This is a genomic window from Streptomyces sp. SAI-127, from assembly GCF_029894425.1.
GTDB lineage: Bacteria > Actinomycetota > Actinomycetes > Streptomycetales > Streptomycetaceae > Streptomyces.
The window spans coordinates 1,642,807-1,700,477 of record NZ_JARXYJ010000001.1 but is presented as its reverse complement, the minus strand read 5'-3'; the positions used below and the strand labels follow the sequence as shown (position 1 = coordinate 1,700,477).

At 70.9% G+C, this 57,671-nt stretch carries 50 protein-coding genes and 4 pseudogenes (2 of these 54 only partly in view); 35 read left to right on the top strand and 19 right to left on the bottom strand.

Annotation, left to right across the window (positions count from 1 at the left end):
• From M2157_RS08075 to M2157_RS08040, 8 genes and pseudogenes are all read right to left on the bottom strand, one after another.
• On the bottom strand, positions 1-1,120 hold the 5' portion of the coding sequence (locus M2157_RS08075; protein ID WP_280864876.1) for a PP2C family protein-serine/threonine phosphatase. 101 nt of this gene lie to the left of the window's left edge; the window shows 1,120 of its 1,221 coding nt (coding positions 1-1,120); it begins with the start codon at positions 1,118-1,120; its stop codon lies beyond the left edge, outside the window.
• A 129-nt stretch (positions 1,121-1,249) separates the two neighbouring features.
• Positions 1,250-1,820, bottom strand: a pseudogene (locus tag M2157_RS08070) (hemerythrin domain-containing protein).
• A 131-nt stretch (positions 1,821-1,951) separates the two neighbouring features.
• Entirely contained in the window at positions 1,952-2,524 is a 573-nt protein-coding gene (locus M2157_RS08065; protein WP_280861139.1) for a hypothetical protein, read from the bottom strand.
• A complete protein-coding gene (locus tag M2157_RS08060) occupies positions 2,521-3,027 on the bottom strand; it encodes a cytochrome c oxidase assembly protein (RefSeq protein ID WP_280864875.1) in 507 nt (168 codons plus the stop codon). The genes M2157_RS08065 and M2157_RS08060 overlap by 4 nt, the downstream gene beginning before the upstream one ends.
• 81 nt (positions 3,028-3,108) lie before the next feature.
• Positions 3,109-3,447, bottom strand: a complete 339-nt coding sequence (locus M2157_RS08055) for a hypothetical protein (RefSeq protein ID WP_280864874.1) — start codon at positions 3,445-3,447, stop codon at positions 3,109-3,111.
• Positions 3,448-3,484: 37 nt separating this feature from the next.
• The gene (locus tag M2157_RS08050; protein ID WP_280861135.1) at positions 3,485-4,123 is read right to left on the bottom strand and encodes a hypothetical protein; all 639 of its coding nucleotides are present in this window, start codon (positions 4,121-4,123) and stop codon (positions 3,485-3,487) included.
• Positions 4,120-4,458 (bottom strand): hypothetical protein, encoded by a 339-nt coding sequence (locus M2157_RS08045; RefSeq protein WP_280864873.1) that lies wholly within the window; start codon positions 4,456-4,458, stop codon positions 4,120-4,122. The genes M2157_RS08050 and M2157_RS08045 overlap by 4 nt, the downstream gene beginning before the upstream one ends.
• A 155-nt stretch (positions 4,459-4,613) precedes the next feature.
• A complete protein-coding gene (locus M2157_RS08040) occupies positions 4,614-4,817 on the bottom strand; it encodes a cold-shock protein (protein WP_020120296.1) in 204 nt (67 codons plus the stop codon).
• Positions 4,818-5,152: 335 nt separating this feature from the next.
• Between M2157_RS08040 and M2157_RS08035 the strand changes: the two genes are divergently transcribed.
• The 10 genes and pseudogenes from M2157_RS08035 (at position 5,153) to M2157_RS07990 (ending at position 13,079) form a co-directional block, all read left to right on the top strand.
• Positions 5,153-6,364 (top strand): PP2C family protein-serine/threonine phosphatase, encoded by a 1,212-nt coding sequence (locus M2157_RS08035; protein WP_280861133.1) that lies wholly within the window; start codon positions 5,153-5,155, stop codon positions 6,362-6,364.
• A gap of 161 nt (positions 6,365-6,525) precedes the next feature.
• Positions 6,526-6,822: an STAS domain-containing protein gene (locus M2157_RS08030; RefSeq protein ID WP_280861132.1), complete on the top strand. Its 297-nt coding sequence runs from the start codon at positions 6,526-6,528 to the stop codon at positions 6,820-6,822.
• A complete protein-coding gene (locus M2157_RS08025; RefSeq protein WP_280861131.1) occupies positions 6,819-7,748 on the top strand; it encodes a sensor histidine kinase in 930 nt (309 codons plus the stop codon). Before M2157_RS08030 ends, M2157_RS08025 begins: the two co-directional genes overlap by 4 nt.
• A gap of 87 nt (positions 7,749-7,835) precedes the next feature.
• Positions 7,836-8,198: pseudogene (locus M2157_RS08020) on the top strand (SDR family oxidoreductase); the annotation flags it as partial.
• Positions 8,198-8,410: pseudogene (locus M2157_RS08015) on the top strand (aldolase); the annotation flags it as partial. The pseudogenes M2157_RS08020 and M2157_RS08015, both read left to right, overlap by 1 nt.
• Positions 8,407-9,114: pseudogene (locus tag M2157_RS08010) on the top strand (sugar kinase); the annotation flags it as partial. The pseudogenes M2157_RS08015 and M2157_RS08010, both read left to right, overlap by 4 nt.
• 214 nt (positions 9,115-9,328) lie before the next feature.
• Entirely contained in the window at positions 9,329-10,267 is a 939-nt protein-coding gene (locus tag M2157_RS08005) for an ATP-binding cassette domain-containing protein (protein WP_280861130.1), read from the top strand.
• Complete coding sequence (locus M2157_RS08000; protein WP_280861129.1) at positions 10,264-11,103, top strand: ABC transporter permease; 840 nt, start codon at positions 10,264-10,266, stop codon at positions 11,101-11,103. Before M2157_RS08005 ends, M2157_RS08000 begins: the two co-directional genes overlap by 4 nt.
• A gap of 27 nt (positions 11,104-11,130) precedes the next feature.
• Entirely contained in the window at positions 11,131-12,414 is a 1,284-nt protein-coding gene (locus M2157_RS07995; RefSeq protein WP_280861128.1) for a histidine kinase, read from the top strand.
• On the top strand, positions 12,411-13,079 hold the full coding sequence (locus M2157_RS07990) for a response regulator transcription factor (protein WP_280861127.1): 669 nt from the start codon (positions 12,411-12,413) through the stop codon (positions 13,077-13,079). Before M2157_RS07995 ends, M2157_RS07990 begins: the two co-directional genes overlap by 4 nt.
• 34 nt (positions 13,080-13,113) lie before the next feature.
• Here M2157_RS07990 and M2157_RS07985 read toward each other — a convergent pair whose 3' ends face one another.
• Genes M2157_RS07985 through M2157_RS07975 form a run of 3 tightly spaced genes read right to left on the bottom strand, consistent with a single transcriptional unit; the run spans position 13,114 to position 15,985 of the window.
• The gene (locus tag M2157_RS07985; RefSeq protein ID WP_280861126.1) at positions 13,114-14,190 is read right to left on the bottom strand and encodes an ABC transporter substrate-binding protein; all 1,077 of its coding nucleotides are present in this window, start codon (positions 14,188-14,190) and stop codon (positions 13,114-13,116) included.
• A 59-nt stretch (positions 14,191-14,249) separates the two neighbouring features.
• The gene (locus tag M2157_RS07980) at positions 14,250-15,128 is read right to left on the bottom strand and encodes an ABC transporter permease (RefSeq protein ID WP_280861125.1); all 879 of its coding nucleotides are present in this window, start codon (positions 15,126-15,128) and stop codon (positions 14,250-14,252) included.
• Positions 15,125-15,985 (bottom strand): ABC transporter ATP-binding protein, encoded by an 861-nt coding sequence (locus M2157_RS07975; RefSeq protein WP_280861124.1) that lies wholly within the window; start codon positions 15,983-15,985, stop codon positions 15,125-15,127. Before M2157_RS07975 ends, M2157_RS07980 begins: the two co-directional genes overlap by 4 nt.
• A 246-nt stretch (positions 15,986-16,231) precedes the next feature.
• Here M2157_RS07975 and M2157_RS07970 point away from each other — a divergent pair, with 246 nt between their 5' ends.
• From M2157_RS07970 to M2157_RS07955, 4 genes are all read left to right on the top strand, one after another.
• Complete coding sequence (locus M2157_RS07970; protein ID WP_280864872.1) at positions 16,232-17,896, top strand: sensor histidine kinase; 1,665 nt, start codon at positions 16,232-16,234, stop codon at positions 17,894-17,896.
• Positions 17,893-18,582, top strand: a complete 690-nt coding sequence (locus tag M2157_RS07965) for a response regulator (RefSeq protein ID WP_280861122.1) — start codon at positions 17,893-17,895, stop codon at positions 18,580-18,582. The genes M2157_RS07970 and M2157_RS07965 overlap by 4 nt, the downstream gene beginning before the upstream one ends.
• A 123-nt stretch (positions 18,583-18,705) precedes the next feature.
• The gene (panD, locus tag M2157_RS07960; protein WP_266511303.1) at positions 18,706-19,125 is read left to right on the top strand and encodes an aspartate 1-decarboxylase; all 420 of its coding nucleotides are present in this window, start codon (positions 18,706-18,708) and stop codon (positions 19,123-19,125) included.
• 35 nt (positions 19,126-19,160) lie between these two features.
• On the top strand, positions 19,161-19,511 hold the full coding sequence (locus M2157_RS07955) for a GNAT family N-acetyltransferase (RefSeq protein WP_280864871.1): 351 nt from the start codon (positions 19,161-19,163) through the stop codon (positions 19,509-19,511).
• A 677-nt stretch (positions 19,512-20,188) separates the two neighbouring features.
• Here the strand turns inward: M2157_RS07955 and gndA are convergent.
• Positions 20,189-21,628, bottom strand: coding sequence for an NADP-dependent phosphogluconate dehydrogenase (gene gndA / locus M2157_RS07950; RefSeq protein WP_280861095.1), 1,440 nt, complete (start codon positions 21,626-21,628; stop codon positions 20,189-20,191).
• A gap of 263 nt (positions 21,629-21,891) precedes the next feature.
• Between gndA and M2157_RS07945 the strand changes: the two genes are divergently transcribed.
• Positions 21,892-23,013 (top strand): transglycosylase family protein, encoded by a 1,122-nt coding sequence (locus M2157_RS07945; protein ID WP_280864870.1) that lies wholly within the window; start codon positions 21,892-21,894, stop codon positions 23,011-23,013.
• Here the strand turns inward: M2157_RS07945 and M2157_RS07940 are convergent.
• The gene (locus tag M2157_RS07940; protein WP_280864869.1) at positions 23,003-24,148 is read right to left on the bottom strand and encodes a DMT family transporter; all 1,146 of its coding nucleotides are present in this window, start codon (positions 24,146-24,148) and stop codon (positions 23,003-23,005) included. The genes M2157_RS07945 and M2157_RS07940 overlap by 11 nt on opposite strands.
• Positions 24,149-24,376: 228 nt before the next feature.
• Here M2157_RS07940 and M2157_RS07935 point away from each other — a divergent pair, with 228 nt between their 5' ends.
• The 7 genes from M2157_RS07935 to M2157_RS07905 all read left to right on the top strand — a co-directional run bounded on the left by M2157_RS07935 (position 24,377) and on the right by M2157_RS07905 (position 33,771).
• On the top strand, positions 24,377-25,108 hold the full coding sequence (locus M2157_RS07935; protein WP_280864868.1) for an IucA/IucC family C-terminal-domain containing protein: 732 nt from the start codon (positions 24,377-24,379) through the stop codon (positions 25,106-25,108).
• Positions 25,109-25,146: 38 nt separating this feature from the next.
• Complete coding sequence (gene glgA, locus M2157_RS07930; protein ID WP_280861090.1) at positions 25,147-26,313, top strand: glycogen synthase; 1,167 nt, start codon at positions 25,147-25,149, stop codon at positions 26,311-26,313.
• Positions 26,314-26,362: 49 nt separating this feature from the next.
• Positions 26,363-27,583, top strand: coding sequence for a glucose-1-phosphate adenylyltransferase (glgC, locus tag M2157_RS07925; RefSeq protein WP_280864867.1), 1,221 nt, complete (start codon positions 26,363-26,365; stop codon positions 27,581-27,583).
• A gap of 147 nt (positions 27,584-27,730) precedes the next feature.
• A complete protein-coding gene (locus M2157_RS07920; RefSeq protein WP_280864866.1) occupies positions 27,731-30,349 on the top strand; it encodes a PA14 domain-containing protein in 2,619 nt (872 codons plus the stop codon).
• Positions 30,350-30,495: 146 nt separating this feature from the next.
• Positions 30,496-31,824, top strand: coding sequence for a wax ester/triacylglycerol synthase family O-acyltransferase (locus tag M2157_RS07915; protein ID WP_266511326.1), 1,329 nt, complete (start codon positions 30,496-30,498; stop codon positions 31,822-31,824).
• 104 nt (positions 31,825-31,928) lie between these two features.
• Positions 31,929-33,446 carry an SDR family NAD(P)-dependent oxidoreductase gene (locus M2157_RS07910; protein ID WP_059210443.1) on the top strand — a complete coding sequence of 506 codons (1,518 nt, stop codon included), beginning with the start codon at positions 31,929-31,931 and terminating at the stop codon, positions 33,444-33,446.
• 94 nt (positions 33,447-33,540) lie between these two features.
• Positions 33,541-33,771, top strand: a complete 231-nt coding sequence (locus M2157_RS07905) for a hypothetical protein (RefSeq protein WP_280861087.1) — start codon at positions 33,541-33,543, stop codon at positions 33,769-33,771.
• A gap of 5 nt (positions 33,772-33,776) precedes the next feature.
• Here M2157_RS07905 and M2157_RS07900 read toward each other — a convergent pair whose 3' ends face one another.
• Together M2157_RS07900 and M2157_RS07895 are read right to left on the bottom strand one after the other, a co-directional pair.
• The gene (locus M2157_RS07900) at positions 33,777-34,562 is read right to left on the bottom strand and encodes an SDR family oxidoreductase (RefSeq protein WP_280864865.1); all 786 of its coding nucleotides are present in this window, start codon (positions 34,560-34,562) and stop codon (positions 33,777-33,779) included.
• Between the two features lie 25 nt (positions 34,563-34,587).
• Positions 34,588-34,983: a hypothetical protein gene (locus M2157_RS07895; protein WP_280861085.1), complete on the bottom strand. Its 396-nt coding sequence runs from the start codon at positions 34,981-34,983 to the stop codon at positions 34,588-34,590.
• A 479-nt stretch (positions 34,984-35,462) separates the two neighbouring features.
• Here M2157_RS07895 and M2157_RS07890 point away from each other — a divergent pair, with 479 nt between their 5' ends.
• A complete protein-coding gene (locus M2157_RS07890) occupies positions 35,463-35,636 on the top strand; it encodes a hypothetical protein (protein WP_106410006.1) in 174 nt (57 codons plus the stop codon).
• 51 nt (positions 35,637-35,687) lie between these two features.
• A complete protein-coding gene (locus M2157_RS07885; protein WP_280861084.1) occupies positions 35,688-36,170 on the top strand; it encodes a GNAT family N-acetyltransferase in 483 nt (160 codons plus the stop codon).
• 10 nt (positions 36,171-36,180) lie between these two features.
• Here M2157_RS07885 and M2157_RS07880 read toward each other — a convergent pair whose 3' ends face one another.
• On the bottom strand, positions 36,181-37,524 hold the full coding sequence (locus M2157_RS07880) for an amidase family protein (RefSeq protein WP_280864864.1): 1,344 nt from the start codon (positions 37,522-37,524) through the stop codon (positions 36,181-36,183).
• A gap of 248 nt (positions 37,525-37,772) precedes the next feature.
• On the opposite strand from M2157_RS07880, the gene M2157_RS07875 reads away from it, so the two are divergent.
• Entirely contained in the window at positions 37,773-39,593 is a 1,821-nt protein-coding gene (locus M2157_RS07875) for a family 20 glycosylhydrolase (protein ID WP_280864863.1), read from the top strand.
• A gap of 12 nt (positions 39,594-39,605) precedes the next feature.
• Entirely contained in the window at positions 39,606-41,138 is a 1,533-nt protein-coding gene (locus M2157_RS07870) for an alpha-L-fucosidase (protein WP_280864862.1), read from the top strand.
• Positions 41,139-41,145: 7 nt separating this feature from the next.
• Here the strand turns inward: M2157_RS07870 and M2157_RS07865 are convergent, their stop codons facing one another.
• Together M2157_RS07865 and M2157_RS07860 are read right to left on the bottom strand one after the other, a co-directional pair.
• Positions 41,146-42,168 carry a prolyl oligopeptidase family serine peptidase gene (locus M2157_RS07865; protein WP_280864861.1) on the bottom strand — a complete coding sequence of 341 codons (1,023 nt, stop codon included), beginning with the start codon at positions 42,166-42,168 and terminating at the stop codon, positions 41,146-41,148.
• A 42-nt stretch (positions 42,169-42,210) separates the two neighbouring features.
• On the bottom strand, positions 42,211-43,221 hold the full coding sequence (locus M2157_RS07860; protein WP_280863720.1) for a LacI family DNA-binding transcriptional regulator: 1,011 nt from the start codon (positions 43,219-43,221) through the stop codon (positions 42,211-42,213).
• A gap of 221 nt (positions 43,222-43,442) precedes the next feature.
• On the opposite strand from M2157_RS07860, the gene M2157_RS07855 reads away from it, so the two are divergent.
• From M2157_RS07855 to M2157_RS07830, 6 genes are all read left to right on the top strand, one after another.
• On the top strand, positions 43,443-44,729 hold the full coding sequence (locus M2157_RS07855; RefSeq protein ID WP_280864860.1) for a sugar ABC transporter substrate-binding protein: 1,287 nt from the start codon (positions 43,443-43,445) through the stop codon (positions 44,727-44,729).
• A 2-nt stretch (positions 44,730-44,731) separates the two neighbouring features.
• Positions 44,732-45,670, top strand: a complete 939-nt coding sequence (locus M2157_RS07850) for a sugar ABC transporter permease (RefSeq protein WP_280864859.1) — start codon at positions 44,732-44,734, stop codon at positions 45,668-45,670.
• On the top strand, positions 45,667-46,497 hold the full coding sequence (locus M2157_RS07845; protein ID WP_280861077.1) for a carbohydrate ABC transporter permease: 831 nt from the start codon (positions 45,667-45,669) through the stop codon (positions 46,495-46,497). Before M2157_RS07850 ends, M2157_RS07845 begins: the two co-directional genes overlap by 4 nt.
• A gap of 27 nt (positions 46,498-46,524) precedes the next feature.
• Positions 46,525-47,781, top strand: a complete 1,257-nt coding sequence (locus tag M2157_RS07840) for a cellulase family glycosylhydrolase (protein ID WP_280864858.1) — start codon at positions 46,525-46,527, stop codon at positions 47,779-47,781.
• A gap of 386 nt (positions 47,782-48,167) precedes the next feature.
• Positions 48,168-50,159 (top strand): endo-beta-N-acetylglucosaminidase, encoded by a 1,992-nt coding sequence (locus M2157_RS07835; RefSeq protein WP_280864857.1) that lies wholly within the window; start codon positions 48,168-48,170, stop codon positions 50,157-50,159.
• A gap of 27 nt (positions 50,160-50,186) precedes the next feature.
• On the top strand, positions 50,187-53,201 hold the full coding sequence (locus M2157_RS07830) for a glycoside hydrolase family 38 C-terminal domain-containing protein (RefSeq protein WP_280864856.1): 3,015 nt from the start codon (positions 50,187-50,189) through the stop codon (positions 53,199-53,201).
• 58 nt (positions 53,202-53,259) lie between these two features.
• On the opposite strand, the gene M2157_RS07825 is transcribed toward M2157_RS07830, so the two are convergent.
• A complete protein-coding gene (locus M2157_RS07825; protein WP_280864855.1) occupies positions 53,260-53,961 on the bottom strand; it encodes a FadR/GntR family transcriptional regulator in 702 nt (233 codons plus the stop codon).
• A 190-nt stretch (positions 53,962-54,151) separates the two neighbouring features.
• Here M2157_RS07825 and M2157_RS07820 point away from each other — a divergent pair, with 190 nt between their 5' ends.
• The 3 genes in view from M2157_RS07820 to M2157_RS07810 are tightly spaced (each overlapping or abutting the next) and all read left to right on the top strand, a layout consistent with a single transcriptional unit that may run on beyond the window.
• Positions 54,152-55,225, top strand: a complete 1,074-nt coding sequence (locus tag M2157_RS07820) for a sugar ABC transporter substrate-binding protein (RefSeq protein ID WP_280861072.1) — start codon at positions 54,152-54,154, stop codon at positions 55,223-55,225.
• Entirely contained in the window at positions 55,222-56,715 is a 1,494-nt protein-coding gene (locus M2157_RS07815) for a sugar ABC transporter ATP-binding protein (RefSeq protein WP_280864854.1), read from the top strand. The genes M2157_RS07820 and M2157_RS07815 overlap by 4 nt, the downstream gene beginning before the upstream one ends.
• Positions 56,708-57,671, top strand: partial view of an ABC transporter permease gene (locus M2157_RS07810; protein WP_280861070.1) — the 5' portion only. Its footprint extends 62 nt past the window's final position; the window shows 964 of its 1,026 coding nt (coding positions 1-964); the start codon lies at positions 56,708-56,710; its stop codon lies off the right edge, out of view. Before M2157_RS07815 ends, M2157_RS07810 begins: the two co-directional genes overlap by 8 nt.

Genomic DNA, 57,671 nt, shown 5'->3' with positions numbered 1-57,671 from the left:
TCAGCCGACGCAGGGTCTCGTGCAGGGGCTGGCGGCCGGAGTGGTGGCGGACGACGAAGTCGACGAACCGCTCACGGCCGAACCGCTCTCCCTCGGTGTCGCGGGCCTCGACGATCCCGTCGGTGTACAGCAGCAGCCGGTCGCCGGGCTCCAGCTGCTGACGGCTGACGACGATCGGCAGCCCCAGGCCCGCGCCCATCGGCCCGGCCGGCGGGCAGTCGAGCTCGATGGTCCAGCGATTGTCCCGGACGACGAGCGGCAGCGGGTGACCGCGGTTGATCCAGGTCAGATGCCCGGTGTCGAGATCGAGGTCGGCGAGGACGCCGGTGACGTAGCGGCTGGTCCCGAAGTGGGCCACGAGCACGTCCTCGACGGCGCGGCTCGTCTCGGCGAGCGAGGCCCCCTGGCGGCGGGCGTTGCGGCAGGCGGCCACCGCCACGTTCGCGGTGATCCCCGCGGTGGTGTCATGGCCCATCGCGTCGAACACGGACAGATGCAGGATGCTGCCGCTCAGGGCGTAGTCGAAGGCGTCACCGCCCATCTCGTAGGCGGGCTCGCTCGCGGCACCCAGGGTCACGTCACGGCCGGCGAAGGCGGCGGGCGGCATCAGCTTCCACTGCATCTCCGCCGCCACGTTCATCGGCTCGGTGCGCACCAGCCGGGCGAAGGAGTCACTGCAGGACCGCTTGCTGAGCAGGACCAGGGCCACCAGCGAGGCGAGGTCGCGCAGATTCTGCCGTACGGCCTGGTCGTCACCGTCCTCCGAGTCCGCCCGGAGCACCCCGATGCGCTCGACGCCGTCGGTCACCGGCACCCACCACCGCCGCCGGGACGGTGCCCCGCCCGGTGTCTCGGCGACGAGCGTCACGCGCTGGTAGGCGCGCCCGGGCAGGGTGCCGTCGATCCGCATCTCCTCCCCGCCCGCCGCCGCGTCGAGACCGCGGCCGGTGATCTGCCGCAGCAGCGTCTCGCGGATGTCGACGGCGAAGACGGCCACGTCGTACAACCCGGCGTCACCCGCTTGGCCGGCGAGGAGGCCGGGCAACTCCTCCAGCGTCACCGTGTGTGCGGCCTGCAGCAGCTGCCGCAGCATCCGCCCGGTGTCCCCGGTGTTCACCATCCCACCACCCCGGTCACGCGCTCGGAGACCGACCGCGTACCCGCAGCCGGGCACCTGACTCCTGAGCCGCGGCCGTCACTGCCGAGGTCACAGCCCAGGATCGTGTTGCCGGACGAGGGCGCGGGCCGGTCAGCCGTCCTTGCCCATGGCCCTGCGTACGGCGTCCCGCGTGCGGTCGACCAGGGCGGCGACCGGCCCCAGGACCATGTTCCTGGCCGCCGACTCGGTCCCGGGGTGGGGGTGGGTCGGGGCCATTGCCTCGGCCGCCTTCAGGGCGGTGGCCATGGAGGCCAGACGGGCGTGGTCCGCGTGGCGGCGGATGTGGTTGAACTCGTACCGCATCCTCGGCGCGGGCGTGCTTCATCACGTCGAGGCGCAGCGTCTGGAGCTCGGGCAGGAACTTGGCGTCGTCGGTGTCCATGCCGTCGAGCCGCGACAGGAGTTCCTTCGCCTCCCGCTCCTCGGCCAGCCGCTCGTCCGCCACCTTCGCGCCGTCCGGCACGGAGGTGCGGGTGAAGGGACGGATCACCTCCTCCTCCGCCGTCTCGTGCACGGCGAGAAGCCGCACCAGGTTCCGGAACGCCGCCCGGCGCTCGTCCCCGGCCGTGCGCTCCACCTCGTCGAAGAGGTTGCGGATGTCACCGTGCTGACGCATCAGCATGACCACGACATCGGCGTCGCTCGCCGCGATCCCGGCCATGTCAGCTCCTCTCCCGGGAGGCGACGTTCCACGGGCTCGACGTCGAGCTCCCGCGAGTACCCGTGCGTATGCCGTGTAACCGAAGTGTGAAGGGTGTGGTGGGGCCCAATCGGCCGGACCGACGAAGGCCGTCAGCTCGAGGAGCTCGTGCCTGCCGTGGCCGTCGACGCCGGTTCCTGCCCCGTCATGGGAAACAGCAGTGCCGTGGCGACCCTCGCGTGCAGGGCGTCCAATGTCCGGATCTGCTGCCCCGCCCTGCGCAGCAACTCCTCCAGCCGGTCGGCGTCCAGACGCGAGTCCTGCGCCGACGCGGCGAGCAGCCCGCGCCACAGCGAGGCCTTGCCCTGCGCACCCAGCCGCATCGCTTCGAGCTCGACCAGCAGCGCGAGCCCGGAGCGGCGCAGCAGGCGGCCGTTGGGCTTCATCCGCCCGGCCTTCTCGCCCAGCCACGCTCCGTACGTCTTGTAGTGCCTGACGGGGACGTCGAGGTCGGCGAGGAGGCGTACCAGTGCCTGTCGGTCCTGCGAGATCTCCTTGCGCAGGCTCTCCAGGGTCTCGCCGTAGGCCGAACCGTGGTGCTCCTGAGCCATCCGGCGGGCGAGCTCGACACCCGCCGTCGCACCGGCCAGGTGGTCGTTGAGATAGATCACCAGCCGCTTCTGCCGCGTCGGACCGTCGTGCGAGGTCCGTGCCGTCCTGTTCATGATTCCCCTCCGGCTGCCGGAGTCCTGTGATGGTCTCCGAGTGCCCCGGCCGGGCCGGTCAACCGCTCTGTCCTGCCGACTCGGCGCCGGCGGCGGGGCCGGGCACGTCTGGCGCCGGCGTACCGGCACACCCCCGTCACCACGGCCAGGCCCGCTTCCACGAGGTCGCCCCCGTGGTACATCCACTGAGCCCCGTGATGCAGGTCGGCGGGGGTGAAGCCGGTGCCGGGCGGCGGCCGGGAGGAGAGCGTGCGGGCCGGCACGGCGTGCGCGGTGCCGGCGGCCAGTACGGTCGCGCCGCGCAGGGCGAGACTCCAGCGGCGACGCACCGGATCGAGCCCGCACACGGCGAGGGCGAACAGCAGTCCCGCCGCCACCATGTGCACCTGTACCGCGCCGTGCGCCGGCGGCCGGTGTGCTGTGGCCGCGAACAGTTCCGTGCGGTACACCAGCCAGAGCCCGCCGATGTCCAGGACAGCTGCCAGGGTCCTCCGGCCTGTCATCCCGGCGTTCACCCTCCGCCTGGGACGGGGTCCGTTCACTCATGGTCGGCCTCCTGCGGGGTGTCTGTGCTGGGCGGTTGCTCACCGTTTTCCCCTCCTCGCCCGTGCTGTGCCCCCTCCGGGGACGGACCGCAGCCAGGTGCTGATCCACCCGGTCTGCACCGCGGCGTCGAAAAGACACGTCGGCCGGATCCGCCCCTTGGGCACGTAGACCAGATCCACGGCCAGCAGTGTCAGGGCCGTGCCCAGTCCGATACGGCGGGCCTGGGCCGGCCCCTGCGGGCCGGGAGCCGCCGCGAGTTGGGCGAGACCGGCGGAGACCAGGAGCCCGCCGGTCGTCCTCTGGAGCCACACGTCGGTCTTCGGTCCGAAGACCCACTCGAAGCTGCGCAGATGCACCAGCGGCCACAGACCACCCACGACGTCCGGCCTGCCGGGTACCCCTGGCCATGTGTCCTCACTCCGGCTCCAGAGCCACCGTCGTCGTGACCCGGGTCAGCGCGGGGCTCCTCGGCACGGACCCGAATCCGAAGCGCACCGGCGGAACGACGGGTGCCATCGCACCGAGGTCGACCCCCTCGAAGGCGGCCGACACCGCGTGGACCGGCCGCAGGTCCCGGGCGCCGTACCACTCCCGGCGGCCCACTCGCGCACTGCCGCGGGTGCGTACGCCGGGCAGCAGCACGCGGGCGGGAAGGGCCGTGAGTGTGCACCAGCCCGGACGTCCGGCGAGCACGCCGGGCACCGCGCACAGCAGCAGCCCGAGGAGCCGTCTGCGGCCCGTCACGAAACGCAGGTCGAGCGGCCCCGCGGTGACGCTCCAGGTCCCGTCCGCGACGCGCACCCGGACCGGGACGACGCGTACGGTGTCGAAGACGTAGGTCCCGGCGACGAATTCCGCCGTCTGCCGGGTGGGGGCGAGCAGCAGCCGTTCTCCGTCGGGCCGCTCCAGCATCACGTCGCTGAACGGCCCGAACGGCGACCTTGGCCAGTGCCCCACCACGATGCGGGTCCCGGACGCCGTGCCCAGACCGGCGATCCAGCCGTCGAAGCGCAGCCGCCCGCCGCGCAGGGCCCCGGTGGGCGGCCCGCTCATGTGAAAAGGGGCCGGGAGGGCGCCGGCCGGACGTGTTCGACACCCGGCGAGTGGTGCACGACGGGCTCGTCCAGCGGGGCGGGCAGGCTCGCCGCGGCGGTCAGTGTCTCCTCCAGCACGTCTACGGCCGCGCAGGCCGGCGCGCCGGCAGCAGGCGGCAGGCCACGCCGATGGACCGCGAAGGACGGAAGTCCGGGGACGGTGGCGACCAGCTCCCGGGGCAGGAGGGCCTGCACCGCCTGCGGCGGGAAGGGCAAGTGCACGAAGGCCTGCCTGCGCCGGCCCGCCCGCACAGCCGGCACCCGCACCCGCTGCTCCGCTCCGTACGCCACCACGACCACCGGGTCCCCACCGGGGGACCGTGGAAACGCCCAGGTCGCGGGGGCGGCGGGGCGGTCCGACGGCAGGGCGGCCGCCCGTTTGTCGGGGACCGAACGGCAAGGCCCGGCATACCCGAGTGGGTATACCGGGCCTCGCCGCAACAGCGCGATCAGACGGGGCGGATGTTCTCCGCCTGCGGGCCCTTCTGGCCCTGGGTGACGTCGAACTCGACCTTCTGGCCTTCCTGCAGCTCACGGAAGCCCTGGGCGGCGATGTTGGAGTAGTGGGCGAAGACGTCGGGGCCTCCACCCTCCTGCTCGATGAAGCCGAAGCCCTTTTCGCTGTTGAACCACTTGACGGTGCCCTTGGCCACGACTGTCTCCTTCGAGGGAAACCGGGCCCGCACCTTGCGTGCCCGGAGGTGATCGCCCTGGTCCGGAGAGGCGCTGAAACGCAAGAACGCCCGTGATGGCGATCACGGGCGAACGGGACTTCGGAACCACGACTGCTGAGTCACGACGCTACACCCGGGGAGCGGCAGCCGCCATCAGGACGGGGCCGGTGTCGCGTACTTCCCGCCATCGGCCGCCTCCACCGCAGTCCCGGCATCCGGCACCGAGCCTCTGTCTCCGACCAGGCAGGTTGGCCACGTGGGGTGACGTTGCGGAGATGCGGGGAAGAAGTTGCGGCAACCGACGGGAGGTTGCTGTGGAGGGTGGAGATCTGGAACTGGGCGAGTTGCTGGCCGCTGCGGAAGCGGCCCCGCCCGGTGAGTCCGTCGACGTGGTGGCCCGCGACCTGCAGAAGCGGTTCGGTGCGCAGCGGGTGTCCTTCCTGTTCGTCGACCTCATCGGTCAGCGGCTGGTACGGCTCGCCGCGGCCGACGACGAGGTCGTGGACCAGGCCGAGCCGATCGACCTGCAGGGCAGCGTCTACGACAGCGTGCTGCGCAGCCAGCGCCAGCACGTGGAGCCGGACGGCCAGGGCGGACGGCGCGTCATCACGCCGGTCACCAACCGCGGCGACTGCATCGGCGTCCTGGAGTTGACCCTGCAGTCCGCGGACGACACCGTACTGCGGCAGGTCCGCGAGGCGGCACACACGCTGGCCTACATCATCGTCACGGACGGGCGCTTCACCGACCTCTACCACCTGGGCCGGCGCACCACCGAGACCAGCCTGGCCGCGGAGATCCAGCACCAACTGCTTCCCTCGGCCCCCTGCTGCGAGGCGGCCCAGTTCACCCTCGCCGCCGGGCTGGTCCCGGCCGACGACATCGGTGGCGACACCTACGACTACACCCTCGACCGCGACACCCTGCACCTGTCCATCACCGACGCGATGGGCCACGACACCAACTCCGCACTGCTGGCCACCCTGTTGGTCGGCGCGCTCCGGCAGGCTCGCCGCAGCGGCTGCGACGCGCTCAAGCAGGCCCACCACGCCCATCAGGCCCTGCTGAGCCACAGCCGCGGGCTGGCCACCGGACAGTTGCTGTGCGTCGACCTCGAAACCGGCCTGTGCGAACTGGTCAACGCCGGCCACCCCTGGCCGCTGCGGCTGCGGGACGGCACCGTCGAAGAGGTCAAGCTCGCCGTCAACCTGCCGTTCGGTGTGGCGGCACCCGCCTCCTACCGCGTCCAGGAACTGCGACTGCGTCCCCGGGACCGTCTGATCCTTCTCACCGACGGCATGCAGGAGCGCGGTGCCGCGGCCGCCGACCTGACCTCGGTCATTCACGACACCGGCGCGCTGCACCCGCGAGAAGCCGTCCGGGCCTTGACCGGCGCGGTCCTCGATGCCTGCCACGGCAGCCTCAGGGACGACGCCACGGTCCTGATCCTGGACTGGCACGGCGACAGCCGCCGACCGGCCGGGACCGGCCCCGTGGACAGGCCGGGGAGACACCCTGGCGTGTAGGGGTACTCCGCCGCACTCGGGCACGCTGTCGTCGCCTACTCTCCACCGGGAGGAGATAATGGGGAGCAGGACAGCAGGCAACCAGGGGTGACTGCGTGGACAGTTCAAGGGAGGCGGACGCGCCGACGGCATCGTCGGCCCCGCCCGGGGGCGCTCTGCGCATGTTCCCGTTGACGGACCGGCCCGGCTGGCAAGCGGCAGGCGAGATCAGTCTGCTCACCCGCCCGGCCTGGGAACAGACGCTGGCCCACCTTGCCCGCAGCGACGAAGAGACGTGCCACTTGGAGCTTTCCGCGGTCACCTTCGTCGACGTCGCCGGTGTCTCCGCTTTGGCGATGACCGCCCAGGGCCTTCCGCAGGGGCGACGCATCGTGCTCGAGGAGCCGCCCGCCACCCTGCGGCGCGTTCTGGACATGTTCTGGCCGGACCTGCTTTCTGTCGAGGTGATGGGGCGATGACGGCTCCCAGCGTCGAACCGTTCGTTCACCCCGCCTTGTTCTACCGGGGCGAGGAGGAGTATCTGCACGGCACGGTGCCTTTCGTCCGCGACGGCCTGAAGGCCGGGGAGCCGGTGGCGGTGGCCGTGCCGGGGCCGAACCTCGCCATGCTCAAGTCGGCTCTGGGCGAGGACGTCGCACACGTGAAGTTCCTCGACATGACCGAGGCGGGGCGCAACCCGGGTCGGATCATCCCCAGAGTGCTGCGCGCCTTCGCGGACACCCATCGCCGGACGCGGGTGCGGATCATCGGTGAGCCGATCTGGGCCGGCCGCAGCGCCGTGGAGTACCCGGCATGCGTCCAGCACGAGGCACTGATCAACCCGGCGTTCCAAGGCCGGGAAGTCACCATCCTGTGCCCGTACGACGCCGACCGCCTCGACGAACAGGTACTCACCGACGCGTACGCGACCCATCCCCTGATCATCTCCGGCGGCAGGGAGCAGCCCAGCACCGCCTACGCCCCCGAGTATGTGGTCGCACGCTACAACCAGCCCCTGGAGCAGCCGGCGGCGGCCGAGGAACTCACCTTCCATGCCGACCAGTTGCCGAACGCCCGGCACTTCGCGGTCGAACAGGCCGCGCGGTTCGGTCTGTCCGGCAGCCGTCTGGAGGACGTGGCCCTGATCGTGGCCGAGCTGACCACCAACAGCGTCGTGCACGGCGGAGGTTCCGGCGTCCTGCGGGTGTGGGCCGACGGGCGCCAAGTGGTGTGCGAGGTGCGTGACCAAGGGGACCTGAACGATCCGCTCGCCGGCCGTCGCCCGCCCGCTCGGGACAAGCTCGGCGGCCGGGGCCTGCTGCTCGTGCACTCCCTCGCCGACCTCGTACGCATCCACACCGGCCCGGACGGAACGGCCGTTCGCTGCTACATCGGTCAGCACTGAGCCCTTCGGCGGACGTCCACCGCGGCGCGGACGCGTACTACGAGCCGAGGCCGTCACCGTGGACGGTGCCCGGGCCGGTTCGTGAGAGGTCAGATGGCCGTGCTCCTCAAGCCCGCCTGGCGGGCGATGAAGACGTTCGCGGCCATGCTGCGCCAAGCTCGGGGCTCCGTCGTACCGACCTCCTCGGTGCACGCGGTCATCGGGCTGCCGGGCCATGCCGCCTACGCCGCCGCGAAGGGCGCACTGTGCTCGCTGGGACGGCAGTTGGCCGTCGAGTACGGTCCTGACATCCGGGTCAACACCGTGTTGCCCGGCCCCATCCTCACCGCCGCCTGGGACGGCATCCCCGAGCCCGACCGGGAACGCGGCGTGGCGGCCACCGCGGCCCGGCGGTTCGGGCAGCCGGAGGAGGTGGCGGCCGCCGTCGCGTTCCTGGCATCGGCTGACGCCTGCGCGCTCTGCGGGATCCCTTCCCCGAGGTGCACTTCGTTCCCGTCGGCGGAGTGGACGCGCAGGCCGCACGCGACTACCTGGACCGGGGCGCCCTCGCCGTCGGGGTCGGTTCACCCCTCGTGGGGGACGCGGCCGACGGTGGCGACCTGGACCAACTCCGGGCCCGCGCGGCCGTGTTCCGCAAGGTGACCGCAGGGGAGACGCTGTGACGGCACGAGACCTGGAGGCCCCGCCGGAGGTGGTGACCTTCGGCGAGACGATGGCCGCGCTGCGGGCACACGCAGCGCTGCGGCTCGGCGGCAGCCTCGGCCTGTCCGTCGCGGGAGCCGAGTCCAACGTCGCCATCGGCCTCGCCCGGCTCGGACACCGGGTGCGCTGGGCGGGCCGGGTCGGCGCGGACGAACTCGGCGCGCTGGTCCTGCGCACCCTGCGCGCCGAGGGCGTCGACATCGACCACGCGCTCACCGACGACACCGGTCGGCCCACCGGACTGCTCCTCACCGAACCCCGCCTCGGCACGCTCACACGCGTCAGCTACTACCGCGCCGGTTCCGCCGGTTCGGCCGTCTCACCGGCCGACGTCCTGCCCGCACTGGCTCCGGGATCCCGCATCCTGCATCTGACCGGCATCACCCCGGTGCTCAGCCCGTCGGCTGCCGAGGCCGCCCTGGCCGCCGCGACCACCGCCCGCGAGGCCGGCATCACCGTATGCCTCGACGTCAACCACCGCTCCCGACTGTGGACCGCCGACCGCGCCCGCACCGTGCTCCGGCCGCTGCTGGCCCGCACCGACCTGCTCATAGCCTCCGAGGACGAGCTGCCGCTGGTGCTGGAAGGGCCCGACGTATGCGAGGACGACGGCGTGAAGAGTCTCCTGGCCGCGGGTGCCGGAGAAGTGGTCATCAAGCGTGGCGCACGCGGGGCGACCACCTGGCCGGATCCCTGCTGCCACCACGACGACGCCGAGGACCACGCAAGTCGCCGCAGGCAGGCGTGTAGTACCGCGGTACCACGCGCCCGGCTCGGTACAGCCTCCCGGTACCACCGGATCGGGGTGATGCGGCACCTAGCGTTGCCGCTGAGGCGTCAGAAGCGACGGACGCCGGAGTCCGACAGGAAGAACGCGAATGATCGACGCACGGCAGTTGACCAAGAAATACGGCGAGAAGACGGCCGTCGACGGACTGGACTTCGCTGTCAAGCCGGGCACCGTGACCGGATTCCTCGGACCCAACGGCGCGGGCAAGTCCACGACCATGCGCATGATCGTCGGTCTCGACGCGCCGACGAGCGGGTCCGTCACCGTGAACGGCAGCCACTACGCCCGCCACCAGGCACCGCTCCAGGAGGTCGGCGCGCTCCTCGAGGCGAAGTCGATCCACCCGGGCCGTTCGGCGTACAACCACCTCAGGGCCCTCGCGCTGACCCATGGCATTCCGGGCCGACGGGTCGACGAGGTCATCGACCTCGCCGGACTGACCAGCGTGGCGAAGAAGCGGGCCGGCGCCTTCTCCCTCGGGATGGGCCAGCGGCTGGGCATCGCGGCGGCGCTGCTGGGCGATCCGCAGACGGTGATGCTGGACGAGCCGGTCAACGGGCTGGACCCGGAGGGCGTGCTCTGGATCCGCAACCTGCTCAAGGGGCTCGCCGACGAGGGCCGGACGGTGTTCGTGTCCTCCCACCTGATGAGCGAGATGGCCCTGGTGGCGGACCACCTGATCATCGTGGGGCGCGGCCGGCTGCTGGCCGACACGACCGTGGCGGATCTGATCCGCGAGGCGGGCGGCGACACGGTGAAGGTCGCGACGCAGGACCCGGCGCGGCTGCGGGACGTGCTGGCCGGACCGGGCGTCGACGTCACCGGGCGGATCGGCTCGGAGGAACTGCAGGTGACCGGGCTGGATGCCCGTCAGATCGGACTGAAGGCGGCCGAACACGGGATCGCTCTGTTCGAACTGAGCGCGCGAACCGTGTCACTGGAGGAGGCGTTCATGGACCTGACCAGGGATGCCGTGGAGTACCACGGCACCACGACCGGGATCGAATCCCTCGGGAGGCCCGCATGAGCACCCTCACCGCGACCACCGAGGAACCCCGCACCACCCCGGCCCGCCCCGTCTACCGGGTGACCGGACGGCGGGTGCTCGCCTCGGAGTGGGCCAAGCTGTGGTCTCTGCGCTCGACCTGGATCACCCTGGGCCTCGGCCTGCTGTTCCTGGTGGCCTTCGGCCTGATCTCCGCGAGCCGCTACAAGTCGGGGATCGACTCCGGGAACCTGGACCGCGACTTCGCCGACTCGACGGCCGTCAGCCTGTCTCTCTTCGGGACCAACTTCGCCCAGCTCGCCCTGGGCGTACTCGGCGTGCTGGTCACGGCGGGGGAGTACTCGACCGGCATGATCCGCTCGACGCTCGCGGCGGTCCCCCGACGCCTGCCCGTGCTGTGGTCCAAGGCGGCCGTGTTCGGGCTGGTCGCGCTGGCCGTGGGGACACTGGGCGGGTTCGTCGCCTTCCTGATCGGGAGCGGGATCGTCTCGGGCACGCCCGCGGCCATGAGCCTCTCGCACGCGGGCGTCCTGCGCAGCCTGCTCGGCGCAGGGCTGTACCTCGGCCTGGTCGGGGTGATCGGCACCGCGCTGGGCGCGCTGCTGCGGTCGGTGGCCGGTGGGATCTCGGTGCTGGTGGCCGCCCTGATGCTGATCCCGGGACTGATCTCCCTGCTGCCGAGCTCCTGGCAGGACGACATCAGCCCCTACCTGCCCTCCAACGCGGGTCAGTCGATGTTCGCGCTGACCCACGACTCCACCAGCCTGTCGCCGGGCACCGGACTGCTGGTCTTCCTCTGCTGGACGGCGCTGGCCCTGGGCGGGGCGGCGTACCGGCTCGCGCGCACCGACGTCTGACACCCGCATCATGAACAGGTGACGTCCGTGACCACCGATGACATCAGCGGGATGGGACCGCTGGTCGCCCGGCTGTCCCGGGGCGGCCAGCGGTTGCGGCAGGCCGACCGGACACACCCGTGGGTGCTGGACACCGGGGTCGTGATCGTGGTCTTCCTGATGTTCTGCCTGCCCGACCTGCTGCACGGCGGTGCCGACGACGGCGACGGCCCCCGCCGGTTCCGGCTCGCCTTCACCCACCTGCCCGTCGCGGGCATGCTGGCCCTGCAGGCCGGTCTCGTCCTGCCCCTGCTGTGGCGGCGACGCAGACCCCTCGTGGCGTTCGCCGCCATCACCGCGGTGTTCGTCCTCCAGTGGTCCCTGGGCGCGGCACTGCGCGCGGACATCGCCCTCTTCATCGCCCTGTACAGCCTCGCCCTGCACGGGCGGCTGCGGCAGCTGCCGTGGGCCTGCACGGTCATGGCGGGCGCCATGGCACTGGTCGCGGTTCGGGCATCCTCGGCCGTGAGCGTGTGGGACGCGCTGTTCTTCCTGCTGAGCACGGCGACCGCGGCCCTCGCGCTCGGCCTGATGGTGCGGATCCGCCGGGCCCAGCTCGCCGGACTGCGGGAGCGGGCGGCCCGCCTGGAGACGGAGCGCGACCAGCGCAGCAGGCTGGCCACGGCCACCGAACGCACCCGTGTCGCCCGCGAGATGCACGACATCGTCGGCCACAACCTGTCGGTCATCATCACGCTCGCCGACGCCGGCGCCTACGCCACGGACATCGCTCCCGAACGCGGCAAGGAGGCCCTGCAGCTCATCGGCGACACCGGCCGGCAGGCCCTGGGCGAGCTGCGGCGGGTGCTCGGCGTGCTGCGCGAGGCCGCGGACCGTCCCCCGGGCGGGCCCGAACTCAGCCCGCAGCCCGGCATCGCGGACATCGAAGCGCTGTGTACAAAGGTGCGCGCCGCCGGGCTCGAGGTCGTCTACCGGACCTCCGGCGAGATGGACGCCCTGGACGGCGGGGTGCAGCTGACGGTGTACCGCATCGTCCAGGAAGCCCTCACCAACATCCTGAAGCACACCGACCCCGGCACCCTGGTGCGTCTGGCGATCCTCGTCGAGGACAGCCGGCTGAGCATCACGGTCCATGACACCGGCCCGGCCACACCACCGGGACCGCCGAACGAGGAAGGACACGGCCTGGTGGGCATGCGGGAGAGAGCGGCTCTGTACGGCGGAACCGTCAGCGCCGGACCGGCGGGCGGCGGAGGGTGGAGCGTCGAGGCCGTCCTCGACCTCACGCCCGGAAGCGGCGGTGACCGATGACCACCGTGCTCATCGTGGACGACCAGCCGCTGCAGCGCTACGGCTTCCACCTGCTCCTGGACTCGGTCCCCGAGACCGATGTCGTCGGTGAGGCCGCCCACGGCGCCGAGGCCGTCCGCAAGACCGCCGAACTGCGCCCGGACGTCGTGCTGATGGACGTCCGCATGCCCGGCATGGACGGCATCGAGGCCACCCGCCGCATCGTCGCCTCCGGCGGCCGCTCGCGCGTCCTCGTGCTCACCACCTTCGACCTCGACGAATACGTCCACGCCGCCCTCCGGGCCGGCGCCAGCGGCTTCCTCCTCAAGGACGCGCGCCCCGAGGAGCTGCTCGCCGGCATCCGCGCCGTCGCCGTGGGCGACGCCGTCATCGCGCCCGCCCTCACGCGCCGCCTCCTGGAGGAGTACGCCCGCTACGTCCCCGCCCACCGCCGGGACCCTGCCGAGGATCCGGGACTCGGCTCCCTCACCGACCGCGAGCGCGAGATCCTCGTCGCCGTCGGCAAGGGCTGGACCAACGGCGAGATCGCCACTCGCTTCGTCCTGTCCGAGTCCACGGTCAAGACCCACGTCGGCCGGGTCCTCGCCAAGATCGGGGTCCGCGACCGCATCCAGGCGGTGATCTTCGCCTACGACCACGGCCTCGCCCGGCCCAGCGTGGACTGAGCCGGCGAGGGGCCGGGCTGGACGCGCTGCGGGCTCAGCCGTTCGGCCCCGCCGGGGTCGTGGTGGTCTTGAAGCCCTCGGTCTTGTTGGCCTGGACGGCGAAGTCGTTGGTGAACGTCTTGCCGAGGTCCACCGACGACTTCACGTTGCCGACCAGTTGCTCCGTCGCCAGTGAGGTCTTCGGGCCGCCGGCCGGCATCAGGCCGTCGGGCAGGAACTGACCCTTGTCCTCGGTCAGGGCCGAGATGTAGTCGGCCTTGGTCACCAGCTGGTTCGACACGTACGACGCGGGCAGCTTGTTCGCGATGTCGGCCGCGCTGTGGGTGTTGATCCAGTGCATGGTGGCGACGAGCGCGTCGACGACCTTCTGCACCGTGGCCTTGTGCGAGTTCACCCAGTCCGTGCGGGCGAGCACACTGGCCGCGGGATAGGCGCCGCCCATCGCCGCCGTGGCGCCTGAGGTGGTGGCCAGGTCGATGGCGGAGGTGCCGACGCCCTTCTTCTGGATCGCGGCGACCGTCGGCTGCGTCGTCATCACGCAGTCCACCTTGCCGTTCTGCAGCGCGGCGATGGCGGTGGAGCCCGCGCCGACCCCGATCCGGTGGAACTGGCTGGTCTTGACGCCCTTCTTGGCGGCCAGGAACTGGGTGAGGGTGTCGGTGCCCGAACCCAGGTCGGTGACGCCGACGGTCTTTCCCTTGAAGTCGGCGCCCGAGTGGACGCCCGACTTCTTGGTGCACATCTCGCGCTCGCCCGGTGCGCCGGAGAGCTGCACGACGTCCTCGACCGCCTTGCCCTTGGCCTGGAACTCGATCGTGTGGTTGTACCAGGCGCCCGCCATGTCCACCTGCCCGGAGGCCATGGCGTCCTCGGCGCCGACACCGCCGTCCTGCTCGGTGCTCAGCTGGACGTCGACGCCGTACTTCTTGTAGAAGCCGAGCTGCTGGGCGAGCTCGTACGGCAGGTAGATCTGCTTGTCGAGGCCACCGGCCATGAGCTTGACGCTCGGCGTGCCGTTGGCTGCGGACGAGCTGCTGGAACAGGCGCTGACCGAGCCGAGGGCGAGGACGGCGAGGACGGACGCGGCGACGGCGGCGGGTCGTCTGGACATGGCTGACCACATTCCTTTGCTGAGGGTTCCGAGATGAAGGGGAGAGAAGTGAGCGGGGGTCAGAGAGAGTTGGCCTCGGTCGGAGCCGGCGGGCGCCAGGACAGCAGCCGGTGTTCGAGCTTGCCGATCAGCCACTCGGCGCCGAGCACGATGACCGAGATGACGAGCATCGTGGCGAACACGCCGTCGGGGTCGAAGTTGTTCTGCGCGGTCTTGATGACCAGGCCGAGACCGCTCTGCGCGCCGAGCACCTCGCCGACCAGGGCGCCGACGATGGCGAAACCGAAGGCGCTGTGCAGGCTGGCGATGATCCAGGTGAGCGCGGACGGCACGATGACGTGCCGGGTGATCTGCAGCTGCGAGGCGCCGAGCACCTTGGCGTTGGCGAGGATGTTGCGGTCGACCTCACGCACACCCTGGAAGGCGTTGAAGAAGACGATGAAGAACACCAGCACCGCGGCGAGCAGGATCTTCGGCAGCACGCCGATGCCGAACGCGACGATGAAGATCGAGCCGAGGACGATACGCGGAATCGCGTTGACCATCTTGATGTAGGGGCCGAGCACGTCGGCCAGGAACCGGCTCTGGCCGAGAGTGACGCCGAAGACCACGCCGGTGACGGCCCCGAGGGCGAAGCCGGCGAGCGCCTCCTGGATGGTGGTCCAGATGTTGGCGTAGAAGGACCCGAACTCGGTGCCGTTGCGGAAGAGGTCGACCAGCCGCTTCGCGATGCCGGACGGCTGCCCGAAGAAGAACGGGTCGACGATTCCCCAGGTGGTGAACGCCTGCCAGCCGCCGAGGACGACGGCCGCGAGGCCGACGCGGGCCGCCCACACCTGCGCGGTGCGCCGCCGGGCGGCGCGCTTGGCGGCGTCGGCAGCCCTTGACGGTGTCCCGTCCTTGACCCGGCCGGCGGAAACCGCGGACGTCGTACTCATGCCGTACCTCCTGCGGTGCGGGCGTAGGCGCGCTCCACCTCCTCGCGCAGCGTTTCCCAGATCTGGTGCTGAAGTTCGATGAAGCGGGGCTGGAAGCGGATCTCCTGGACCGCGCCGCGCGGGCGCGGCAGGTCGATGTCGAAGACCGCCTTGACCGACCCGGGGCTGGACGTCATGACGACCACCCGGTCGGCGAGCGCCACGGCCTCGTCGAGGTCGTGGGTGATGAAGATGACCGACGGACGGATCTGCTCCCACAGGCCGAGCAGCTCGGTCGACATGATCGCCTTGGTCTGCACGTCCAGGGCGCCGAACGGCTCGTCCATGATCAGGATCCTGGGTTCGTTGATCAGTGCCGCGGCCATCGCCACGCGCTTGCGCATCCCGCCGGAGAGCTGGTGCGGGTAGCGGTCCTCGAACCCCGTCAGACCCACCCGGCGCAGCCAGTCGCGGGCCGATGTCTGTGCCTGCTGCTTGGGGACGCCGCGGAAGACCGGACCCATCAGCACGTTGCCGAGGACGGTCTTCCAGGGCAGCAGCGCGTCTGTCTGGAACATGAAGCTGACGCCGTCGGCGACGCCGTCCACCTCATGGCCGCCGACCTTGACCGAGCCCTCGCTGGGCCGGTCGAGCCCGGACACCATGCTCAGCGTCGTCGACTTGCCGCAGCCCGTCGGTCCGACCACCGCGCAGAACTGGCCCGGCTCCACGGTGAAGGAGACGTCCTCCAGCGCCGTGAACACCTCACCCGCAGGTGTCAGAAACCGTTTGGTGAGTCCTGAGATCTCGACTCGCGCGCTGTCCCGGCCGATCTTCTCGGCGACGGGACTCGTCGCCACATCGTTTCGCGAAGCCATTCGAGGCCGTCTCCTTCCTTACCTCGGAGGTCCTCGGAGGTCGAGGAAGGCAGACGCTAGATGGCGCCCGGTATTACGTCGCTGTTTCCGACGTATCTCGCGTTAGTCGTGTTAACAGGGGTTCTGCGCGTTCTGCTCAGGGGGCCGGGGGGTGGGCAGAAGGTCCTCGGTGGGACACAATCACGCCACCACGGGTACGGCGCAGGGGCCGTTCCCGGCAGCACGACAAGGGCGAAGGCACCTGTGATGCCCATCCGTATCCGGATCGGCCGCGGCGGGAAGGGGCGGCTCTCCGCGCGGATCCTGGCCAACCAGCTGGTCATCCTGACGCTGACCGGAGCCATCGGTTTCGTACTGTTCGTCTTCGCCCAGCGGTCCGAGATCGACCGCGCCTACGAGCAACGGGCACTCGACATCGCACAGACCACGGCTGCCGAGCCGCAGATCCGGCAGGCCGTGGCGCACGGGGGCGGCGACGGCATCGTGCAGACCGTCGCCGAACGGATCCGCAAGGCGTCGGGGGCGTCCTACGTGGTCGTGATCGACCTGCACGGCATCCGCTACTCGCACCCCGATCCGGCGCTGATCGGCGAGCCGGTGGGCGATCCGATCCCGGTGCTGGACGGCCGCCCCCACGTCGGCTCCGACCAGGGCGTCACCGGTCGGTCCGCCAATGGAAAGGCTCCGCTGTACGGCCCTGCGGGCACGCTGGTCGGCGAGGTCTCGGCCGGCATCCCGGAACACGACGTGCTCGGCGAGCTGTGGCGGGAACTGCCCACCTTCGGCCTGTACGCCACGATCGCCGTCGCGCTCGGTTCAGCGGCGGCATTCCTGCTGGCCGGCCGGTTGAAGCGGTCGACGTTCGGGCTGGAGCTGGAGGAGATCGCCGGACTGCTCCAGGACCGCGAGGCCATGCTGCACGGCATCCGGGAGGGCGTGATCGCCTTCGCTCCCGACGGCCGGATCAGCGTGGTCAACGACGAGGCCCGCTCCCTGCTCGGCCTCGGCACGGCCCTCGGCAGCAGGCTCGAGGAGGTGTTGCCCGACGGGCGCCTGCGCCGCGCGCTGGACGGCACCCTGACCGGCACCGACCTCAGTGTGCTGACCGACGACCACTGCCTGGTGGTCAACCGGATGCCGGTCGCACTGCACGGCCGTGAGCTGGGCGCGGTGGTCACCGTACGCGACCGTACCGAGCTGATCGGTCTGCTGCGCGAACTCGACTCGGTGCGCGGACTGACCGACGCCCTGCGCGCACAGCAGCACGAGTTCACCAACCGCATGCACACCGTGGCCGGGCTGCTGGACATCGGTGACTCCGACGCCGCCTACGAGTACGCCGTCGAGTCGGCCGGAGCCGAGCAGGCGCTGACCGAGTCCGTACGCGAACGGATCGGCCCCACGCTGCTCGTGGGACTGATCGTCGCGAAGACGACGGTGGCCGCGGAACGCGGGGTACAGGTGGTGCTCAGCGACGACTCCGCACTCGGCGAGGATCTGCCCCATCTGCGCCGGCTGCTGACCATCGTCGGCAACCTGCTGGACAACGCGATCGACGCGGCGGCCGGCGGACCGCCCCCGTCCGCCGGCCGTGCGGTCGAACTCTCGCTGATCGAGGCCGTCGACCAGGTCATGGTGCGGGTCGCGGACAGCGGCCCGGGGATTCCACCGGGCGCCGCCGAATCGATCTTCGAGGACGGCTGGTCGACCCGGCCCGACCGGGGCACCGCCCGGCGTGGGCTGGGGCTGGCCCTCGTCCACCGGCTGGCACAGCAGCATGGTGGCACGATCACGGTCAGCGAGGGACCGAGCGCGGTCTTCACCGTCGTACTCCCCCTGCCCGATGCCGGCCTCGTACCGCGAGACGCACAGTTCACGACGGCCTCGCCGATCGGAGGGGACCGCCCGTGATCAGGATCCTGGTGGTGGACGACGACTTCCACATCAGCCACATCCACTGCGACTACGCGTCCCGCGTCGAGGGCTTCGAGGTGGTCGGCCGGGCGGGGACCGTGGCGGAGACGCTGGACGCGGTGCGCACCCTCCGCCCCGACCTGGTGCTGCTCGACGTCTTCCTGCCGGACGGCAGCGGACTCGACGTGCTGCGGCAGCTCAGTGGGGACGAGGGCGGTGCCCGCCCCGACGCCATCGTGATCACCGCCGACCGGGACATCACCTCGGTACGGACCGCCATGAAACTCGGCGCCGTGGGCTACCTGGTCAAGCCGTTCAGCGCCGGCGACCTGGCCGAGCGGCTCACCGCCTACCGCGAACTGCAGCACCGCGTGGACGCCCTCGGTCTGGCCCCCCGGACCGACCAGGCCGACGTGGACGCCCTCTTCAGCGCCGCCCGGCCACCGGCCATACCCCGGGTCCCGGCCAAGGGACACTCCGCACCGACCCTCGCCCTGCTGCACCAGGTCCTGCGCACCGCCCAGGACGCCCTGTCCGCGGCCCAGGCGGCCGAACTCACCGGTGTCTCCCGCGCCACGGCCCAGCGCTACCTCTCGTACCTGGTACGGGAGGGCATGGTCCGTCTCGAACTCCGCTACGGAGCCACCGGCCGCCCCGAACACCGCTACCGGATCGTGCGCTGAGGTGGGCAACGGTCCCGCCGCGCGATGTTCCTCACTCTTCGGGTTCAACCCGTGCCGGTGTACGCTGCTGAGCGCCCTTGACCTGCATAAAGCGGGCAGGGAGCCGTCTCTTGGGAGTCCAGAATGCTGCGTACCATGCACAAGTCCAAGATCCACCGGGCCACCGTCACCCAGGCCGACCTGCACTACGTGGGATCGGTGACCATCGACGCGGATCTCCTCGACGCCGCCGATCTGCTGCCCGGTGAGCTCGTCCACATCGTCGACATCACCAACGGCGCCCGGCTCGAGACGTACGTCATCGAGGGTGAGCGCGGCTCCGGCGTGATCGGCATCAACGGTGCCGCCGCTCATCTCGTCCACCCCGGGGATCTGGTGATCATCATCAGCTACGCTCAGGTGACCGACGCCGAGGCGCGGGCGCTCGTACCCCGGGTCGTGCACGTGGACCACGACAACCGCATCGTGGCGCTGGGGGCCGACCTGTCCGAGCCGGTGCCGGGTTCGGACCAGGAGCGCAGCCCGCAGGCGGTGTCGGCCTGACCCTGCTCGACGACCTTCGGACCAGGAGCGTGCCCATGAGCGACATAGAGATCCGCGACGACCGACAGGCCGGCCGGCTGGAGGCCCTCGGTTCCGGGGGAGGCGAAGTCGTCGGCCACATCCAGTACTTCGTCCTCGAATCCCCGGCGCGCGCCCTGGTCCCGGTCCACACCATCGTCGAACCGGCCCACGAGGGACAGGGCATCGCGGGCTCCCTGGCCCGCGAGCTCTACACCATCGCGGCTCGCGAGGGCAGCACCGTCGCCCCGCTCTGCCCGTACGTCGTCAAGTGGGCCGAGCGCCACCCCGACGAGGCCCCGGCGGCCGGCCCGGAACTGCTCCGCGCGGCGCGGGAGTGGCTGGCGGCCAACCCCGAGGGCTTCTGAGCGGGCGGGTCCGAAAGCCACGGTCACGCCGACCTCGCGCACCCCACCGGGCCCCATAGGGCCGCGCCGCATCGCGTCGCTCCGGTCCGCGTCTCGCCGGGTGGCATCGCGTCGCTTTGGGCTGCGTCTCGCCGGGTGGCATCGCGTCGCACCGGGCCGCATCGCGTCGCTCCGGTCCGCGTCGCACCGGGCCGCATCGCGTCGCTCCGGGCCGCGTCGCACCGGGCCCCGCCCCACCGCACCGCGCGTCGAGACCCTCCCCCGCACCCCGAGCACACCCACGCGGGCCACGCCCGTCACGCGGGTGGGTGACTGGCGGGAGGGCTCACGGGTACGCGGGGAGTAGTCCAGAGCCGACGTCGACCGACTGGCTGGAGGACCTCATGACCAACCCGTACCCCGATCCCGTCCCACCGGGTCCCACTCCGGGCCCCGGCCCGGTCCCCACGCCGCCGGGCCCCACCCCGGAGCCCCCGTCACCCCCGGACCCGGACCCGTCGCCGGGACCGGGCCCAGGTCCGGGCCCGGTCCCCGACCCGTCGCCGTCCCCGGTCCCGCCGGGCCCTGAACCGGTACCGAACCCGGAGCCGGGACCACCGCTCAGCTGACGGCGACCAACGTGAACACAGTGGAGGAGGGCCACCGAACGGTGGCCCTCCTCCACGTCAGGGCGACGCTCAGCCCGTCACCTCGGACCGGTCACCGCCCCACAGCGTGTGGAAGGAACCGTCGCGGTCCGTGCGCCGGTACGTGTGCGCCCCGAAGAAGTCCCGCTGCCCCTGCGTGAGCGCCGCAGGCAGCCGCTCGGCGCGCAGCGCGTCGTAGTAGGCCAGCGCCGCCGCGAAGCCGGGCGTCGGCACACCCTGGCGGGTCGCCGCGATGATGACCTCGCGCCAGTCGTCCTGGGCGTCGGCGATCTCCTGGGCGAAGGTGTCGTCGGAGAGCAGGCTGGGCAGGTCCGCGCGGGTGTCGTAAGCGGACCGGATGCGGTCGAGGAAGGCCGCGCGGATGATGCAGCCGCCGCGCCAGATCGCCGAGACGGCACCCAGGTCGATGTCCCAGTCGTACTCCTCACGGGCGGCCGCGATCTCGTGGAAGCCCTGCGTGTACGACACGATCTTCGAGGCGTACAGCGCCTGCTCGACACGGTCCGCGAAGGCCCCGGCCTCCGCCTCCGACAGCGGGGACGCCTTGGGCCCGGCGAGACCGCGGGACGCCTCCCGCAGCTCCGCGTGACCCGACAGGGACCGCGCGAAGACCGCCTCCGCGATGCCCGACACGGGGACACCCAGGTCCAGGGCGATCTGCACGGTCCAGCGGCCCGTGCCCTTCTGCTCCGCCTGGTCCACCACGACGTCCACGAACGGCTTGCCCGTCGCCGCGTCCACGTGGGAGAGCACCTCGGCCGTGATCTCGATCAGGTACGAGTCCAGCCGGCCCGTGTTCCAGGTGCGGAAGATGTCAGCGATCTGGGCGGGGGAGTATCCGGCCACGTCCCGCAGCAACTGGTACGCCTCGCCGATGAGTTGCATGTCGGCGTACTCGATGCCGTTGTGGACCATCTTCACGAAGTGCCCGGCTCCGTCGGGACCGACGTGCGTCACGCAGGGCGCCCCGTCCGCCGCCTTCGCGGAGATCTTCTCCAGCATCGGGCCGAGAGAGTCGTACGACTCCCTCGGGCCGCCCGGCATGATGCTCGGTCCGTGCAGCGCGCCCTCCTCGCCGCCGGAGACGCCCATGCCGACGAAGTGGATGCCCTGCTCGCGCAGGTCCCGCTCCCGGCGCCGGGTGTCCGCGAAGTGCGCGTTGCCGCCGTCGATGATCATGTCGCCGGGCTCGAGCAGCGGCGCGAACTCCTGGATCACCGCATCGGTCGGCTCACCGGCCTTCACCATGATGACCAGCCGGCGCGGCCGCTCCAGCGCGGCCACGAACTCCTTGGCGGTCTCGGCCGCGATGAAGTCGCCCTCGCTGCCGAACTCCTCGACCAGGGCGTGCGTGCGCGACGCGGTCCGGTTGTGCAGGGCGACCGTATAGCCGTTGCGGGCGAAGTTGCGGGCCAGGTTGCGGCCCATGACCGCGAGGCCCGTGACGCCGATCTGCGCTGTTGTGCTCATACCGCCTGCTCCCAAAAGATCCTGTGGATCGCGTAGGTCATCGATCGCTGCTGCCGGTCGTGCTTGTCAGTATCGTCCACCGGTCATCCTGGCCTGTCGGGGGACTGTCCGCACACCAGGGATACGGTTCGGGCGCCTCGTTGCGTTCAGCCGGGGACGCCGGTCCGACGCGCGCCCCCACGCGGCTGGTTGCCGTCTTGTCATGGCCTGTTCGCGGCGCTTACTTTTGCCCCTCCTGACGCATGTTGTAGGGGGAGGCCTCCATGGCCGTACGCGGCCGGCACCGCCGGTATCAGCCGAACAGGATCAACCGCGCCTCGCTCACGGTCACCGCCGGTGGCGTCGGCATCGCGGTCCCGCTCATCGGCACCGGCACCGCCCATGCGGCCGACGTGGACACCTGGAACAAGGTCGCCGCGTGCGAGTCCAGCAACAACTGGAGCATCAACACCGGCAACGGCTACTACGGCGGGCTCCAGTTCACCCAGTCCACCTGGGAGGCCTACGGCGGCACCCGGTACGCGGCACGGGCGGATCTGGCCACCAGGGACCAGCAGATCGCCGTGGCGGAGAAGGTGCTGGACGGACAGGGACCGGGCGCCTGGCCGGCCTGCTCGGTGCGGGCCGGGCTCATCCGCGACGGCTCCGCTCCGGACGTCGATCCCCTCACGACGAGGACGGCCTCCGTACCGGACGTACAGCCGCAGACCACCCCGCAGTCGCGGGCCGGGTCCGCCGAGATGTACACCGTGGTCCGCGGCGACTCGCTCTCCCGGATCGCCGACGCCCAGAAGGTCAGGGGCGGCTGGCGGGGGCTGTACGCCGCCAACCGGAGCACCATCGGTGCCGACCCCGACCTGATCCTGCCCGGTCAGCGGCTCAAGGTGCGCGCCACCGCCGGAACGACCACCACCACCGACCGGACGTCGACGAGGAAGACCTCCTCCGACACCGCGGAGAAGACCGAGAAGGCCTCGGACACCGGCCTGGTCGCCCCCGTGAACGCCTCCCTCGGCACCCCCTACCGCAAGGCGGGCTCCGCCTGGTCGAAGGGCTACCACACGGGCGTCGACTTCGCGGTGCCCACCGGGACGTCCGTGAAGGCGGTCGCGGCCGGGAAGGTCGTCACCTCGGGGTGGGGAGGCTCCTTCGGCTACCAGGTGGTGATCCGGCACGCCGACGGCCGCTACACGCAGTACGCCCACCTGTCCGCGATCTCCGTGAAGTCCGGGCAGAGCGTGGGCGGCGGGCAGCGCATCGGCCGCTCGGGCTCCACCGGCAACAGCTCGGGCCCGCATCTGCACTTCGAGGTGCGGACGGGGCCCGGCTTCGGTTCCGACATCGACCCGGTGGCGTATCTCAGGGCCGGCGGCATCAGGATTTGACACGGGTGCGGTGCCGGTCCAGGACCGGCACCGGGATGTACGCGGCGCCGTAGAAGGGGCCGTAGTACGCCGGGGGCTCGTCGCCCAGCTTCTCCAGGAGCTCGTCGGAGGTGCCGTCCGGCAGTGCCGCCTCGGCGGCCGCCGAGGCTGCGGGGGCCGGGACGAGCATCTCCTCGCGCAGGGCGGCGACCTCGTCGACGAGTACGGCCTCGCGCAGGAGGGCCGCCGCCGGCTCCTCGGCGGGTGCCGGGACGAAGCCGCCCTCGCCGTCGAGGACGGGCGCCGCGGGCTCCGGCTCGGCGTGGGTGCGCTGGATCCGCTCCGTCGTCAGCAGGATCAGGCCGCCGGCCGCCACCACACCGCAGCTCAGGGCGAGCGCGGTACCCGTGGTGCCGTAGCGGAAGGTTTCTCCGAACATCGTGATGCCGACCGCTGCCGCCACCACCGGGTTCACGACCGTCAGCGTCGCCAGCGGGGCCGCGAGACCGGCGCCGCGGTAGGACGCCTGCGACAGCATCAGCCCGGCCGTCGCCAGGACGCCGATCGCGGCCAGCGAGGGCAGGTCCGCCCCCGACACGCCACCGCTCCAGTCGACGGCGACCGTCTTGGTGAACACGGAGGACATACCGAACGCTATGCCGGACGCGGTCGCGAGCAGCACGCTGCGCACCACCGGGTGCCGGTGCGCGGCCCGGCCCGCGATCATCAGCGCGACCACCGCGGCGGCCGTCACCAGACCGGCGAACACTCGCTGAGCCGCGCTCAGGGACTGTGCGTCGGACGCGCCGACCAGGGAGAGCAGACCGGCCAGACCCACCGTCGCCATGATCGCGCCCCGCCAGGCGGTGGCTCCGGCCCTGCGGCCGACGAACAGCGCGGCCATCGGCAGTGCGAACACGATCGTCAGGGCGCCCAGCGGCTGGACCAGGCTGAGGGGGCCGTAGGCGAGCGCCACCACGTGCAGCAGTCCACCGAGGCCGTTCAGCGCGACCGCCGCCCACCAGCTCGGCCGGCGCAGCGGTGCGAACTGCTCGTCCGGGTGCGACACCGCGACCTGTTCCTGCACGATCGCTCCGCCCGCGTAGGCGACGGCGGAGACGAGGGAGAGGAGCACGGACAACGCGAGGGCACTCATGAGCTGCTCCTCTGCGTGAGGCGGGGGCTGGCTGCCCGGCGCGACGAACGGTCGTCTTCCATGACCAACACGATGCCGGGAAAAGTTCTTCCCGTCGTCGTACCTGAGCAGGCAATGGGTCCTACTGCCGATGGAGTACAAAAGGGTCCGTGTCCTCCCCAAGGCGGGTGACACGGGGTGGAGGGCCCCTGCTGGGTACCCCTACGGGTCCTGGTACTACTGCTGGTCGTGGACCTGGACCCTGATCTCGCGGCGCTGCGACCGCTCGGCGCCTTCTTCGTACTACGGACGATCGGCGGCACTTCCGGGACAGCGCGCCCGGCGCTGCCGACCCTCGCACAAGTCTACGAGCACCAGGCGTCGGAAGTTTATGGAAATACCCTGACTTTCCGAGTCCGGAAGGTCGCCCGCGCCCTGCGCGCCCCCGAACCCCGGATCGCGGCCTCCATCGCCCAACAGGGCCTCGCGGCCCGGCTGTGGTCGGTGGCGCTCGGCTGCGCGGCCCTGTACGGCCGGATCCCCGACCTGTCGCCGCGTCGGCTGCACTGGGACCCCGACGCGAGCGCCCCGGACGACCTGTGGCTGGATGCCGTGGAGCCTCTGCCGGCCGATGCCGGGACCATCGCCGACGTCGTCCTGCACGGCCACCTCGAACCGCTCACGGCGGCGCTGCACGCCGAGTACCGGCTCGCCACCGGACTGCTGTGGGGCAACGCAGCCTCGGCCCTCGCGGGCGCCGCCCGTCAGCTGGGCCACCGTCCCGACCTCTCCGCCCGCGCCCGTGACCTGGCCTCGGAACTCCTCGCCCACCCCCTCCTCGCCGGGACCGGCACGCTCACCGGCACCGCTTTCCGCCGCCTCAGCTGCTGTCTGTACTACCGGGTGCCGGAAGGTGGCGTATGTGGTGACTGTTGCTTCACACGAGCCCCGCGCCCTTCCCCGCGCGGCGCATCTGGGTGACCATGAAAGCCAACCAGCCATGAGACAGGGGGTTCCGGGTGCGTGTGGGCCTGCTGACCCGGGAGTACCCGCCGGACGTGTACGGCGGTGCCGGTGTCCATGTCGAGTTCCTCGCCCGGGAGTTGAGGTCCCTCGTCGACCTGGACGTGCACTGCTGGGGCGAGGTGTCGGCCAAGGAGAGAGCGGCGGGCGTGATCCGGCACCGGCCCTGGTCCGCGCTCGACACCGCCAACGACGCGCTGCGCACCTTCTCCGTGGACCTCTCCATGGCCGCGGGCCTCGAAGGCCGCGAACTGATCCACTCGCACACCTGGTACGCCAATCTCGCCGGCCACCTCGGCAAGCTGCTGCACGGCATCCCGCACGTGATGACCGCCCACTCCCTGGAGCCCCTGCGCCCCTGGAAGGCCGAGCAGCTCGGCGGCGGGTACGCCCTCTCCAGCTGGGCCGAGCGCACCGCGATCGAGACCGCCGACGCGGTGATCGCCGTGTCGGGAGCCATGCGCGAGGACATCCTCGGCTGCTATCCGGCGCTGGATCCGGCCAAGGTCCACATCGTGCACAACGGCATCGACACCGCCCTGTACCGGCCCGACCACGGCACCGACGTACTGGACCGGATCGGACTGGACCGTGATCGTCCGTTCGTGCTGTTCGTCGGCCGTATCACCCGCCAGAAGGGCGTGCCGCACCTGATGCGCGCGGTCCGGGACATCGACCCGGCCGCGCAGGTCGTGCTGTGCGCGGGCGCGCCGGACACTCCCGAGATCGACCGTGAGTTCCGTGAGCTCTTCGAGGAGCTGAGCCGGGTCCGCGAGGGCGTCCACTGGATCCCGCAGATGCTGCCGCGCCCCGAGGTGATCCAGCTCCTGACCCACGCGGCCGTCTTCGTCTGCCCCTCGGTGTACGAACCCCTCGGCATCGTCAACCTGGAGGCGATGGCCTGCGGAACCCCCGTGGTGGCCTCACGGGTCGGCGGTATCCCGGAGGTCGTGGACGACGGCAGGACCGGCCTGCTCGTCACCGTGGACGACGCGTTCGAGACGGGCCTCGCCAGGGCACTCGACTCCGTGATCGGCGATCCGGAGACCGCGCGGCGGATGGGCGAGGCGGGACGTGAGCGCGCGGTGGGCGAGTTCGGCTGGGATGCCGTCGCGCGGCGCACGGTCCGGCTCTACGAGGAGATCCTCAAACAGGCGTACTAGGCCCCTCGCAAGGGCAGTGATGGGTCAAACCAGGGTGAGGAGAGCGGCCATGCGTCGTGGCGGACCTTCGGTGCTCGGCATCGTACTCGCGGGCGGAGAAGGCAAACGCCTGATGCCCTTGACCACCGACCGCGCCAAACCGGCGGTCACCTTCGGAGGGACGTATCGTCTCGTCGACTTCGTCCTGTCCAACCTCGTCAACGGCGACATCCTGCGCATCTGCGTGCTCACGCAGTACAAGTCGCACTCGCTCGACCGGCACATCACGACCACCTGGCGGATGTCGAGCCTGCTCGGCAACTACATCACGCCGGTGCCGGCCCAGCAGCGCCTGGGACCGCGCTGGTATCTGGGCAGCGCGGACGCGATCCTGCAGTCCCTGAACCTGCTCTACGACGAGCGCCCCGAGTACGTCGCGGTCTTCGGCGCCGACCACGTGTACCGCATGGACCCGCGCCAGATGCTCGCGCAGCACATCGAGTCCGGCGCGGGCGTGACGGTGGCCGGGATCCGTGTCCCACGCTCCGAGTCCCCCTCGTTCGGGGTGATCGCCCCGGGCTCGGACGGCCTCACGGTGGAAAGCTTCCTGGAGAAGCCCGCCGACCCGCCGGGGCTGGCGGACGACCCGGAGAGCGTGTTCGCCTCGATGGGCAACTACATCTTCACCACCAAGGCCCTGATCGAGGCGCTCCAGCGGGACTCCGAGGACGAGCACTCCGTCCACGACATGGGCGGCTCGATCCTGCCGCAGCTCACCGAGCGCGGCGAGGCCCAGCTCTACGACTTCAGCGCCAACCACGTCCCCGGCGAGACCACCCGCGACCGCGGCTACTGGCGCGACGTGGGAACCCTGGACGCCTACTACGACGCCCACATGGACCTGATCGCCGAGCGCCCCGCCTTCAACCTCTACAACCGGCAGTGGCCCATCTACACCCACTCCGGCCAGCTCTCCCCGGCCCGCTTCAACTCCGGAGGCATCGCCAGCGAGTCCATCATCAGCGCGGGCTGCCTGATCCGGGGCCAGGTCACCCGGTCCGTGCTCTCGCCCGGTGTCCTGGTCGACCCGGGGGCCGTGGTCCAGGGCTCGGTGCTGCACGACAACGTCAAGATCGGGCGGGGCGCGGTGGTCCGCGGCGCCGTCCTCGACAAGAACGTCGAGGTCCCGCCGGGCGCGACGATCGGCGTGAACCCGGAGCGGGACGCGGAGCTGTACACCGTGTCCAAGGGCGGGGTGATCGCGCTCGGGAAGGGACAGCTGGTGTCCTGACCGGCGGTGGGGCCGGCCCGGTGGCGGGTGCCGCCGGGCTGTGGACTTCATGCTCACCTCGCGAACTTGTCATGTCCCTGGACGGAAGCCGGATTCCGTGTTGTCATGCCAACTCCTGCCCATGACAACGTTGTTATGGAGGCTTCCGTGCACAGCAGGTACATCACCCGTCTCAGAGCCCGGCTGGCGTTACTCTTCGCCGCCCTCATCGGTCTCGCCGGTCTGAGCGCGGCCCCCGCACTGGCCGACGCTCCCGTCGAAGCCCGTGGTCTCAAGGGCGAGTACTACAGGCAGTCCGCCCCCGGCGCCTTCGACTTCCACGAGCTCAGGGCGACCACCTTCGACCCGCACCTCGACTTCGACAACCTGGAGCCCCGGCTGGCCGCCGCGACCGGCCGCTCGGACGACGTCAGCGTCCGCTGGACCGGCAGGCTGGTGCCGGCGGCCTCCGGACCCCACACCTTCTCGGTCATCGGCGACAACGGCTTCCGCCTCTGGATCGGCGGACAGCTCCTCATCGACCACTGGGTCGACGACTGGGACCGCGAACAGACCGCGCAGCCCGTCGAGTTGACCGCCGGCGAGTCCTACGACATCAAGGTCGAGTACTTCGAGCACTACGGCGGCTCCAACCTCCACCTGCGCTGGGTCCAGCCGGGCGGAACCAAGGAGGCCGTTCCGCAGTCGGCGTTCCGGCTGCCCGAGGGCTACGACTACGACGGCCCCCTCGCGACCACCGTCCTCGCCACCGGCCGCACCCTGAAGCTCGACTTCGCCCAGCCCCTCGCCGCACCTCCGGCCGCGCTCACCGACCACTTCCAGGCGGTGATCGGCGGCGCCAAGTGGCCCTTGGGCACGGCGAAACCGGACCCGGAAGACCCCCGTGTCCTGCTCGTCACCCTCGCCGAACCCGTCGTGGGCAACAGGACCGGCACCGCGCCCGGCACAGCCGACCTCCGCTACGACGGCGAAGGCGGGCTCACCAGTGCCGACGGCAACGTTGTCAGCGCGTTCTGGAGCAGCGGACCCAATCGCTCGATGTACGAACTGCGCACGAAGTGGGCCGACGAGGTGGGACCGGACAACGCCCATCCCGAGTACCCGCGCCCGCAGTTGACCCGTGACGACTGGCGGAACCTCAACGGCCGCTGGCAGTTCGCCGCCGCCGAGGCCGGTGAACAGCCGCCGGTGGGCAGGAACCTGGCCGAGCGCATCCTCGTCCCGTACCCCGTGGAGTCACAGCTCTCCGGCCTGGAACGACACGAGGACCGCATGTGGTACCGCCGCACCTTCACCGTCCCGGCCGACTGGCGCATCGGCTCCGGCAAGCGCCTCCAGCTCAACTTCGGGGCGGTCGACTGGCGGTCCGAGGTGTACGTCAACGGGAGCAAGGTCGCCGAACACACCGGCGGCTACGACAAGTTCGGCGCCGACATCACCCACGCGCTGAAGCCCGGCCGCACCCAGGAACTGATCGTCGGCGTGTACGACCCCACCGACGCGGCCGACGGCGAGAACCCGCCCCTCGGCAAGCAGCGTCTCGACCCGAGCGGTATCTGGTACACCCCGTCCTCCGGGATCTGGCAGACCGTCTGGATGGAGCCGGTCGCCCCCGACCACGTCGGCTCCCTCGAACTGACCCCCGACGTCTCCGCCGACCGGCTGACGGTCGAGGCACAGGGTGTCCGGGACGGCGTACCGATCACGGCGACGGCGTACGACGGAAAGCGGAAGGTCGCGACGGCCCGCGGGCGCACCGGCGGACCGCTGACCCTGACCGTCGAGAACCCGCGCCTGTGGTCGCCGGACGATCCGTTCCTGTACGGCCTGAAGGTGACCGTCGGTGCCGATCGCGTCGGCAGCTACTTCGGGATGCGCTCCATCACCGTCGAGAACGTCAACGGCACCCCGCGCACCGTCCTCAACGGCGAGCCCGTCTTCATGATGGCCACCCTCGACCAGGGCTTCTGGCCCGACGGCCTGCACACCGCGCCCACCGACGAAGCCCTGGCGTACGACCTGAAGGTGCACAAGAAGCTCGGCTTCAACGCCGTGCGCAAGCACATCAAGGTCGAGCCCGACCGCTGGTTCTACTGGGCCGACCGGCTGGGCCTGATGGTGTGGCAGGACATGCCCGCGATGACCGCGGGGGTGAATCCGGGTCCCGCCGCCCGCGCCGAGTACGAGCTCGAGATGAAGCAGATGATCGACGAGCACATCAGCAGTCCGTCGGTCGTCATGTGGGTGACCTTCAACGAGGGCTGGGGCCAGTACGACATCGGCCGGATCGCCGAACAGGCGAAGGCCTGGGACCCGACCCGCCTGGTCAACAACCAGTCGGGCCTCAACCTCGGCGCCGACGGCAACGCCGGCGACATCATGGACGAGCACGGCTATCCCAGTCCCGCCCTGCCGGCTCACCCGGACGGCAGACGCGCCCTGGTCAGCGGCGAGTACGGTGGCCTGGGCCTGGCGGTTCCCGGGCACGCCTGGTCCGTCCAGCAGTCGTACGTCGACGTCGATCCGGCGACCTACACCGACGACTATCTGGCCAGGCTCGACGAGGTGCGGGCCCTGGCCTGCCGGGGCGGCAACGGGGCCGTCTACACCCAGATCACGGACGTCGAGGGTGAGCTGAACGGGCTGCTCACCTACGACCGCAAGGTCCTCAAACCGGACGCCGAGCGGGTCAGGGCCGCGCACCGAGCCCTGATCCGGGACGCGTCCCGGGCGATGCCGGCGGGGTGTGCGGCAACCGACGGATGATTACATTCGCCCCATGTGTCCCGCCCCTTTCAACTGGGGGCGGGACTTAATCTGTTGTTAACTGTGCGTAGCTTGATCGTACTTGACCGTAATCGCCGTAGGGCGATTGACTGCTGGCCCACCCGTTGTCGACGCGAGGCAAGCCATTGACTTCTGACCTGCTCGCCCCTCTCGACCTGGCGTTCTGGAACATGGAATCCGCCGAGCACCCGATGCACCTGGGAGCGCTCGGCGTCTTCACGGCACACTCGCCCACCGCCGGCGCGCACGCGGCCGATCTGCTCGCGGGCCGGGCCGCCGCCGTGCCCGGCCTCAGGATGCGGATCCGGGACGTGTGGCCGCTCGGCTTCCCGTACGCCTTCGGGGGAGCCGCCCGCGTACCCGACCCGGACTTCGACCCGCTCCGCCACGTCCTGCTGCACGCCCCGACGGCGGACTTCCACACCGAGGCCGGCCGGCTCATGCAGCGGCCGCTCGACCGCGAACGGCCGCCGTGGGAGGCGCATGTGCTGCCGGGGGAGGACGGGGTCTCCTTCGCCGTGCTCTTCAAGTTCCACCACGCCCTGGCCGACGGACTGCGGGCCCTGACGCTCGCCGCCGCGGTCCTGGACCCGATGGACCTGCCCGTGCGCAAGCCGCGCCCCGCGGAGCCCGCGAAGGCCCTGCTCCCGGACGTGCGCAAGCTGCCCGGGCTCGTCCGGTCCGCCGTCTCCGACCTGGGCCGCGCCCTCGACATCGGCGCGTCCGTCGCCCTGTCCTGCGTGGGTGTGAGCTCCTCGGCCGCCCTCGTGTCCGAGCCGAGCGGCACCCGCCGCACCGCCGGAGTCGTCGTCGACCTCGACGACGTGCACCGCGTCCGCAAGACCCGGGGCGGCACCGTCAACGACGTCCTGATCGCCGTTGTCGCGGGCGCGCTGCGCCGCTGGCTGGACGAGCGGGGGGACGGCAGTGCGGGCGTGGCGCCCCGCGCCCTGATCCCCGTCTCCAAGCGCCGTCCGCGCACCGCGCACCCGCAGGGCAACCGGCTCTCCGGGTACCTGATGCGGCTTCCGGTCGGCGACCCCGACCCGCTGGGCCGCCTGGACACGGTCCGCATGGCCATGGACCGCAACAAGGACGCCGGCTCCAACCGCGGCGCGGGCGCCGTCGCCCTGCTCGCCGACCACGTCCCGGCCCTCGGCCACCGCCTCGGCGGGCCCCTGGCCGGTCAGGGCGCCCGGCTCTGGTTCGACATCCTCGTCACCAGCGTCCCGCTGCCCGGCATCGGCCTGAAGCTCGGCGGCAACCCGGTCACCGAGGTCTACCCCTTCGCCCCGCTCGCCCGCGGCCAGTCCCTCGCGGTCGCGATCTCGACGTACCGGGGACAGGTCCACTACGGCCTCGTGGCGGACGCCGAAGCCGTGCCTGACCTGGACCTCTTCGCCCGGGCGCTGTCCGAGGAGGTGAAGGAACTGCTGGCTGCCTGCGGTTCTTGATCGTTCCGGATTGCGGGTCAGGCCCGGCGCTGAAGTAAAATTCCGCGTTCGACAAGCGGACGCGGCCCACGCGCCGCTCGGGTGACCAGGGAAACGGCAGCGCGATGACGGTGACAGAGGACGGCTCGGCGACCATGGACGAGGTCGTGCGCGGGCCCGGTGACGAGGTCGTGCACGGCCCCGGCATCGACCCGGAGCGGCTGGCCGTCTGCCTCAGCGTGCTCGACGAGCTCGACAAGCTGGAGGTCGACCACCCCGACGCGATCGCCGTGCGCCGGGCCACCGCCGGGGTCTACCGCACCGTGAAGCAGCGCCGCCGGCAGGAGCGCCGGGCCGCCAAGACCGCCCACGACAAGGCGGTCACGGAGGCCACGGCGACCGGCTCCGCCCAGCGCATCGACGACGAGACCGAGGGCATCCTGCCGTCGTCGGTCACCGAGGAGGGCCGGATCGCGGGGATACTCCAGCGCCCGCGCTCCTGCTACACCTGCAAGACCCGGTACGTCGAGGTCGACTACTTCTACCACCAGCTCTGTCCGGACTGCGCCGCCCTGAACCGCGCCAAGCGCGACGTGCGCGCCGACCTCACCGGCAAGCGCGCCCTGCTCACCGGCGGCCGCGCCAAGATCGGCATGTACATCGCGCTGAGGCTGCTGCGCGACGGCGCGCACACCACGATCACCACGCGCTTCCCGAAGGACGCCATCCGCCGTTTCAAGGCCATGGACGACTCGGCGGACTGGATCCACCGCCTGGAGGTCGTCGGCATCGACCTGCGGGACCCGGCGCAGGCCGTGGCCCTCGCCGAGCAGGTCACCGAGGCGGGCCCGCTCGACATCCTCGTCAACAACGCGACGCAGACCGTACGACGGCTGCCCTCCGCCTACGCCGCCCTGGTCGACGGCGAGAGCGCCCCGCTGCCCGCCGGTGAGCTCCCCGCCCACCACGTCATCGGCGCCTTCGGCTCCGGCGCGGTCGACGGACTCGCCTCCCTGCCCGCCGGGATCTCCGGCCTCGACGCGCAGCAGATCGCCGACCTCGCCCTGGTCGCGGGCAACGCCAGCGTGGCCCGGCACCTGGACGGCACCGCCATCGACGCCGGTGGCCTGGTCCCGGACGTCGTCGACAGCAACACGTGGGTCCAGACGATCGAGCAGATCTCCCCGGTGGAGCTGCTCGAGACCCAGCTGTGCAACTACACGGCACCGTTCATCCTGATCAGCGCGCTGCGCCCGGCCATGGCCGACGCCGCGAAGAAGGCCGGGAGCGGACGCGCCTACGTCGTGAACGTCTCGGCGATGGAGGGCGTCTTCGGCCGCGGTTACAAGGGCGCGGGCCACCCCAACACCAACGCCGCCAAGGCCGCGATGAACATGGTCACGCGGACCAGCGCCCAGGAGATGTTCCAGACCGACGGCATCCTCATGACCTCGGTCGACACCGGCTGGATCACCGACGAACGCCCCCACTACGACAAGCTCCGCCTCGCCGAGGAGGGCTTCCACGCGCCCCTCGACCTGGTCGACGGCGCGGCCCGCGTCTACGACCCGATCGTGCGCGGCGAGGACGGCGAGGACGTGTACGGGGTCTTCCTGAAGGACTACGCGCCCGGCAAGTGGTGAGGCCGCGGCACTGACGCTCGGCCGGCGGCCCTGACGTGTGGGCCGCCGCCGACGGGGAACCCGGGGCCCGGAAGGTTCTCTGCCAGGAGTTGTCATGGCACGTCCACACAGCATCGATCCGCGCGCCTTCAACGATCCGCGCAACCGCTACCCGACCGACGAGGAGTTCTACGCGAGCGACCGTCCGCTCCAGCACGAGCTCCCGGAGGACCGGCCCCGCGGAGGTCCCTCCGACCCGATCAGGCACCCCTGGAGCTGGGGAATGATCGCGTTCGTCGTCTTCGCGTGCCTGATCGTCCTCATGGGCATCGCCCTGTTCCCGTGACGCCGTCATGAGGGCGGCGGGGCGTACGACCGCAGCCGGTCATGGACGGCGTACCCGCCCGGGTGCGCCGCCCGCACCCGTGTGCCCCCGTCCACCAGCAGATCCGCCCCGGTGATCCACTCGGCCGCGTCGGACGCGAGCCACACCACGGCCCGCCCGATGTCCTCGGGCTCACCGATCCGCCCCAGGGGCAGTTCCACGGGGCCCTTCTCCCACACGAACCGCGCCATCTCCGTCCGTACGAGACCGGGAGAGACGGAGTTGACCCGCACCCGGGGGGCCAGCTCGCCCGCCAGCTGCCGGGTGAGGTGGAGCAGCGCGGCCTTGCTGGTGCCGTACGCGCCGACGTTCGGCCCCACGTGTCCGGCGCCCTCCGTGCAGACGTTGACCACCGACCCGCCGTGCTCCCGCATCCACCCCCGCCACGCCGCCTGCACCAGCCGCAGCGGTGCCTCGACATTGATGGTGAAGGCCTCGCGCCACGCCTGGGGATCCACGTCCATGAGGGGGCCGTACGGCTGATTCGTCGCCGCGTTGTTGACGAGGATGTCGAGCCGGCCGAACTCGCCGAGAGCGAGATCCACGGCCGCCCGTGCGTGCTCCGGGTCCGCGACGCTCCCCGCAAGGCCGATGCCGCCGAGCTGCTCGGCGGTCCGCCGGACCTCGTCCGCGTCCCTGGCCGTCACACACACCCGCGCCCCGGCGTCGGCCAGCTGCCGGGCGACGGCCGCTCCGATGCCGCGCGTGGCCCCGGTGACCAGGGCGGCCCTGCCGTGCAGTCCAGGCGTCATCGCCGTACCGTCTCATGACGGACCGTCAGTCGACAGCCCCGAGACGGGAGTTGCGTGCCGCGACCAGCTCCAGCAGGGTGCGCCAGTCCTCCAGGACGCCGGCGTCGAAGACGACGGCCCGGCTCTCCTCGTCCGCCTCCCGCAGGCGCGAGAGGTCGTCGTCGGAGGTCGGGCCGTGGTGGCGGACCAGGTGGGCGACGCGCTCGCCGAGCAGGGGGCGTACCGCCGCTGCCGCGCGTTCGGCCCGGGCGCTGCCGTCGGCGGCTGACAGCAGCTGCCCGATGTCCCGCACCAGCCCCGCCACCTGCAGTTCCTTGTCGGCGGGGCGGCTGCGGCGCAGCAGGGCGGCGGTCCGCAACGCCTGCTGGTGCCGACAGGCGTACAGCAGATCCATCAGCTCCTCGACACTGCGCAGCTCCATGCGTCAGTCCTCCCGAGTCCACCCGCGGGACAAGCCGTTGCCGCACGTCAGCAGATCATGGGTGGTTTGCTTTCTGGCCAACAGGACCTGAACTGCGTGGCTTCGGACCGTCGAAGGCCTGCGCGGGCGTGTAGGCCGGTCGGGTGACTCTCAAACCGCGCATCGAGTGACAAACGGGCCCAGAACATGGCCGAAAGACCTTAGGTGACTCGCGATGGTTACGCCTTGTTTTCAGCCCCTATCGAGCGGACCTCCGCTCATCTGGTTAATCTGTAGCCGACGGACGGCAGTAAGGGGTCCCACCCACACCCACAGTCCGTCCCGGGACAAGTCGGTCACCACGGCCTGCTCTCAGCTGAGTTACCGGCGCCACCGCGTCCGAACCCGATCTCGACCCAGACCCGAGCGGACGTCCAGGCACCGACCGTAGGTTGCACTGGTACGTCCCGAGGGTGAGCCCGACACATAAGGAGTGCGCGGTGACACCGGAGAAGACGAATCGCGAACAGCGCCCCAAGGAACGCCCGGAGCGCGCGGGCCTACGGCCCGGAGACATCGGCAGTCTCGACGTGTGGGCGCGCTCCGCCCCCATCCGTCTCGCGGGCTACGAGGACGACCTCGCCGAGCCCCACATCCTGCCCAGCGTGGACTGACCGCAGGACCTTCGCGATCGCCGACGGCATGGGCGTGCGAGACTCACGCCCATGCTGATCAGAGAAGCCGCGGCCGAGGACTGGCCGCGGATCTGGCCTTTCTGGCACCGGATCGTGGCCGCGGGCGAGACCTACGCCTGGGACCCCGGCACCCCCGAAGAAGCAGCGCGCGCCCTGTGGATGCACCCGGCCAAGCGCGTCTACGTCGTCGAGGACGAGAGCGGCGCCCTCGTCGCCTCGGCCTACGTCACTCCCAACTACGGCGGTCCCGCGGGACGCATCGCCAACGCCGGCTTCATGGTCGACCCCGACCAGGGCGGCCGCGGCATCGGCCGCACCCTCGCCGAGCACGTCCTGGCCGCCGCCGCGGCCGACGGCTACCGGGGGATGGTCTTCAACGCCGTCGTCGAGACCAACCCGGCCGTGCGGCTGTGGACCTCGCTCGGCTTCACGATCCTCGGCACCGTGCCGGACGCCTTCGAACACCCCCGGCACGGGCGGGTCGGGCTGCACATCATGTACAAGGCCCTCTAGGGCTCGGCGTTCAGTCGAGCGGCGCCGTCCGCCGCCACGGCTGCCGCCGCTCCAGTTCCTCCGCGACCTCCAGCAGCACCGTCTCCGACCCGGGCCGGGCCACCAGTTGTACGGCGGTGGGGGCGCCCGAGGGCAGAGTGCCGAGCGGGACCGACATCGCCGGCCAGCCGGTGAGATTCCACGGCGGCGTGAGCGGCGAGTAGTTGGTGTTGACCAGGACGTTGCGCAGCCAGCCCCGCTCGTGCCAGGCCTCGGCCTTGGGGGAGCGGCGGGCCAGCGCCGGAAGCAGCAGGACGTCGTGCTCGGCGAAGAACGGCTCCAGTCGCTCGCGCAGTTCCTGCCGGGCCTTGCCCGTCCGCACGGCCTTGACGAAGCGCCGGCCGATCGCCGCGTGCACCCGGGTGCGCCGGGCCAGCAGCCGCGGATCCAGCCCCGCGGCGTCCACCGAGGTGCCCGCCGTCCAGGTGGCGAGCGAGGTGAGGCTCAGCGAGAGCGGGTACGGCGGGTCGGCGCGCCGCACCAGATGCCCCGCCTTGATCAGCAGCCCGGCCGCCTCCCGGACCGCGTTCGTATACGGCGCGCTGACCGTGACCCCGGCGAGCGGGCTGCGCAGGGACACGGCGACGTCGAGCGTGGCGGGCGCGTCCCGTCGTACGAACTCGGTGCCGGCGATGACCGAAAGCAGCAGGCGGGCGTCCTCGACCGTGGTCGACAGCGGACCGTTTTCGGACATGCCGAACCAGTCCCCGTCGCTGATGCCGGCCGGGACCACCCCCGACCCCGGCTTCAGCGTGACGAGCCCGCAGTTGGCCGCCGGGATGCGCAGGGAGCCCATGCCGTCGTTGCCGAGGGCGATCGGGACCAGGCCCGCGGCGACCGCGGCCGCGCTGCCGCCGGACGAGCCGCCCGCCGTACGCGTGGTGTCCCAGGGGTTGCGGGAGGTGCCGTGGACGCCCTCCGTGGTCCCGAAGACGCACAGCTCCGGCACGTTCGTCAGCCCCACGACCACCGCGCCGGCGGCCCGCAGCCGGGCCACGACCTCATGGTCGGCCCCGGCGGGGGTGTCGGGGGTCGCGGCGGTGCCGACGCGGTTGGTCTCGCCGCGCACGGAGAGGTTGTCCTTGACGGCCACGGGCACCCCGGCCAGAGGCAGTTCGCCGAGGTCGCCCCTGGAACCCACCTCGTCGGCCTCCGCCAGCGCCGCTTCGGCGCGCACCACCCGGAACGCCCCGATCCGCCCGTCGAGCTTCTCGATCCGGGCGAGGTGCTCGGCCACCACCTCCCGGGGCGTGGCCCGCTTCTCGCGGACGGCGGCGGCGATCTCGGCGGCGGTACTGCCGACCCAGCTGGTCACGTGCGCTCCTCGGGGCTACTCGCGAGTACGTAGGGAGAACTCTGCCCGGAGGCGGACGTCGCGTCGAGAGCGCTCGCGCTTGGACATTCGGACCGGTCTTCTTGGACTTTTCGCGACGGGGGACGTCGGTGACAGGCGCCGATCAGCAGGTCATCCGATCTCTGGCTCAACTCTCGGCTGATCCAGCCCCGTTGACAGCCCTTGTGGGGACCTCAATTATCAGCCATCCGATGAATAGGGAGTCGCTCATGAGGAAACGGCTGAGATTCGCCGCCGTCGTGGCGCTGCTGACGCTGCTCCTGGCGCCCGCCCCGGCGCTCGCGCGCTCGGACCAGGGCCCGCCGGTCACGGTGCCTGCCCTGACCCGGTGGACTCCGGAGTCGGGCGCCTACGCCTACCGGCCCGGGGCCCGGCTCGTCGCCGGCGATCCGGCCGAACGCCGGGTGGCGGACACGCTCGCCGGTGATCTGCGGACGGCAGGCCACGGCTCGGTCCCCGTCGTACGTGGCGCCGCCCGGTCCGGTGACATCGTTATCGAGGTCGATCCGTCCCGGAGCTCCCTCGGCGCCGAGGGCTACGAACTCCACGCCGGCAGAAGCCTGTCGATCACCGGAGCGACCGAGACCGGCGCCTTCTACGGCACACGGACCCTCCTCCAGCTCCTCGCGCAGGGCGACCGGATCCCCGCCGGGCGCACGGTCGACGTGCCGCGCTACCAGGAGCGGGGCGTCGGCGTGTGCGCCTGCTACATCCATGTCTCGCTGCCCTGGCTGGAGAACCTCGTCCGCGAGATGGCCTACAACAAGCTCAACCAGCTGCTCGTGGAGCTGAAGGTCAAGAGCGACGCCCACCCCGAGGCCAACACCTGGGGCTACTACACCAAGGACGAGATACGGCAGCTCGTCGCGCTCGGCGACAAGTACCACGTCGAGATCATCCCCGAGATCAACTCTCCGGGGCACATCGACCCGTGGATCGAGAACCGTCCGGACCTCCAGCTGACCGACTCCGACGGCGTCAAGCAGCCCTCCCGGCTCGACATCACCCAGCAGGCCGCCTTCGATTACTACAAGAGCCTGATGGACGAGTACGCCCAGGTCTTCACGGCGAAGTCCTGGCACATGGGAGCCGACGAGTACATGCTCGGCTCCGACTTCGCGAAGTACCCGCAGATCCTCGAGTACGCCCAGGAGAAGTACGGTTCGGGCGCCACCCCGCAGGACGCCTTCGTCGACTTCGTCAACCGCGTCCACGACTACGCGGCGAGCAAGGGTGTGAAGCTGCGGATCTGGAACGACGGGCTCACCGGAGCCAACACCGTGCCCGTGAAGACCGACACCACGGTCGAGCACTGGCTGAACGTGGCGGTCAAGCCCAGTCAACTCATCGCGCAGGGCTACTCGGTGATGAACTCCTCCTATTCGCTCTACCTCATCCGCGGCGGCTTCCACAGCGACACCGAGTCGCTCTACGACCAGAGTTGGGACCCGCGCAGCTTCGAGGGCGAGAAGCTCGCCTCCTCCCGGGGGGTCACCGGCGCGAAGATCAGCCTGTGGCCGGACAACGGACGCGGCGAGACGGAGAACGAGGTCGCCGTCCGGCTCTGGCCGGCGCTACGGCATGTCGCCCAGGCCACCTGGGGGGATCCGCATCCCGACGCCACCTACGCGGAGTTCGTGGCGCGCGGTGCGGCGGTGGGCCACGCGCCCGGTTGGCGCGACCTGACCCGGGTGCCGGTGGCGGACGGCACGTACACCTTCGGGCCGTCGTTCACGGCCTCCGTGCAGCGCACGGCGGACGGCTATGTGACCCTCCGGTCGGCGGCCGGCTGCCTCGCGATCAGCGGCGGCAAGCTCACGCTCAGCGTGCCGCTGCAGCCCGGCGTCGAGGCGACCTGGGACACCTGCGACCCGTCCGGCACCCTGCAGCGCTGGGAGTTGGAGCCCGTGGCGGGCGGCTACCGGCTCGTCAACGCAATCACGCAGATGGCGCTCACCGTCACGGACGACGGCCGGATCGTGCAGTACCCGGCCGACCAACGCACCCCCGCCGTCTGGCACTTGAGCTGAGGAGCACCCCCCATGACCGTCTCCAGACGCCTCTTCGTCACCGCCGCCACCGCACTCGCGGTGACCGGCATCCCCACGATGGCTGCCGCGGCCTCCGACGACCGTTCCTACCGCATCCCCGTCTCCCCGGACGACACCGAGGCCGACCTCGTCCGCAAGGCGTCCCACGTCAGGCCCACCGCACGGCAGGTCGCCTGGCAGAGCCTCGAGCGGACCGCTTTCCTGCACTTCGGCGTGAACACCTTCACCGGCCTGGAGTGGGGCACCGGCGACGAGGACCCGGACGTCTTCCAGCCGACCGGCCTCGACACCGACCAGTGGGCCGCGGCCCTGAAGGACGGCGGCTTCAAGCTCGCCATCCTCACCGTCAAGCACCACGACGGCTTCGTCCTCTACCCCTCCCGCTACACCGATCACTCGGTGGCAGCGAGCAGTTGGCGTGACGGTCAGGGCGATGTGCTGCGTTCCTTCGCCGACTCCATGCGCCGCCATGGCCTCAAGGTCGGCGTCTACATCTCGCCCGCCGACGAGAACCAGTACCTGCACGGCGTGTACGCCAACGGCAGCGCCCGCGCCCCGCGCACGATCCCGACCCTCGTGGCGGACGACGACCGTACGCCGGACCGCTTCCACACCCTGGACGCCACCGACTACGGCGCCCACATGCTCAACACGCTGTACGAAGTACTCACGGAATACGGGCCCGTCGACGAGGTGTGGTTCGACGGCGCGCAGGGGCACATCCCGCCCGAGAAGGTGGAGAGCTACGACTGGGACAGCTGGTACACCCTGGTGCGCACCCTCGCCCCGGACGCGGCGATCGCCGTCACCGGTCCCGACCTGCGCTGGGTCGGCAACGAGAGCGGCATCGCGCGCGAGGACGAGTGGAGCGTCATCCCGGTCAAGGAGAACCAGTACGGCCGCACCGACTGGGCCCTGTCCTACGACACCCCCGACGAGGGCAGCCGCGCCGCCCTGGTGAAGGCGCAGCCCGCGACGGACTACCTCCAGTGGTGGCCCGCCGAGTGCGACGTCTCCATCCGCGACGGCTGGTTCTACCACGCCGACCAGCAGCCCAAGTCCGTGGACTACCTGACGGAGATCTTCTTCGGGTCGGTGGGACGCAACGCGGTGCTGCTGCTCAATGTCCCACCGGACACGGAGGGCCTGCTGCACGGCACGGATGTCGTGCGGCTACGGGAGTTCAGGGAACGGATCGAGCGGGAGCTGCCGCAGGACCTGGCCGCCCGCGGCCGCACCACGTCGGCACCGGGCCGCGTCACCGTCGACCTCGGCACGGAACACGAGGTCGACCGCATCCGCCTCGCCGAGGACATCCGCTACGGCCAGCAGGTGGAGAGCTTCGTCGTCGAGGCGCTCCACGACGGCACCTGGACGGAGGTCACGGGCGCCGGCACCATCGGCGCGAGCCGCATCCTGCTGCTGCCGGCTCCGGTACGGGCCCGGAGGTGGCGACTACGGGTGACGCAGGCCCGAAGTGCCGTACGCATTGAGGAGTTCGGGCTGTACCGGTCCCGGGCCTGAGGACCCCTCAGCTCAGATGCCGCTCGAAGAACTCCATGGTGGTGTCCATCGAGCGCCCCCACTGGGAGTAGAAGGTGTGCCCCTCGCCCCGGTATGTGCGCAGCTCGACGTCCTTGCCCGCCTTCTCGAACGCGGTCACCGTCTGGCGGGTCCAGCGGATGGGGCAGGTCGTGTCGGTGGTGCCGTGGTGGATCAGGAGGGGTTCGGTGACGCGGTCGACGTAGGTGAGGGGGGAGACCTCGCGCCAGAACCGGGGGTTCGTCTCGGGGGTGCCGTGTTCGGACTCGATCTCGGCCACCAGCGGGTCGCCCTCGGGGCGTTGGAACTGGTCGATGTTCTCCTGGGGTCGCCCGCTGACCGGCGCGTAGGCGACCGCGGCGTCGAACAGGCCCGGGGCGACCACCAGCGTGTTGTGGACGACACCGCCGCCCATCGAACGGCCGAGCAGGCCGAGGCGGTCGGTGTCGATCTCCGGGCGCCCGGAGGACCGTAGTGCCATCGCCGCGCCGATCACGTCCTCGGTGTAACCGAGGCGGAGGTTCACGTCGTTGTCCGTGTCCTTGTCCGAGCGGGCGTGGTTGCGATAGTCGGTGTGCAGGACGACGTAGCCGTTGCGGGCGAGGAGGTCCTGCTCGCGGGGGAGGCCGCGGCCGGTGGTGTAGATCTCCGGGTCGATGTAGCCGTGCGCCAGCACCAGGGCCGGGAAGGGTCCCTTGCCCGAGGGGATGTTCATCAGGCCCGAGATCGTCAGGCCGTCCGACTCGTACGTCACCTCGTAGCTCGTGTAGGCGGAGGTACGGGTCAGCACCCTGCCCAGCTCGAGACCGGACCCCGTGTGATCGCGCTGGATCATGGCCGGGATCGAGACGGGGTTCACCGGCGCGGCCGTCGCCGTCGGGCTCGCGGTACGCGGCGTCGAGGCGGCCGGACTGCTCGGGCGGGTCCGGTCCTCGGTGTCGCCGGTCGTACAGCCCACCGCGGCCGACAGCGCGAGTGCGGTGGCGGCACAGAACGCTCCCCTTGTCCGCATACGGCCATTGTCCCCGCCGGGGCGCTCGCTGTCCCCCTCGGTTCAGGTGCCCCGGGCCGCTCCCGTGCTGTCCCGCACGATCAGCCGGGGCACCGGCACCCGTACGGTCCGCGCCGGACCGCCGTCCAGCAGCGCGGTCAGTTCCGTGGCCGCCGTACGGCCGAACTCCACGCTGTCCCGGGACAGGGCCGACAGCCACGGCTTGACCATGCGGCACAGCGCCGAGTCCTCCCAGGCCACCACCGACACGTCCGCGGGCACCGAGTGACCCAGTTCGGTCGCGGCGGCGACTCCGGCGAGGGCCATCACGTCGTTGTCGTAGATCAGCGCGGTCGGCGGAGCGGACGCCTCCAGGACCCTGCGGGTCACGGCGGCGCCCGCGGCGTCCGAGTAGTCGGTGGTCACCGACTTCACCCCGGTCAGCCCGCGCCGCTCGGCCTCCGCCCGCAGGGTGCGGATCCGGCGCTCGGTGTGCGCGAGTCCCGGCAGGCCCGCGATGTGCACGATCCGCCGGTGGCCCAGCGCGTACAGCTCGTCCACGACCGCGGCCATCGCGCCCGCGTCGTCCGCCCAGACGGTCGACAGCCCCGGATGGCGTTCGTCGGGGGCGCCGCCGATCACCACACCGGGCAGGCCCAGTTCGTCGAGGACCCCGGTGCGTGGGTCGTTGGTGCGCGGGTCGACCACCAGGACACCGTCCACCCGGTGTTCGGCCCACCAGCGCCGGTACACCGCGCACTCGTCCTCGACGTCCTCCACCACCTGGAACAGCAGCCCGAGATGACGCTCCGCCAGCACTTCCTGTATCCCGGAGACGAGCTGGAGGAAGAACGAGTCGACGCCGAGCGTCTCGGCCGGCCGTGCCAGCACGAAGCCGACCGTGGCGGCGCCCTCGCCGGACAGCGCGCGGGCCGCGGTGCTCGGGCGCCAGCCGAGTTCCTCGGCGACCCTGCGCACCCGGTCGCGGGTGTCCTCGGAGACCCCGGCCCGGCCGTTCAGTGCGAAGGAGACCGCGCTCTGGGAGACGCCGGCCCGCCGGGCGATGTCCTTCATCGTGGGCCTGCGGACCGGTGACCGCTTGCCTGACACGCTGTTTCCCCATTCTCCCTGCGGTTCGTCGGGACAGTATGCACTAATGCGGTTCAGCTGCGTCAACCTAATACGCATTAGTCACTAAACAAATTAGCTGCGCGAGATGCATTGACGGGCCCGTGGAACGGCGTGCAGGGTCTCCGTCGTTGGCCAACTCCGCCGCAAAGGAGACCCGGTTCGCCGTGCCTATTTCCCGCAGAACCTTCGCTGCCGCCGCTGTCTGTGTCCTTCTGCCGCTGAGCGGCTGCGGGTCCGGCGACGACGGCGGTTCGAGTGACGCCTCCGGCAAGATCGAGGGCGACATCACCTTCCAGACCTGGAACCTCAGGGCAAACTTCAAGGACTATTTCGAGGGCCTGATCGCCGACTTCGAGAAGAAGTACCCCGGCACCGACGTGAAGTGGATCGACCAGCCCGCCGAGGGCTACGCCGACAAGATCAGCGCCGATGCCGCGGGCGGCACCCTGCCCGACGTCGTCAACGTGTCCCCGGACCTGGTCGCGCCCCTCGCCGAGGCCGGCCTCGCGCTCGACCTCGACAAGGCAGCCGGGCAGTACAGGAAGGAGTACCTGGACGGCGCCTGGGCGAGCCACCAGGTACCCGGTGTGACCGGCACGTACGCCTTCCCCTGGTACCTCAACACCGGACCGCTCTTCTACAACAAGTCCCTCTTCGAGGAGGCCGGGATCGACCCCGACCAGCCGCCGAAGACGTACGACGAACTCTTCGCGGACGCCCTGGAACTGGCGAAGAAGAGCGACGGCAAGGTCGCCACCCTCGCCAACGTGCCCACCATCGAGGACTTCGGCCGCTACGGCGTCCCGCTCATGAACTCCGAGGGCACCGCCTTCGCCTTCAACGACGCCAAGGGGGTCGAACTGCTCACCAAGTACAAGGAGCTGTACGACGCCAAGGCGCTCGACCCGCAGGCGCTCACCGCCACGCCCGAGTCCTCCGGCAAGAAGTTCCTCACCGGGGCCGTCGCCATGAACCCCGGCAGCGCACTGGACCTCGGCAACTTCAAGAAGCAGGCGCCGAACCTGTACAAGAACATCGGCATCACCGACCAGATCACCAGCACCGGGCACGTCAACATGTACGTGATGGGCGTGATGGTGAACGCGCAGACCAAGAAGAAGGCCGCATCCGTCGCCTTCGCGCACTACGTCACCGACGCCGAGCACCAGATGTCCTTCGCGAAGAAGGTCGCCATCTTCCCCAGCACCGCGGGATCGCTGGACGACCCCTACTTCACCAAGGAGGACGGGACCGACGAGACGCGGGTGCGGGTCGCCGCCGCCAAGTCGCTGAAGAACGCGGTCAATTACACACCGGTGCTGTTCAGCGAGCAGATGAAGACGGCCCTGCGCAACGAGGTCGCGAAGGCGTTGCAGGGCAAGGAGAGCCCCCAGGAAGCTCTCGACAACGCTGTCAAGGCCTGTGACACGCTGCTCGAGCAGCAGGGATAGCCATGGCGTCGTCCACCGTCTCCCGCGTGCGGCGCGACAGCCGCACGCCCGACGTGAATCCCGTACGTCGCGTGCGGCGCCAACTGCCGATGAGTCCCTGGCTGTTCGCCGCACCCGGTCTGCTGATCATCGGCGCGTTCATCCTGTACCCGTTCGTCTCCACCCTGATCAACGCCTTCACCGACCGGCGCACCCTGATCCCGGGTGAGTTCGTGGGCCTGGCGAACTTCCGTGAGCTGCTGCACGACGACATGTTCTGGATCGGCCTGCGCAACAGCTCGCTGTACGTCCTCGGCGTCGTGCCCGCGCTGGTGATCCTGCCGCTGCTGCTCGCGCTGCTGGTGCAGAAGAACATCCCCGGCATCACCTTCTTCCGGTCCGCCTTCTACACCCCGGTCGTCGCGTCGATCGTCGTGGTCGGACTCATCTGGGTGTGGCTCCTCGACGAACGCGGCCTGATCAACTCGCTGTTGGAGGCCGTCGGGGTCGGCCGGATCGGCTTCCTGAGCGACCAGTGGCTGCTCCTGCTGAGCGCCATGGCCGTCACGGTGTGGAAGGGCCTCGGCTACTACATGATCATTTACCTGGCCGCCCTGGCCAATGTGCCGCGTGAGCTGCACGAGGCCGCGGCGGTGGACGGGGCCGGGGCGATCCGGCGGTTCGTCACGGTGACGGTGCCCGCCGTCCGCTCGACCATGGCCCTCGTCGGGGCACTGTCCTCGGTCGCCGCCTTCAAGGTGTTCTCCGAGGTCTACCTGATGGCCGGCCCCAGCGGGGGACCGGCGGGTGAGGACACCACGCTCGTGATGCTCGTCCAGCGCACGGGCACCGGACTCACGGGCCGCGTCGGCTACGCGTCCGCGATCTCGGTCGTCGTCTTCGTCGTCACCGTCGCGCTGATGCTGCTCGTGCTGCGGGCCGACCGGAGGGGGGAGACGTGACCCGGGTACGCAAGGGCGAACTGGTGCTGCGGTACGTCCTGTTGCTCGCCGTCCTCGCCCTGACCGTGGGCCCCTTCCTCTGGCAGCTGTCGACCTCGCTCAAGGGCCCCACGGAGGACATCTACAGCTCGCCGCCGTCCTTCCTGCCCCGGCATCCGACCCTCCACAACTACGAGCGGGTCGCCGACACCATCCCCGTCTGGGACTACGCCTTCAACTCGCTGAAGGTCGCCACCGCCAACGTCGTGACCAACTGCGTCGGTTCGGCGCTCGCCGGATACGCCCTGGCCCGGCTCCGCTACCGCGGCCGCCGCGCGGCCACCCTCGCGTTCGTCCTGGCGATGCTCGTGCCCGTGGAGGGCATCATCATCGCCCAGTTCACCACCATGCGGGAGCTCGGCCTCAACAACACCCTGATCGGCGTGGTCCTGCCGGGCTGCATCGGCGCGATGAACGTCCTGCTGATGCGCAACGCCTTCCTGAACCTGCCGTACGAGATCGAGGAGGCGGCCTACGTCGACGGCGCCAACGTCTGGCAGCGTTTCCTGCGGATCGCGCTGCCGTCGGTGAAGGGAACCGTGGCCGTCGTCGCGATCTTCGCCTTCATGGGCGCCTGGGACGATTTCCTGTGGCCCCTGATCGTGCTGAGCGACCCGTCGAAGTTCACCCTCACCATCGGCCTGAACTACCTGCACGGCACCTTCGCCAACGACGAACGGCTCGTCGCCGCGGGCACGGTCATCGCCGTGGCCCCGCTGATCGCCCTCTTCGCCGGCCTCCAGCGGTACTTCTTCCGCGGGGTGGGCGAGGGGGCGGTGAAGGGCTGAACGAACCCCCAGAGTCAAGGATCCCGTATGCCTCCTGCCGTGCGCTTCGGCGTCAACTACACCCCGAGCGTCGGATGGTTCCACCACTGGCTCGACTTCGACCTCGATCCGGTCCGCGCCGACCTCGACTCCATCGCCGCCCTGGGCCTCGACCACATCCGGGTCTTCCCGCTGTGGCCCTACTTCCAGCCGAACCGCACTCTCATCCGGGAGCGCGCCGTCGCGGATCTCGTGCGGCTCGTCGACGCCGCCGCCGAACGCGGTCTCGACGTCAACGTCGACGGCCTGCAAGGGCACTTGAGCAGCTTCGACTTCCTGCCGGCCTGGACCCGGACCTGGCACCGGCGCAATCTCTTCACCGACCCGGAGGTGGTCGAGGGCCAGGCCGCCTATCTGCGCACGCTGGCGGCGGCGCTGGCGGACCGGCCCAACTTCATCGGCATGACCCTCGGCAACGAGGTCAACCAGTTCTCCGCGGGCCCGCATCCCGACCCCGACCGGGCCACGTCCGAGCAGATCGACGCCTGGCTCACCCGCATGCTCGCCGCCTGCGAGGAAGGGGCTCCCGGCCGACTGCACCTGCACGCCGAGTACGACGCCACCTGGTACCAGGACGACCAGCCCTTCACCCCCGCCCAGGCCGCCCGCCACGGTGCCGTCACCGCCGTGCACTCCTGGGTCTTCAACGGCACCGCCCAGCGCCACGGCCGCACCTCCGTCCAGGCCGAGCACCACGCCGCCTATCTCGTCGAGCTCAGCAAGGCCTGGGCCGAGGACCCACACCGGCCGGTCTGGCTCCAGGAGGTCGGCGCACCCGCCCCGCTGGTGCCGCCCGAGCACGCCGCCGCCTTCACCGAGGCGACCGTGGCGAACGCCCTGGACTGCCCCGACCTGTGGGGCATCACCTGGTGGTGCTCCCACGACGTGTCCCGGGAGCTGGCCGACTTCCCGGAACTGGAGTACGGGCTCGGCCTGTTGACCAACGACCGGAAGCCGAAGCAGGCGGCCCGGGTGCTGGAGCGGGCGGCGCGCACGGGCTCGCGAGCGCCTGAACGCCGTACGACCGCGCTGGTCGTTCCCTCCGACCCCGCCTGCCGTTCGCGCTGCGCGCCCGGTGGCCCGGTCTTCGACGCCTACTTCCGGCTGGCCGCCGACGGCGCCCGCCCCACCACCGTCCTCGACACCCGTGCCGCCGACCAGGACCACCTGTCCGCGCGCGGCATCACCGAGGTCGTCACACCCGATCAGGTACTCCCACCGTTCCTGTGGACTGAGCGGGAGTGAGTCCGTACAGCCGCGCGCCCCGAACGGGCTTGGGCGAGCTGGTCCCCGGCGTACTCGACCCCGGGGCGGCGACACGCATCCTGTGCGCGGTCCGAGCCCGGGAGGCCCCCGCGGCCGGAGGCCGCTGATGGACACAGCCCTCACGACCTGGCAGGTCGGTACGGCCAGAGGCGACGGGGAGGCCCTGAACCATCCTCTGGTGGAGCAGGGGCCCCGCACGCTGACGCCGTACCCGGTGTCCCAGGTCGCACGACCACGCCAGCCCAAACAGCCCAGGGCGCCACAAGCCCGTCAGCGGACGATCACACGATCGAGCTAATGCGGCCTTGTGCGCACTCCCTGGCGAGCAGCAACACCCCCCAAGGACCACTAGGAGGCACCCGCTCGTGAACCCCACCAGACGCACCGTCCTGCTCGCCGCGACCGCGGCGGCGCTGCTCCCCGCGCTGCCGGCGAAGGCGGCGGCGGCGACCGCGCTCCAGCCGTACGCCACCTACTGGTACCCGGACTCCCTGCCCTCCGGCAGCCCCGGCACCGGCATCACCTGGCGCAGCCTCAAGGCCTGGCGGGCGGCCGACGACGCCGACCTCGCCTTCAACGCGGCCTCCGTACCGCTCGCCGCCCGCTTCACCCCGACCCCCGCGAACACGACGGCACGCGCCGGCCAGGCCCGCATCCAGTCGCTGGTCTCCTTCGGGCCCACCGCGGGCAACCCGTCGCAGGGCTCGGCGACCTCCGACTACTACGCCTTCGGGCACTGGGCCTACGTCGACGAACTGGTCTTCTGGGGCGGCTCCTCCGGCGAGGGACTGATCCTCGCGCCGAACGCGCCGATCGTGGACGCCGCCCACCGGCACGGCGTGCCCGTCCTCGGCAACATCTTCCTGCCGCCCGTCGCCTACGGGGGACAACTGCAGTGGACCCGGGACCTGGTGCAGAAGAACGCGGCCGGGCGGTATCCACTGGCGGCCCAACTCGTCGCGGTCGCCGCGGCCCACGGTTTCGACGGGTGGTTCGTCAACGCCGAGACCGGGGGAGGGGACACGGCTCTCGGGGCGGACATGCTGGGATTCGTCCGGGAGCTGAAGTCGCTGGCCGCCGCTCGGGGGCAGCGGGTGACGTGGTACGACTCGATGACCGTGAGTGGGACGGTGAGCTGGCAGGGTGCGCTGAACAGCCGTAACCAGGCGTTCTTCGAGGCCGCCGACGACATGTTCGTCGACTTCCGGTGGACGGCTGCCGGTCTGGTGTCCTCGGGCGCCCTGGCACAGCGACTGGGCCGCAGCCGCTACGAGCTGTGGGCCGGGGTGGACGTGGAGGCGGGCGGCTGGAACACGGCCGAGAACTGGGACGCGATCGTGCCGGCCGGCAAGCCGCACATCACGTCGATCGGGCTGTACCGGCCGGAGTGGACCCGCAACCACCTGCCCGCGGACCAGCGGTCACCGGAGGACTTCCACGCCGCCGACGACCGCTTCTGGACGGGCCGGTCGCTCGATCCGTCCCGGCCCGACGGGACGGACGGCTGGCGCGCTCCGGCGGTGTCGGTCGCCGACCGGTCGACGGTCACCTCGGTGCCGTTCGCGAGCGTGTTCAACACCGGGCACGGGCTGCGGTGGTACGAGGAGGGTGCCGTCACCTCGGACGCGGCCTGGAACCACCTCGGGTTGCAGGACCGGCTGCCGTCGCGGCAGTGGGTGGTGCGGACCGAGGGCTCCCGGCCGGCTGTCTCCTTCGACTTCGCGGACGCCTGGCGGGGCGGAAGCAGTGTGGTGGTGAGCGGCACGGTGGACGAACCGGTCACCGTGGATCTGTATGCCACGCGGCTGCCGATCGGCGACGGCACGGTGGTCGAGCTGACCCACCGGACCGACGCGGGTGCGGTGGGCGTCGAGCTGGCCGTGGCCACCGCCGAACCGGGCGCGCCGGGGGCGACACCGCCGTACGTCCGTCTTCCCGTGACCACCGGCGACGGCTGGCACACCTCGACCGTACGGCTCACCGGGCTCTCCGGGACCGTCCACGCGCTTGGCGTGCGGCTCACCGGCAGCGGCCCGCTGACGTGGCGGCTCGGCGGTCTCGCGGTGTACGACACCCCCGGCACCCCCGCCGCACCCTCCGGCCTGCGGATCACCGCGGCCTCCGGCGGCGACCTGCGCCTCGCGTGGAACCCCGCTCCCGGCCCCGTACGCCACTACACCCTGCACCGGCTCCTGCCCGACGGCAGCCGGCGCTTCCTCGGCGGCACCTGTCAGCGGGCCTACTTCGTCGGCGGCCTCCAGCCCGAACAGGGCGAGCGGCAGGCGCGGTTGGAGCTGCGTGCCGTGGGGGAGCTGTACACGTCGTCGGACCCCGTGACCGTGACCCACCCCTGGTAACCCCCGGACCCTTGGAGAGCACCCCGCATGCATGACGACCGCAGCCTGGTCGAAGCCCGCCTGAGGCGCGTCCTCGACGAGCGGCTCCGCCCCGCCGTGTACCCCGAGTCCGTGCCGCTGGACGTGGCGGTGTGGCACGCGCCCGACGAGCCGGTGCCCGTCGCCGAGGGCCTGGCGGCCGAACCGGAGCCCATCGCCGTGGGCGCCCGCTGGGGTGCTCCCTGGGGCACCAGCTGGTTCCGCGTCACCGGGACCGTCCCCGAGGCGTGGGCCGGGAAGACCGTCGAGGCCCTCCTCGACCTCGGCTTCGACGAGAACATGCCCGGCTTCCAGTGCGAGGGTCTGGTCTACCGGCCCGACGGCACCCCCGTGAAGGGCCTCAACCCGCGCAACCAGTGGGTGCGGATCGGCGCGCCCGTCGAGGGCGGCGAGGAGGTGCGCCTGCACATCGAGGCCGCGTCCAACCCCGTCATCCTCGACTACCACCCCTTCCTGCCCACGCGGTTGGGCGACAAGGAGACCGCCGGGGCCGAGCCGCAGTACCGGTTGGCGCGCATGGACCTCGCCGTCCTCGACGAGACCGTCTGGCAGCTCGTGATCGACCTGGAGGTGCTCGGCGAGCTGATGGCCGAACTGCCGGTGGAGTCGGCCCGGCGCTGGGAGATCCTGCGGGCGGTGGAGAAGGCGCTGGACGCGATCGACCTCCAGGACGTGAACGGCACGGCGGCGCAGGCAAGGGTACGGCTGGAGACGGTGCTGTCCGAGCCCGCCGTGCCCTCCGCCCACCGCATCAGCGCGATCGGCCACGCGCACATCGACTCGGCGTGGCTGTGGCCGCTGCGCGAGACGGTCCGCAAGGTCGCCCGTACGACCTCCAACATGACCGCGCTCCTCGACGACGAGCCGGAGTTCGTCTTCGCCATGTCCCAGGCGCAGCAGTGGGCCTGGGTCCGCGACCACCGGCCAGAGGTGTGGGCGCGGGTGAAGAAGGCGGTGGCGGACGGGCGGTTCGTGCCGGCCGGCGGCATGTGGGTGGAGTCGGACACCAACATGCCGGGCTCAGAGGCGATGGCCCGTCAGTTCGTGCACGGCAAGCGGTTCTTCCTCGACGAGTTCGGAGTCGAGAACGAGGAGGCGTGGCTGCCCGACACCTTCGGCTTCGCGGCCGGACTGCCCCAGATCATCAAGGCGGCAGGCTCCAAGTGGCTGCTGACACAGAAGATCTCCTGGTCGCAGACGAACAAGTTCCCGCACCACACCTTCCGCTGGGAGGGCATCGACGGCACCCGGATCTTCACCCACTTCCCGCCCGTCGACACCTACAACTGCTCCATGAAGGGCAGCGAGATCGCCCACGCGGCACGGAACTTCAAGGACAAGGGGGCCGCCCGCCACTCCCTCGCCCCCACCGGCTGGGGCGACGGAGGCGGCGGCACCACGAGGGAGATGATCGCCAAGGCGGCCCGCCTCCGCGACCTCGAAGGCTCGGCGACCGTGGCCTGGGAGACCCCGAAGGAGTTCTTCACCAAGGCCGAGGCCGAGTACCCCGAACCACCCGTCTGGGTGGGCGAGTTGTACCTCGAACTCCACCGGGCCACCCTCACCAGCCAGGCGAAGACCAAGCAGGGCAACCGCCGCAGCGAACACCTGCTGCGCGAGGCCGAACTGTGGGCGGCGACGGCGGCAGTACGAACGGGATTCCCGTACCCGTACGAGGAGTTGGACCGCATCTGGAAGACGGTGCTGCTCCACCAGTTCCACGACATCCTGCCGGGATCGTCGATCGCCTGGGTGCACCGGGAGGCGCGACGCACGTACGAGCGGCTCGCCGACGAGCTGAACGGCATCATCGACGCGGCCCAGCGCGCGCTGGCGGGGGAGGGGGCACGGGAACTGCTCTTCAATTCCGCACCCCACGGCCGAGCCGGAGTCGCCGCGGGCGGCGCCGGGACCGCGGTCGTCGAGGGGCGGACGACGGTGACCGAGCGGCCCGGCGGCGGACACGTCCTGGACAACGGCATCCTGCACGTCGAGGTCGACGCGCGCGGCCTGGCCGTCTCCGTGTACGACATCGAGGCCGACCGCGAGACGATCGCACCCGGCCGTGCCGGGAACCTCCTCCAGCTCCACCCGGACTTCCCGAACATGTGGGACGCGTGGGACGTGGACGAGTTCTACCGCAACACGGTCACGGATCTCACCGATGTGGACGAGCTCGCCCCCGAGGGGCACGGTGTGCGGATCGTGAGGACCTTCGGCGGCTCCCGCGTCACCCAGGTGCTGTCCCTCGCGCCGGGGGAGCGGCGGCTGCTCGTGGACACGGAGGTCGACTGGCACGAGACGGAGAAGTTCCTGAAGCTCGCCTTCCCGCTCGACGTGCACGCCGAACGGTACGCGTCGGAAACGCAGTTCGGGCACTTCCACCGCCCCACCCACACCAACACCTCCTGGGAGGCGGCGAAGTTCGAGGCCTGCAACCACCGCTTCGTCCACCTGGAGGAACCCGGCTGGGGCGTGGCGATCGTCAACGACTCGACGTACGGCCACGACGTGACCCGTACGGTCCGCACCGACGCCGACCGGGGCACGACCACCACGGTCCGGGTGTCACTGCTGCGCGCCCCGCGTTTCCCCGATCCCGAGACCGATCAGGGCGTCCACCACTTCCGGCACGCGCTGGTGCCGGGGGCGGGCATCGGGGACGCGGTACGGGAGGGGTGGCGGATCAATCTGCCGGAGCGGGTCGTACCGGGTGCCGAGGAGGTCGCCCCGCTGGTGACCGTCGACCAGGACGCGGTCGTCGTCACCGCCGTCAAGCTGGCGGACGACGGTAGCGGGGATGTGGTCGTGCGCTTCCACGAGGCACACGGGGGCCGGGCACGGGCCACCCTCACAGCGGGGTTCGAGGTCGCCGGGGTCACCGCGACGGATCTGCTGGAGCGCCCGTGGGCAGATGCCCCCGCGCTGCGGCGTGAGGGGAATGAGGTGTCCTTGCGCCTGCGGCCGTTCGAGCTGGTCACGCTGCGGTTCACCAGGGCTTGAGCAAGGGGGGCGGGGAGACCCGCCCCCCTTCACCTCGGGAGCTGAACCTCGCCGCAGCTCAGCTCCCGAGCTGCGCCCGCAGCCACTCCTCCACCTCGCCCACATGCGCGGCCGCCGCCGCCCGGGCCGCCTCCGGGTCGTGGGCGATCAGGGCCCGGTGGATCGCGGCATGTTCACGCCGCGTCCGTTCGAACGCGCCCTCCTCCTGGTAGCCGCGCCACACGCGTGCCCGGAAGGTGCGCGACGACAGGCCCTCCAGGATCGCCGCCATCGTGTCGTTGCCGGCCGCGACCGCGATCTCGCGGTGGAAGGCCAGGTCGTGGGCGAGGATCTCCTCGGGGTCGTCGGTGGCGTTCATCGCCGTGAGGTGTTTCTCGACCTCGGCCAGCTGGTCGGGCGTGATGCGGGCGGCGGCCAGCGCGGTCGCCGTCGACTCGAGGACGCGGCGCACCTCGAGCAGCTCCACCAGTCGCGGGCCCCGGGACAGGTCGGCGACCACGCCGAAGGTCTCCAGCAGGTCACCCGCCTCCAGCTGGGTGACGTAGATGCCCGAGCCGTGCCGGGCCTCCAGCACGCCCATCACCGTCAGCGCCCGGATCGCCTCGCGCATCGAACTGCGGGAGAGGCCCAGCTGGACGGCCAGATCACGCTCGGTCGGCAGCCGCTGGCCAGGTTCGAGCCGGCCCTCGCCGATCATCGCCTTGATCTGCTCGATGGCGCGCTGCGTCACGGTGCCCTTCTGCGGGGCTGTCTCGTCCACGCCATTCCTCCACATCACCGGGTGCGCCGCAGTCTAACCCCCAAGGTGGTCGGACCACTATGGCCGAAAGACGGGAAAATCTGCCGCCAGAGGCTATTGCCAGGGGCGAGTGGTCTGATAAGTATGCGGTCATCTGCTCGAACACGCTCATGCTCGATCACGCTCGACACGCTCAATGAGGAGCCACCAGATGCCCGGCAGAACAGTGGGGAAGCGGAACAGGTTTCGGATCATCGGCGCGGTCGCCGCGGCCGCGAGCGCCTCGCTCGTGCTCGCCGCGTGCGGCAGCACCAAGGACACCGGCAGCGCCGGCGCCGAGGGAGGCGACGGGACCGGCAAGGTAGGAGTGATCCTGCCGCTGCTGACCTCGCCGTTCTGGCAGTCGTACAACGACTACGTGCCCAAGATGGCCAAGTCCGAGGGGGTGGACACGCTGAAGACGGTCAACTCCAACAGCGACCCCTCCCAGCAGATCACCGACATCAACAACGAGCTCAACCAGGGCGTGAAGGGCCTGGTCGTCGCCCCGCTCGACAGCGCCGCCATCGAGGCCGGCCTCGACCAGGCCGAACGCAAGGGCGTCCCGGTCGTCGCGGTCGACGTGGCCCCCGACAAGGGCAAGGTCGCCATGGTCGTACGGGCGAACAACGTGTCGTACGGCGAGAAGGCCTGCCAGTACCTCGGGGAGCAGATCCCCTCCGGCAAGGTCGTGCAGATCATGGGCGACCTGGCCTCCGTCAACGGCCGCGACCGCTCCGAGGCCTTCCGGGCCTGCGTGAAGAAGAACTTCCCCAAGCTGAAGGTGCTGGAGATCCCCGCCAAGTGGGAGTCCGACGCGGCCGCCTCGCAGCTGGGCACCCTCCTGAACGCCAACCCCGACATCAAGGGCATCTACATGCAGGCCGGCGGCGTCTACCTCGCGCCGACCCTGCAGACCCTCAAGTCCAAGGGGATGCTGAAGAAGGCCGGGCAGGCGGGCCACATCACCATCGTCTCCAACGACGGCATCCCGCAGGAGTACGACGCCATCCGCAAGGGCGAGATCGACGCCACCGTCTCCCAGCCCGCCGACCTGTACGCCAAGTACGGCATGTACTACATCAAGGCGGCGATGCAGGGGAAGACCTTCAAGCCCGGCCCGACCGACCACGACTCCACGATCGTCAAGCTGCCCAGCGGCATCCTGGAGGACCAGCTGCCCGCGCCCCTGGTCACCAAGGACAACGTCGACGACCCCAAGCTGTGGGGCAACACGGTCAAATGAGCACCCCACTCGTTGAAGCCCAGGGGGTCGTCAAGCGGTACGGCCCCACGACCGCCCTCGCGGACGGCCGCCTCACCGTCCTGCCCGGCGAGTCCCACGCCCTCGTCGGCCGCAACGGCGCGGGCAAGTCCACCCTCGTCACGATCCTCACCGGCCTGCAGGCCCCCGACGAGGGCACCGTCCGCTTCGACGGCGAGCCCGCGCCGGCCCTCGCCGACCGGGACGCCTGGCGGAGCAAGGTCGCCTGCGTCTACCAGAAGCCCACCGTCGTACCCGAGTTGACGGTCGCAGAGAACCTCTTCATCAACCGGCAGCCCCTGCAGCGCGGGTTCATCAGCTGGCGTGGGCTCAGGACCCGGGCCGCCGAGCTCCTCGACACCTGGGACGTGCGCGTCGACCCGGAGGCGCGCACCGCCGACCTCAAGGTCGAGGACCGCCAAATGGTGGAAATCGCAAGGGCGTTGAGCTTCGGCGCCCGCTTCATCGTCCTCGACGAGCCGACCGCACAGCTCGACAAGCGGGAGATCGAGCGGCTCTTCGGCCGGATGCGCGCACTCCAGGACTCCGGCGTCACCTTCCTGTTCATCTCGCACCACCTCCAGGAGGTGTACGAGGTGTGCCAGACGGTGACGGTTCTCAGGGACGCCCGCTGGATCACCACGGCCCCGGTCGCCGACATGCCCCGGGCCGCCCTGATCGAGGCCATGGCCGGCGAGACCATCGCCGAACAGGCCGTACAGCTCAGGCAGGTCGAGGACACCGCCCCGGTCCTCCTCGACGTCCGCGGCCTCACCTCCGACGCCTACGAGAACGTCGACCTCACCGTGCGCCGCGGTGAGGTCGTCGGACTCGCCGGCATCAGCGGCAGCGGCAAGATCGAGCTGGCCGAGTCGTTCACGGGACTGCACACCCCGACGGACGGAGCGGCCCGGCTCGACGGCAGGCCACTGCCGTTCGGCGACGTACAGGCCAGCCTCAAGGCGGGAGTCGGCTTCGTCCCGCGTGACCGGCACGCGCAGGGCCTGGTCTTCGGCATGACCATCGGCGACAACGCCACTCTCAGCGTCCTGGACCGGCTCGGCCGCTACGGCTTCGTCGGCACCGACCGCAAGCGCGGCTTCGCCACCGAACTGATCGACCGGCTCGACATCCACACCGAGGGTCCCGACCAGCCCGTCTCCGACCTCTCCGGCGGCAACGCGCAGAAGGTCGTCATGGCCCGGGCCCTCGCCTCCGACCCCCGCCTGCTCGTCCTCATCAACCCGACCGCGGGCGTCGACGTGAAGTCCAAGGAGTCCCTGCTCTCCCGCGTGGACACCGCCCGTGAGGACGGCACCGCGGTCCTCGTCGTCTCCGACGAACTCGACGACCTGCGCCGTTGCGACCGCGTCCTCGTCCTCTTCCACGGCCGCGTGGTCGCCGAGCATCCGGCCGGCTGGCGCGACCACGAGCTGATCGCCTCCATCGAAGGAGTGGACCACCATGGCTGACACCCAGGCTCCGCCGGTGAAGCACGTGCGGGTGCCCGAGGCGCGGGCAGCCCGGACGGTCCTGCTGCGCCGCGCCCGCGAACTCGCCCTCGTTCCCGCCCTGTTGCTGCTCATGGTCCTCGGCGCGTTCGTCAACGACTCGTTCCTCACCGAGCGCAACCTGATCTCGATCCTCGGCGCCTCGGCCGCCCTCGCCATGGTGGTGCTCGCCGAGTCCCTCGTCCTGATCACCGGCAAGTTCGACCTCTCCCTGGAGTCGGTCGTCGGTATCGCGCCCGCCGTGGGAGCGCTCCTCGTCCTGCCCGCCGCCCAGTCCGGCTGGGGCACCGAGTTCCCGGCCGTCCTCGCCCTGCTCGGGGTCCTCGTCGTCGGCGCGGCGGTCGGCGCCTTCAACGGCATCCTGGTCGTGAAGTTCAAGCTCAACGCGTTCATCGTGACGCTCGCGATGCTGATCGTGCTGCGCGGACTGCTCGTCGGCGCCACCAAGGGCAAGACCCTCTTCGGCATGCCGGACAGCTTCTACTCCCTGGCCACCACGACCTTCCTGAACGTCCCCATGTCCGTGTGGCTCGCCGCGGTCGCCTTCGCCGTCACCGGCTTCGTCCTGAAGTACCACCGCATCGGCCGCTCCCTGTACGCGATCGGCGGCAACGCCGACGCGGCCCGCGCCGCCGGCATCCGCGTCGAACGGGTGATGCTCGGCGTGTTCGTCGTGGCCGGCGTCCTCGCCTCCGTCGGCGGCATCATGCAGACCGGCTACGTCGGCGCGATCAGCGCCAACCAGGGCCAGAACATGATCTTCACGGTGTTCGCGGCAGCGGTGATCGGCGGCATCAGCCTCGACGGCGGCAAGGGCACCATGTTCGGCGCCCTGACCGGCGTACTCCTGCTGGGTGTCGTACAGAACCTGCTGACACTCGCCCAGGTGCCGTCCTTCTGGATCCAGGCCATCTACG

What these genes read in the sequence shown, in the direction of transcription:
- M2157_RS08065 (WP_280861139.1), bottom strand. Translation starts at nt 2,524, where the DNA reads ATGAACAGGACGGCACGGACCTCGCACGACGGTCCGACGCGGCAGAAG.
- M2157_RS08060 (WP_280864875.1), bottom strand. Translation starts at nt 3,027, where the DNA reads ATGACAGGCCGGAGGACCCTGGCAGCTGTCCTGGACATCGGCGGGCTC.
- M2157_RS08050 (WP_280861135.1), bottom strand. Translation starts at nt 4,123, where the DNA reads ATGAGCGGGCCGCCCACCGGGGCCCTGCGCGGCGGGCGGCTGCGCTTC.
- M2157_RS08030 (WP_280861132.1), top strand. Translation starts at nt 6,526, where the DNA reads ATGTTCCCGTTGACGGACCGGCCCGGCTGGCAAGCGGCAGGCGAGATC.
- M2157_RS08025 (WP_280861131.1), top strand. Translation starts at nt 6,819, where the DNA reads ATGACGGCTCCCAGCGTCGAACCGTTCGTTCACCCCGCCTTGTTCTAC.
- M2157_RS08005 (WP_280861130.1), top strand. Translation starts at nt 9,329, where the DNA reads ATGATCGACGCACGGCAGTTGACCAAGAAATACGGCGAGAAGACGGCC.
- M2157_RS08000 (WP_280861129.1), top strand. Translation starts at nt 10,264, where the DNA reads ATGAGCACCCTCACCGCGACCACCGAGGAACCCCGCACCACCCCGGCC.
- M2157_RS07990 (WP_280861127.1), top strand. Translation starts at nt 12,411, where the DNA reads ATGACCACCGTGCTCATCGTGGACGACCAGCCGCTGCAGCGCTACGGC.
- M2157_RS07985 (WP_280861126.1), bottom strand. Translation starts at nt 14,190, where the DNA reads ATGTCCAGACGACCCGCCGCCGTCGCCGCGTCCGTCCTCGCCGTCCTC.
- M2157_RS07980 (WP_280861125.1), bottom strand. Translation starts at nt 15,128, where the DNA reads ATGAGTACGACGTCCGCGGTTTCCGCCGGCCGGGTCAAGGACGGGACA.
- M2157_RS07975 (WP_280861124.1), bottom strand. Translation starts at nt 15,985, where the DNA reads ATGGCTTCGCGAAACGATGTGGCGACGAGTCCCGTCGCCGAGAAGATC.
- M2157_RS07970 (WP_280864872.1), top strand. Translation starts at nt 16,232, where the DNA reads ATGCCCATCCGTATCCGGATCGGCCGCGGCGGGAAGGGGCGGCTCTCC.
- panD (WP_266511303.1), top strand. Translation starts at nt 18,706, where the DNA reads ATGCTGCGTACCATGCACAAGTCCAAGATCCACCGGGCCACCGTCACC.
- M2157_RS07955 (WP_280864871.1), top strand. Translation starts at nt 19,161, where the DNA reads ATGAGCGACATAGAGATCCGCGACGACCGACAGGCCGGCCGGCTGGAG.
- gndA (WP_280861095.1), bottom strand. Translation starts at nt 21,628, where the DNA reads ATGAGCACAACAGCGCAGATCGGCGTCACGGGCCTCGCGGTCATGGGC.
- M2157_RS07945 (WP_280864870.1), top strand. Translation starts at nt 21,892, where the DNA reads ATGGCCGTACGCGGCCGGCACCGCCGGTATCAGCCGAACAGGATCAAC.
- M2157_RS07940 (WP_280864869.1), bottom strand. Translation starts at nt 24,148, where the DNA reads ATGAGTGCCCTCGCGTTGTCCGTGCTCCTCTCCCTCGTCTCCGCCGTC.
- glgC (WP_280864867.1), top strand. Translation starts at nt 26,363, where the DNA reads ATGCGTCGTGGCGGACCTTCGGTGCTCGGCATCGTACTCGCGGGCGGA.
- M2157_RS07910 (WP_059210443.1), top strand. Translation starts at nt 31,929, where the DNA reads ATGACGGTGACAGAGGACGGCTCGGCGACCATGGACGAGGTCGTGCGC.
- M2157_RS07905 (WP_280861087.1), top strand. Translation starts at nt 33,541, where the DNA reads ATGGCACGTCCACACAGCATCGATCCGCGCGCCTTCAACGATCCGCGC.
- M2157_RS07900 (WP_280864865.1), bottom strand. Translation starts at nt 34,562, where the DNA reads ATGACGCCTGGACTGCACGGCAGGGCCGCCCTGGTCACCGGGGCCACG.
- M2157_RS07895 (WP_280861085.1), bottom strand. Translation starts at nt 34,983, where the DNA reads ATGGAGCTGCGCAGTGTCGAGGAGCTGATGGATCTGCTGTACGCCTGT.
- M2157_RS07885 (WP_280861084.1), top strand. Translation starts at nt 35,688, where the DNA reads ATGCTGATCAGAGAAGCCGCGGCCGAGGACTGGCCGCGGATCTGGCCT.
- M2157_RS07875 (WP_280864863.1), top strand. Translation starts at nt 37,773, where the DNA reads ATGAGGAAACGGCTGAGATTCGCCGCCGTCGTGGCGCTGCTGACGCTG.
- M2157_RS07870 (WP_280864862.1), top strand. Translation starts at nt 39,606, where the DNA reads ATGACCGTCTCCAGACGCCTCTTCGTCACCGCCGCCACCGCACTCGCG.
- M2157_RS07865 (WP_280864861.1), bottom strand. Translation starts at nt 42,168, where the DNA reads ATGCGGACAAGGGGAGCGTTCTGTGCCGCCACCGCACTCGCGCTGTCG.
- M2157_RS07860 (WP_280863720.1), bottom strand. Translation starts at nt 43,221, where the DNA reads ATGAAGGACATCGCCCGGCGGGCCGGCGTCTCCCAGAGCGCGGTCTCC.
- M2157_RS07850 (WP_280864859.1), top strand. Translation starts at nt 44,732, where the DNA reads ATGGCGTCGTCCACCGTCTCCCGCGTGCGGCGCGACAGCCGCACGCCC.
- M2157_RS07840 (WP_280864858.1), top strand. Translation starts at nt 46,525, where the DNA reads ATGCCTCCTGCCGTGCGCTTCGGCGTCAACTACACCCCGAGCGTCGGA.
- M2157_RS07830 (WP_280864856.1), top strand. Translation starts at nt 50,187, where the DNA reads ATGCATGACGACCGCAGCCTGGTCGAAGCCCGCCTGAGGCGCGTCCTC.
- M2157_RS07820 (WP_280861072.1), top strand. Translation starts at nt 54,152, where the DNA reads ATGCCCGGCAGAACAGTGGGGAAGCGGAACAGGTTTCGGATCATCGGC.
- M2157_RS07815 (WP_280864854.1), top strand. Translation starts at nt 55,222, where the DNA reads ATGAGCACCCCACTCGTTGAAGCCCAGGGGGTCGTCAAGCGGTACGGC.